Genomic DNA, 46,403 nt, shown 5'->3' with positions numbered 1-46,403 from the left:
CCGTTTGTTCCTGAGCAACTGTTTGCCAACCCGGAACCGCTGGACTAACTGAATTCTGGCGGGACATACATAGGTACAGGCCCCGCATTCAATACAATCCAAAAGGCCGATTTTTGCAGCCTGTTCAAGTTCTCCTGCATTTAGTGCATTGTTCATGATGACCGGAGATAGCCGGCATGCACAGGCCTTGATGCAGCGTCCGCAGCGAATGCAGGGGCCTTCCTCGTCCGTATCCCGGCCCCACTCTTCGGCGGTCATCAGAACCACGCCGGAGGTATTTTTTTGCACAGGAATATTCATGTGGGGCACCGCAACGCCCATCATCGGACCGCCGAAAATGGTCTTTACGACCCTTTGTTCATCAATTCCCACTTCCGAATCTGGAATTTCTGACAATACGGTCCCAATCGGAGCAATAATGTCTTTAGGGGTCTTGCATGCGCCGCCGGTAACGGTGAGTCCCCGCTCTATAAGAGGCTTCCCTTCAATAAATGATTCGGCGATTGCCTTAAGGGTGCCGACGTTTTGAACCACCACCCCCACATCCATAGGGAGCCCGCCGGAGGGAACTTCCTTGCCGGTGATGGCGGTAATGAGCATTTTTTCACCCCCCTGCGGGTATTTGGTTTTTAAGAGCTGGACCGAAATGTCAAAACCATGGCTATGTTCGGCAATCGCCTTTTCCAGAGCTCCCAATGCACGGGCCTTGTTGTTTTCCAGGCCGATGACACCCTTCGAGACACCCACAATTTTCATGACGATCGCTAAGCCCTCCACCACAAGGTGGGGGAACTCAATCATGGTTGCTTCATCGATGGTAAGATAAGGTTCGCATTCTGCTCCGTTAGCAATAACTATATCAATGGGTTTGTTTGGCGGCGGATTTAGTTTTACATGAACTGGGAATCCTGCGCCGCCCATACCGACGAGTCCTGCTTCGCGAATCCTCGTGATGGCTTCTTCCTTAGTACAGGAAAAAGCATCCAGGGGAGGCATAAAATCGGTTTCGTCGGTACCATTGGCTTCGATAATGACGCATAGACCATCCAGATTGTTGGACTGGGTGCGGGGTTCAATTTTTTTAACCACCCCCGCGATAGATGCATGGACGGGGACAGTCATCGGCCCCGGGGCTGCCCCGTCGGCGATTTTTTGTCCCTTTTTTACCGAATCCCCTACTTGCACCAGGGCTTTGTTCGGAGCTCCGAAATGCTGGTTGATGGGAATCACTACCTGTTTGGGTTGAGCGATACGTTCAATGACCTTGCCGGTAGTGGCTGCCTTTCGCTCAGGCGGATGTATGCCGCCCTTAAACGTCTTAATGGCCATATAAGGCCCTCCTTATGCTGGACCATGAGCTGGAAATAGCTTGGACCCTTCGGATTTGGAAAAGTGTGCGTGATTTAATGCTGTATAGTAAAGATATGATATTCCCTATTGAGGGGTGCGTCAAGCAGTTTATGACTTTATCTATAAAATTATATAGATAAAACAGTGAAATCGAAGGGCTAACCGAAACCTCAATTCGATTAGCCCGATACGATAGTTTATTCTTGGGATTTCTGTTCCTTCTTAGCTTTTTTCTCTTCCCGTTTTTCCTTTAGGGTTTTCTGGGGTTTCTTTTTTTCCTCCCGTTTGGGATGATCCGATGACTTCATACAAACCTCCTGTAGCTGTAGGTCTATGGGAATTTTAATCTTCTCGCGAAACAACTGCAAGAGGAGCAGGCTGTTTTAGCAGGCTGTTCTAGTGAAAAGTATACTTCCCTTAATGAGGGGTTGTCGCGGAAACTCCGTATCTTTCTATTGCTTGCCAGGTATTGACACTTTTTCAATTAAGCAGCATGGTACCACTATGAGCTCCACGATGATGACGATTGATGATGTGATCCCCGCTGAGTACAGGGAATTAGCTGAACGATTGTTTCCCGCAACGGGAGTGGGAGCCCCGAGGTCTGCAGGCTTCCCGGACGAACAGCAATTTGCCCGGCTTCTTGGAATTGAAAACGATTTTAATCAGGCTTTGAACGATACCCAGGCCAATATAGTCATAAAACGGATCCTCGTACATTTCCGCAACAATGTGGAACTTCTCATTCATAAAACATGGGTGGAAAAGGCTGACGAGGCTCATAAAGAAAAATTACTTATGAGAATACCCCGTTTTGTGGAAGCCATGGAGGCTGGTCTTTATGATCAAGCCATAAAGGTGTTCATCAATATACTTGGGGAATTAGCTTATCTTCTTTTTGGCGCCCAGAGCCATAAGAACGACTTTATTGAATATACCTTCCGGATCGACAGTCAAATTGGTCTTTTCTGGTGGTATAGCAGCAAGCTTCCTCTCTTGCAGGATACAGGGGATCTCAATCTCGTAAAGGTGTATCTGCTAATCGGGATTTGCTTTCTCGCCTCTTTTTAAATGTAGCGGTTTTGTTTGTTGCCGCCTTCCCATGAAGGCTATAACTTTTTTCTGTTATACCGTATAGGGTGCCATGGCCTTATCTAAGCTTTCGATGGCAGTAAAGGTTGAATTATACGAAGTGCCGAGCTCCGCAAAAAGATTCATAATTGTATTCATGCCTTTAATCATGTTGATGTTAATCTCGGACATTCTGGCCAGGATACTCGAAAGGTTGGATAATTTATCCGTGACCGTCTGATAGGTATTTTCGATAGCATTCGTATCCTGCTTCATTTCTTCGGTCATAACAAGAAGCCGGTCTAGCTCTTGCACGCTTCTTTCGGCGTCCTGTGTTTCTTCTTGTGCTGCCTGTGCAATGTGGTCCATGCCTTGCAGCGCGGTATTCAATTCTACAAGGAGTCCAGAAAAAACCTTGGCAGTCTTTTCGTTCAGGGTTTCCACAATCTGGTTTTTTTGGAGAATTTGCTTTACATATTCATCAATATCCCGGGCGGTTACCGCGGAACTGGCAGACAATTTTCGAACTTCATCGGCCACCACTGCAAAGCCTTTCCCTGCTTCTCCTGCATGGGCTGCTTCTATGGCGGCATTCATAGCCAGCAGGTTAGATTGGGCTGAGATGTTCATGATACGGGATGTCATTTCCCGTATTTTAGAGTTCGCCTCAATCATTGATCGGTTTGCAGCAACAAGCTCCCCAACCCCCTTTTCCCCCTCTGCAATGGTAGTCGTTAATTCACGGAAACTGGTCGCCGCAGACACAGCACGGCTGCTCATGTCCGTAAAGGACTGAATCATGGTTTTAAGTGTATTGGAAAGCTGTTCAATAAATGAATTTTGTTCCCTGGATTTATCCAATGTCTTGTGGATATTAGCCGTAAGGGTCTCAAAACTGGAAACGAGCTCATGAATAACCGTTTCCTCGGTTTTTTCACTGTCCTCTACATCCGCAATCATTCCTGAAATATGCTCAGCTTCGCTTTTAGAATTGATAATGAGGTTTTGGGTTTGTTCCCCGGTCTCTAATACCGTAGCTTCCGATGTCTTGAGCAGTCTAAAACTTTCCTGAAGCTGGGAAAGTATCCGGTTAAAACCCGCAGTCATAAAGCCGATATCGTCAAAGCTGATGATATACACCCGTTTGGTAAGGTCCATCGATCCCTGGGAAAGGCTTGTAATCTGCTGTTGCAAATGATGGATATGGGCTTGGTTTTCTACCAATAGGGTAAACAAAATACCGATACTGATGAGAGCTAGCAATCCAAAGGTTTTTAAAAAATGGGCAGTAATGACAGAATGGGAAAGCAATTCTGGTGTCTTGATACAGCAATAGGAGTAATACAGGATAGCAGCGCTGGCAAAAATGATGACAACCAAGAGGAGCAGTAAAACCGGGAGCCCAAGCTTTACAATGGTAGAAGCTGGCTTTCTCTTATCATCAATAATGGTAATGTTCATCCGGTGTTTTGCTTCTATCCACGCCAAATTGACCATGCGGGCAGTTACAATTCCATTGATGATTCCAAAGCTTATGGCAAGCACAATACGGTACGTCCAATAGGTGGTATCGATGGGGATTTTACGCATAAAATCAAGGCCTATATTTAATAGTGCCCCTGCAAGATAGGCGCTTGCTCCAATAAAAAATAAAAAGCCCTCTATCGACTTAAATGCCCGTTCCGCTTTATCTATTTCCGCTGCGCTTGGTTCGCGATTCTGTTCCCCCAGGAGAAGCACCTTTGCCACCGGTTTGTAAATAACATATACCAATGCTGTTGCGAGGGGGCCGATAACATTGACCACCACAAACATCTTTATCCAAAACTCAACCATATTTTCCCAATTCTGAACCAGAATAGTGGGAAGCAGCAATGAATAGGCAAAAATTGATGCGTAAATACTTAAAAAGGTAGCAGCGAGGATCCGGAAGGTTAACTTACGAACGGTCATATATTGATTATAATGACCGCTCGGATAAAAGCAAATTTATAATCGGCTCATCCTAAGGCTGCCAGAACCTCCTGCGCATGGTCTTCCGGTTTTACCTTGGGGAATACTTTTTTCACCTTTCCTTCTGCATCGATAACAAAAGTACTCCGTATTATTCCCTCGTAGCTTTTTCCATACATTTTTTTCTCTCCCCAGGCTCCAAAGGCTTTAATGACCGATTTGTCCGGGTCTGATAAGAGAACAAAAGGAAGATTATATTTTGATGCAAATTTACCGTGGGCTTGGGCCGTATCTGCGCTGATTCCGATAACCGTAATTCCCCGATCTTTAAACTCTTTAAAAGAATCCCGGAAAGAACAGGCTTCTTTGGTGCACCCAGGTGTGTCATCCTTGGGATAAAAATATACAACCAGAGGTTTCCCTGCAAAATCCGATGATTTTACCAGTTTTCCCTCCTGATCCGGCAGTTCAAAAGTAGGCATCTTGTCGCCAATTTGCAGCATGGTCGTTTCTCCTCTTCTGTTAAAATACTGAAACCCTGCTGTTCCAGGCAAATAACCCCATCCGCTCCCCCGCCAGTGCCGGCAAGGCCTTTTGTGCAAGCTTCGCCGACAACAGATCTTATTATGTTAAAGGCTAGCGGGGGAGCCGACCCTGGCAACTTTCATAGATCCTGTGTTTTCTCTGGCGGCACGGAACTGCTACGGGGGGTGACGGAAGGAAAAATGGGGATAAAGGGGTCCCCGCTTTTTCTTCCGGCAGGACCCCCAGGATATGCTGCGCCGCCAGAGAAAACCGCTTCGTTCAAGGCTTACCGCCCCATCCGCTCCCCCGCCAGTGCCGGCAAGGCTTGACCGGCCAACCCATTCTTGAGCATTATGTAGCTACCGCACCCCTGAAGTGCGGAAGGAGTATCAATGGAAACCACAGCCAGTGCAGCGGACAACGAAAATGTAAAGCCGGAATCAACCGATTTCATCAGCGAAGCCATTGCGGAGGACCTCAAAAGCGGCCGATATGACCATGTTCATACCCGCTTTCCGCCGGAACCAAATGGATGGCTCCATATCGGACATGCAAAGGCCATTAGTGTCGATTTCTCCATGGCCCAAAAATTCGGCGGAAAAACCAACCTTCGATTCGATGACACCAATCCAGAAAAAGAAGACATGTCCTATGTCGAAGCTATCAAACGGGACATTAAATGGCTTGGGTACGATTGGGAAGACCGGGAATACTATGCCTCGGACTACTATGAATACCTTTATGAACTGGCGGTTAAACTGATAAAGAAGGGCAAGGCCTATGTGGATGACCTCTCGGAAGAGGAAATCCGGGTGTACCGGGGGACCGCGGTAGCAGATAAAAATAACATCACCCATACCCCTCCGGGAAAAGACAGCCCCTACCGCAACCGTTCGGTACAAGAAAACCTGGACCTCTTTGCGCGGATGCGGGCCGGTGAATTCCCCGATGGCTCAAAAACCCTGCGGGCCAAAATTGATATGGCCCATCCAAACCTGGTCATGCGGGACCCGGTTATGTACCGAATCCGGCGGATACCCCATTACCGGGTCGGCAATGCCTGGTGCATTTACCCCATGTATGACTTTCAGCATCCCCTTTCGGATGCCAAAGAAGGTATAACCCATTCACTCTGTTCTCTGGAGTACGAAATCCATCGCCCCCTTTATGAATGGTTTATCCGGGAATGCGAAGTATTTCCCAGCCGCCAGATCGAATTTGCCCGGCTCAATATTACCAGAACCGTGCTCTCCAAGCGCTGGCTGCTCCAGCTGGTTAACGAAAAATATGTTTCCGGCTGGGACGATCCCCGTATGCCTACCTTGGCTGGTCTCCGCCGCCGGGGCTACACCCCTGAGGCAATTCGGGACTTCATGTCCCGTATCGGTATTGCCAAAACCGACAGCATGGTTGATATCGCTCTCCTTGAACACTGTCTGCGGGAGGACCTTAATAAGCGGGCCAATCGGGTAATGGCGGTGCTGAAACCCCTCAAACTCATTATCGAAAACTGGCCGGAAGATAAAGTAGAAGAGCTGGATGCGGTCAACAATCCCGAGGACCCCTCTGCTGGGAGCCGAAAAGTCCAATTTAGCCGGGAACTCTGGATAGAGGCCGACGATTTCCAGGAAGTGCCCCCGCCTAAATACTTCCGGCTCTACCCAGGCAACTCGGTGCGGCTCCGTTACGGCTATATCGTTACCTGTACCGGCTTTGATAAGGACCCCGCGACCGGCCAGATTACTGCGGTTCGTTGTACCTATGACCCCGAAACACGGGGCGGCAATGCGCAGGATAACCGGAAAGTAAAGGGCACCATTCACTGGGTATCGGTCCGTCATGCCATCCCGATTGAAGTCCGGCTTTACGACTACCTCTTTGCGGTTGAACGGCCCATGGATGTACCCCCCGGCGGGTCCTTCCTGGATAACATTAATCCGAACTCCCTCGAGGTTATTCAAACCGCCTATGGGGAACCCTGTCTCGCAGACACAAAACCGGAAGAAAAATTTCAGTTTGAACGGATTGGATATTTTGTCCGGGATCCGGACAACGCGGGTACAAAACCGGTATTTAACAAAACCGTAGGATTGCGGGATACCTGGGCAAAGATAGAAAAGAAAGTAGTCGGACAATCAGCCGAATAAGAACCCCAGCTGTTTGGGGACCAGCCTGCCTCGCCGCAGGACTGGCCCCAGTGCAGGCTGCTTATTGAGGCTCTTTCAAAACTCAGGGGGTTTTGAAAGAGCTACCTTGAGATCTGCGATTAAGTGCAGCGGTTGCAACGCAAACGCAAGCAATCGCAAAGCCAATTTCAAAAGTAACCGACTTTTGAAATTGGCACTATTCTTCGATAAAATAGGTTTTTATCGGGGGGAATCCATTAAACTCTACAGCCGCATAGCTTGATGTATAGGCCCCAGTGGAAAGCCAGTAGAGCTTATCGCCGGGAGCGAGATTCAAGGGCAGCTGATAGCCCGCCTTTTCGTACATAATATCCATGCTGTCACAGGTAGGCCCGGCAAGTATCACGTCTCCCTCTTTGAGCCCCGGCTGCATGGTGGTAACCACAGGGTATTTAATAGCCTCATCCAGGGTTTCAATCAATCCATTGAACTTACCCACATCGGTGTATACCCAGCGCTGCAGGGCCGTATTGTTTTTACGGGAAACGAGGACCACTTCGCTTACAATAATCCCCGCATCCCCAACCATGGAGCGGCCTGGTTCAAGGATTATTTCAGGCAGTTCTTCGCCAAAATCTTCGTGCAAATAGCGGGTAATTTCTTTGGCGTAGGTCGTCAGTTCATGGGTTGGAACCGTATAATGGGCCGGGAACCCGCCCCCCATGTTTATCATTTTTAGCTTTATGCCCTCTTCTTCTTCCAGGGCGCGAAACAGATAGTTGGTTTTTGCAATTGCTTCGTCCCACTGCCCAATATCCCGCTGCTGGCTTCCCACATGAAAAGAAATACCGTAGGGTTCAAGCCCCAGGCTTCTGGCTTCCACAAGGAGACTGTAGGCCATATCCGGGTGACAGCCGAATTTGCGTGACAGGGGCCAGTCTGCCGATTGGGACCCTTCTACTAGAATCCGCACATAAATACGGGAGCCCGGTGCCTTGCTCGCAATGTTGTGCAGGTCGGTTTTACTGTCTGTTGCAAATAGACGGACCCCCTTTTGGTAAAAATACTCCACATCGCGAGCTTTCTTAATGGTGTTTCCATAAGAAATCCGTTCGGGAGCGACCCCCAGGGATAACACCTTGTCCAGTTCCCATCGGGATGCAATATCAAAATTAGAACCGAGACGGTGAAGGAGTGTAATAACTTCAGGAGCAGGATTTGCTTTTACCGCATAGTATTGTTTTGCAAAGGGAAAAAGCTGGGCAAGCCGTTCGTAGTTACGGCGAATAATGCCCAAATCCACAAGAATAAAGGGGGTCTCTTTCCCTTCCGCGGCGGTCATAAACCGCTCCCATTGTGCATCATCGTAATAGGCGGAGCGATCTATCATAAGAGCCCCCTCCTTGTGGCAAATGTAATGGCGAGCCCCGGCGGTCTTATATTAATTAAAAACCGCCGGCGCCTTTGTATCAGAAAATCAAGAATGTTCAAGGATCAGGGTCTTGGTCGGCTGGTCGCAGACCTCGGCGGGTCCATAGTACTGGATAGCGCCGGGGAAGAGGAAGCTGGTCTTAACCGCCCATTCAGCCCGTTTTGCCGCAAAGGCCTTAAATGGTTTGCCTTCAAGCTCGACCAATGCCTTGCGGATAACCGGTTTCTTGCTGCCATGCCGCTGTTCCATGTTCATCATCATGGTAAGCGGAACACCGCCGGCGATCCACTGGTCTGCGGGGGCAGTCAGGTTCTTCACGCTGGAAAGGTACCCGGTCAGGCCCGAGGCAATGAGTACAAAGGCGGTAAAGCCAAGAGCATAGGTATAATCGGCATCAAAATTGGAGGGGAACGCGCAGCGGCCTTCATAGCCAAAGAAGTGGGCCAGGGCGCTGAACTTGCCCGTATAAGTACCGGCCTTTTTCAGTTCCGCTAGCCGCTGCTCAACCATGCCGATGAGGAGCTTTTCGGTATCGATGCGGGAGACCTGCACGTTGCCATGGGGATCCCGGTCCATGAGGAGCTGCTTGGCAATTTCTGCGGGGAGGCTCGCAAAAACCTTGGCCGATTCAGCGGTCAGCTTTTTGCCAAGCCAGGCAGTCTGGGCTTCAAAACCCGAAAGGCCTGCAAATTCATCGGCATAGTGGGCCATGAGGTCGTTAAGTTCCGCAATCAGTTTTTTCATTTCGGGGACAAATTCCACAAGACCCTCGGGGATAAGCACCACGCCGAAATTTTCCTTATTGGCTGCCCGCTTAACCACGGAATCGCAGATCTGGTCTACAATCTGGCCGAGGGCAAGCTTTTTTGCTTCCACTTCTTCGCTGATAAGACAAATGTTGGGCTGGGTCTGCAAGGCACATTCAAGGGTAATATGGCTTGCCGAGCGGCCCATGAGCTTTATAAAGTGCCAGTATTTTTTTGCACTGTTAGCATCCCGGCCGATGTTGCCAATCAGTTCGCTGTAGGTCTTGGTGGCCGTATCAAATCCGAAAGACGTTTCAATGTGTTCGTTTTTCAGGTCCCCATCGATAGTTTTTGGGCAGCCGATAACCTGAATCGGAGCCCCCTTGTCCAGGAAATATTCCGCAAGCAGGGCCGCATTGGTATTGGAATCATCGCCGCCAATAATAACCACCGCATCAAGCCCAAGTTTTTTAGCGGTTTCCAAAGATGCGGCAAACTGTTCGGGACTTTCAATCTTGGTGCGTCCAGAACCAATCATGTCAAAGCCGCCCGTGTTCCGGTACTCATCCATAAAAGCATCGGTAATCTCGACCACCTTGTTTTCGATAAGTCCGCTGGGGCCGCCCAGGAAACCATAGAGTTTGGAATCCTTGTTGCCCTTCTTGAGCCCATCATAGAGGCCTGCAATAACATTGTGTCCCCCGGGAGCTTGGCCGCCCGACAGAATAACACCAACCGTAAGTTTTCGAGTGATTTTTTCGTTTTTTCCTTTTACAAAGCGGGCAATCGGTTTCCCGTAACTATGCTTAAAGAGGGCCCGCAGATCCGCCTGATCTGCTACCGATTCGGTAGGAGCACCAAACTCAACGGCAATTTCAGATACCGGCGCAGTCAAAATGGCCGGAAGTTTAGGCCGGTACGCATACCGAGCCTTTTGCAGAGCAGATATTTCCATGACAAGACTCCTTCGCTCAAAAATAACAAAATCGCAAAGAACCACAATGCGTGCGTTATACTACATAAAAACATGGAATCTTTTCAAGGATGTGATATACTTAATACATAGAGAGTTCTGTGCTCTTTCTCAATCATGCACGGGCTTGCATCCTGTAGAAAGATGTTTTTTGGAGCAGTGCATGTGCGGGAAAAATAAGGAGGTATCTTATGAAACGGTGTAGTGTCATTATAGCTATGCTGTTGCTTCTCAGCTTACCCGCCTTTGCCCAACTGAGGATCGATCTCGGTATCGAAATCCCACGTGGGGCAGGTTCGGTATCGGGAAATGAAGTGTTCAGCGATCCCGAAGTGAATAAGTTTCTTACTGACTACATTTTCCCAATTCCGGAAATAGATCTCTACTATCAGTTCGATTTCGGTTCTCTGAGAGCTGGCCTCGGGCTCAGGATGTATACCTTTTTAATCGCTTCTATTTTTTGGCCCAATGCATTCATCGAAGCGGATATTTGGAACCTTACCGCGGTAGCTCAGATGGGTGGTGGGTTCTTTGGCATGTATGCCTTGGGACAGACCCGATTCGAAAACGGAAAAGTGTTCATGCCAGACCTGTCGCTTTGGTATAGATTCGGAAATTCGTTCCGCCTTGGCGGTGGCGCGATTGGGTTTATGTTACCTGAGTCGACCAACATTGGATTCTTATATTATATCGGTGGCAAGTTTAATATCGTCTTTAAATAAGGGGGAAGTCTCCCCCTGGGGCCCTGCACGACAGGACCCCACCCCCTCTACGGGGCACATAACTGGCCACCTTCACTTTTTATCTAGTTGTGGCAGCCCATCCGATGTTGCCCCGTAACGCCCCGCAATATGTCTCTTCAGGATTTTTCAAAATCTTCCGGTAGAAAGCAGCACTAAAGAGCATGCATGGAGATAAGGAATCCCCGATATATCAAGTGCTTTTTCCAGTTCTTCGTTTTCTGCTCCGGGATTAAAAATGACCCTCCGGGGTTTTAATGCTAGTATTTCCTCTTTTAGTACCGAAGAATGTTTCGGAGAAACATAAACCGTGAGGGTATCTACCCCCTCATTGATATCTTTTAAAGACGAAATAACCGGTAAACCAAGGATCTCATTCAGATGAGGGTTAACCGGTATGGTCTTGAATCCATGGGATAAAAGTTCCCGCACCGCCCTGTATGAATACCTGTCAGGGTTGTTGCTTGCACCAAGGACAACCACAGTGCGTTCAGTAGCGTTACTCATAATATCGTGCTGTCTCCTTTAAAAACCTTATTTATTTAAGCCAATTGCAAAAGTCGGTCACTTTTGATGATAATTAGTTTCATTGCGTTATATTATCGATAACATACTAAAAAAAGGAATGATTGTCTATGAAAAACATATATATTGCGATTTCTATATTACTGTGTGGAGCCTATTCGTTATTCCCACAGAGCCAAGGCACATATACAGCCTCAGGTCAGGGAAAGGGCAACAGCAAAGAAGCGGCTGTCGAGGCTGCCCAGCTTGATGCGATTAACAAAATGGTTTTTACCGTGCTTCACCGAGATGTACTGTACCGGGATCTTTTTGCTCCTGAAGCTTTAAGAAACGGAAGAATAGTAACCCAGGAAACCCGCAAGACACCCTTGGGCTCCTGGGAGGCTACTGCGGTGCTGGAAATAGATGAAGGGCTTGCGGAAGCGCTCTATGTTGGCCGTTATGCAACGACACTTACGAACCTTTTAGACCAGACGGAAGAGGAAATCCCTGCAATAGAAGCGCTTCTCCAAAATGCTGGACGGGCTGAAAATGAAGGAAATTTAGGAAGCGCCGAAACCTATTATTCGCAAGCCCAGACTAAGTTAGAAGCGGTATTGCGTTACCTAGACCCGGTGGACGATGCTTTTTATTTTTCTTCCCGGGGTAAACGGAAAGCGGCGGAACTAAAGCTGCTTACCCATTCATTAAAAGACACAAGCGTTAAAGGTATAGAACGGGTGAGAACGGCCCAGCGTCAGCTGACTATAGCCCAAAGTACGGGACAAATACTTGCTCTTTTCGATCAGATAGAGCAGGCGCTGCTTGGTATCGAAACAAACCGCGATAGCTTGGCCAGGATTGCAGCAAGCCCTCAGGGATATACCAAGGAGCAGCTTGAAACTGCAGCGGTACAGTGCCGCCAGCAGCAGGAAGCCGCAGTGGTGCAAAGAAAGCAGTTTCTTCGGGCTACTGAGGGACTTGAGAAATCCCAAACAAGAGATTCTGAAAGTTACCTTGCAAAACGGGCATCCCTATTGGATCTGCGTATTCAAGGCCTCGAAAAACAGCTCAACTCTATTCATGGTCAAATTTCCGGTGAATTGCTCTGGCGTTCAAAGACCGTATCGGCTCTTTGTTGGGTGGTGAACCACGAACCGGCTCATTTTATTTCTATGGGTTTCCGGTTCCCCATGGGGATAAAGCCAGGGGACAGGGGACCAGAAACCGTATCGGTACCCCTGCGTTTAGCTCTTACGGCAGAAGGGTCGCTGCCATTAAGCGCTGGCGGCGGCTTATGGGGACGAACTCAGGTCCTATCCGGTTCAGAATCCCTTTTTGAGGCCGATCCTTTGAATATCCGGCAGCAAATGGCTTTAGGTTTTTTCAGACGGAGTGTACTCGGACTTGGGATCCGCTGGGACTGGAATCGGAAGGAGCAGAAGCCGATTACCGCGATTGAAGCTGTCTGGGGGCTTCCGGGAAACATACAGGGACAGCAAAAAAATTATTTTCTATGGGTCAATACACTGAGCTGGGAGTTCCCTGGAGAAACACAGCATATGCTTGCCTATGTTAATGGAGGGCTGCAAAGCATACTTCGTCCATCACGCTCTATTGGCTTTGAATTGGACCTTTCTTCCAGGGTTCGTGCTGGTTCCGCGCAACAATCCTCTTTTTGGATTGGTTCGGCCGCATTCAATTGTTTGTTCAGGCTGCCATTCCTGCGGCCCTTTGCCTGGAATGTGGGCTGGGAAGGCTTAATCCGCAGCCCCCTCACCGATATGGGCGTGAAGTTCGAAGAAACCTCGGTTCTGCACGCCTTTACCTTTGGATGTACCTACCTGTTTTAGCCAGCGTCGCTAACCTATGGTGGTACCGAAAAAATCCTGAGCGGAAAGGATTTTTCTGAGGTTCTCTAGGTCCTTTCCGGCGGCACAGATTACCTTAAGACCGATCTTGGCCGCATGGCGGCTTGCAACGGGGTCAAAGGGCACATTTTTCCCCGGAACCCAGTCATCTCCAACTATGGCTCTAAAATCGGCCCAGGAAATGGAATCAATCGGTTTTGCCTCAGGATTTTTCCGAGGATCATCGGTATAAACCTTAGCAATGTTAGAAAGATTTATAATCTTGTCTGCCTGGAATCGTTCTGCCAGGAGTACCGCATCAAAATCGGTGGAAAAGCCTGGCTTCCAGCCTGCGGCAACCAGCACACGGCCCACAAAGGGCCCTACTTGGGAGGGATCGGTAACTACATCCTGGGTACATAAATCCCCCAAAACCGCCTTAAGCAGCTGGGCATTGAGGCGGGTAGCCATAATACCAATCCAGTCCGCCTGTTCATCAGATCCGTTTGGGACAATTGCTCGGTAGGCTTGCTGGTATTTTCGAGCGGGGCCGCCGCCGCCAACTACCAGTATAAAACGCCTTTTTTCATCCGCCGCAAGTTCTGTCTTAAGCAGAGCGATAAAAGCGGCAATAAAATCCGAATCAACACCATCGGGGGCAACTATGGAACCGCCCAGTGAAATAACCGTAACCATATTATTTCCTAATATACTCCGGTAACGAGTACATCGCTCCAGAGAGATGAATAGGACTCTAGGGTCCCTGTAGATTCTTCCCAAATATTCTGTAGGGCATATTCTCTATCCCGCTGTACAATTTTCCCCTTTGGATCCATGGATGACAAATTGATTATACCACGGGAAAAGCTAATCCGCTGGCTGTCCACATTGCCAAAATAATAGCTGGCTGCATCGGAACGGAACACAAAGGATTCGGGTACAGCGGAGGCTCCCATGGCAGGATCCACAGGTATCCAGCCCAATCCATCAACCCAGAACTCTGCCCAATAATGTTTTCTCGTTTCCCTCGATTTATTTACCAGTACTCCCGCGTCGGGAATTGCTGGAATATTGAGCGATCGGGCCATCGCACAGAACAAGAGACTTGCGGTATATGCATCAAGCACTTGCTTCTTCATAGCCTCGATTAAACTTGTTTGTACCGGTTCCTGCCGGATACCGCCCTGGGCGGTCAGCCATTCATAAATACGCTGGGCTTGAATATAGGGATTTTGCTCTTTCCCTACAACCGCATTTGCCTTTTTCTGAATTTCCTGATTATCCGAGGGTATCAGGGAGCTGCTCTGGGTATATAAACTATGAATAGGCGCATTGGTATTGCGTACAACAGACTGGGCTCTCACTGAAGTTTCTACCGCGTATACATCGACCACATAGGAGACTGTAATAGTATTGTTTGTTCCGGTCTGAAGATCCTTGATCTGGAAAAGGGATGAACCAAGGTAATTTTCCACAAAGGGGTCGATAGATCTGGCAAGCTGCTGGGATATGCGCTGCTGAGCGCTGATTGTTGGGATTGGAATCCAGAGGTACAATGCATTAGGGACAGCTGCTTTTTGAATTTTTACATCTACCCCATATGAAATTGCATAGCTCTTTTTATCTTTGAACATCTTAGAGCCCGGTTTATCAACCACATCAAAGAAAAGGGGCATGCTCGTTCCCTGATCGGTAACAACCTGTACAGCACCGCTGATAGCCCCATCGGGAACTCGAATTCGTATTTCCCGGTCGCTCCAGTATTCATATCCTAGTTCTGTATCTGATACTTCTACGGTTTTTAAGCTTTGGCTTGTGTCCCCGAGAGCATTCAGGGAATTTTCAGAATTCCAGCTAAAAAGAACCTTGGATTTGTCTCTGGCTGCACCAAAGCTGCTCCCCTGAAGGGTAACGAGGGAGCCTATTCGCCCAGAAACAGGGGCCAGGGATGAAAGGGCAGGGCCGCTGCCTGTTTGGGTGTCGGTAATACGCTGGGGCATGACAGACCGGTTGGTAAAGAGGCTGGCATTGCTCCGTTTCCCGTTCACATGGACATACACGAGGCCTGAATCTCCAAAATCAGGGGTTCTTAAGGCAATCAAATCATCCTGCCATTGGATATATGCGGAAGCGGTGGGGATAATCCCGCCTATAGTCACATAATTTTCTCCCCGTTCTTTTCCAAAATGCTGTCCCCGAATGGTTAATACTTCTCCGAGGCTGCCAATACGGGGATCAATGGACTCTATCCGCGGGCTTTTTGAAAGACAAGAAGCAAAAAATAAGGAGGCAAAGAGAGAGAGTAGGATAGTTGCTTTCAGGGACCTGGTCATTTTTTAGGTGTATCTCCAGACGTATTGTCAGTGTTCGTTGGATCTTCTTTTGATGGAGGCTCTTTTACATAGGGTTTCAGTTCCAACTGAATTTCTATACGGCTTTTTCCATCCTTTGTTTTTTGTCCCAAAGGAAAGAAAAACAGTCGTTCACCATAATCCAGGGGAATTGTTTGCACCGTTGTTTGGTATTTTATGCCGCTATCTTCAGTATCAATCCAAACCTGTCCTTGGGCTACCAGGAACTTTTTACCGTCTTCCCGGACATAGGGGGTGAATTGAGCCAAGACTACAACATTCTGCCCTACTAGCTTTATCGTTACCGGTCTGCCGGGAATAGTCACTTTAGAGTTTTCGGATGTCCATGTTTCTGTTTCATTTAATTCTACAACCCGGGCTATAATATCTAAAACCACCGCCCGTTCCTTAAGCCCAGGAAGTTCTGTGAGAGGCGCTTCCTGGGAGAACAAAGAAAGGGAAACGATGTAGAGAAAAAGACTCAGCAGTGTAGAATCCCGGGAGACCGATGGTAGCGACATAGTGACCTATTTCCTCCCCTGATAATCGACGGCCCGTATTAATTCAGGTTGCCCTGAGGGGATAAAACTGCCTGTATCTGGCAATTTGATAATCACAATATCGGTGGTAGAGCTTTGGTTTTCGAGGTATCTCAGCACTTCCTTTATATCAGAGACAGGAACAATTCCCGGTACTTCCGTATTTATTTTGGCAATGCTTTGGGTGTTGGCAGTTCCTTGGTGCAGGATAAAGGGGGTTACCAGCGATGCGAGGAGGGCTACCAACACGAGGGCGGCAATAGCCGCCGGAAGGGGCAGCACTATAGGATGTTTCCACCGGAGTCGGGTGTTTGTCTGCTCTGTCTGGGGAATAGAACGTGATAGATGTTTCCAAACATCCCGCTGGGCCGATTCAAGATGACTCTCGTCTATATGCTTTAATTGTAAAAAATCGCTAACAAGGTTGTAGGATGCAAGTTTTTTGGAACATTGCGGACAGGTTCCCAAATGGGCTTCCAGTTTTTCTTTCCAAGGAGAAGGAAGCTCGCCATCTTTATACAAAGATATAAGCTGAGAATCAGGACACATGGGTACCATCCTTTCCTATTAGGGCAGCTAATTGTTCACGGGCTCGAAAAACCCGGACCTTAACATTTCCCTCACTTATACCGAGAATACGGCCAATCTCTTTATAATTTAATTCTCCATATTCCTTTAATATCAGTACGGTTCTCATATTTTCAGGCAGTTTCTGCAACGCCTCCTGTACTTCCTGTCTCGTTTCTCCGGTAATATACTCAGACTCCCCTGTTTCGCTCCTGCGAAGGTCTTCCTGAAAAGCTCGCTGGTAAGCCCGCCGTTCCCGTTCTTTCCGTTTGGCGTAATTCAGAGCTGCATTCTTTACCACCCGAATCAGCCAATATTTTGCTTCCTCCAAATTCGGGAACTGCATGTTCCGTTCATAGAGTCTAAAAAAAGCATCCTGGCACAGGTCCTCTGCCGCATCTTCTGTCCCAACAATACGGTAGGCGACCCTGAACAACACAGGGAAGGTGCTGTCATAGAGACGCCTAAACTCGGCCATTGACATCCGTGTGCCTGTATTAAATAACAACATTATCCTCGCATTCGTTACACAAGCAAACGCCAGCTTGTTCCCTGAGGGCTATCTTCTAATATAATGTTTTTATCCCTCAGCATATTCCGTATTTCATCCGCCCTCTGGTAGTTCTTTGCCTTCTTTGCAGCATTACGTTCTGCAATGAGCGCTTCAATTTCCTGTACAAAAGCAGGATCAAGCTTTTGCTCTGCCCGGGGTTCCGAAAGCTGTTCCCGCAGACGGAGACCGAGCACCTGGTCCATATCAAAGGCGATTGCAAGGGCTTCAGCGCCTTCTATTTCCGTATCGCGGATAAGGCCCCACAGTTCTGCCAGGGCACGCGGGGTGGAAAGGTCTTCTTCGATAGCCCGATTAAAGGCCTCTCGGTATGTCTGTCCCTTATCTGAAAGCCCCTTGTCTCCCGGTTTCCCAGTCCATGGCTCCGGTAGCGAAGCGCATTTCCCCGCCAGATAGTATAACCTGTCCATAAGGGCCCTGCGGGCACTGCGTGCCCCATCCAGGGCCTCAAAAGAAAATTGGAGCTGGCTCCGGTAATGTCCGCCCAGGAGAAAATACCGGTAATCCAAAGGATCATAACCTGCATCTACGAGGCTTTGCAAAGTAAGGAACTTACCGCTCGATTTAGACATTTTGCCCTTGTCGAGAACTAAAAATTCGTTGTGGACCCAGTAGTTAACCCATTTTTTGCCCGTAGCGGCCTCGCTTTGGGCGATTTCATTGGTATGATGAATAGGGATATGGTCGATACCGCCTGCATGTATGTCGAACTGCTCTCCCAGGTATTTCATGCTCATGGCAGAACATTCAATGTGCCAGCCCGGGTAACCCCGTCCCCAGGGACTGTCCCAGGTAAGCGCCTGGTTTTCGAATTTGCTTTTTGTAAACCAAAGGGCAAAATCATGGGGATTCCGTTTATTTTCATCCACATCGATACGGGCGCCAGCTTTGAGGTCCTCCAGCTTAAGCCGGGCAAGTTCGCCGTAGGTGGGAAACTTGGTAATATCAAAATAGAGGTTCCCGCCCGCCCGGTAAGTGTAGCCCCGGGCTTCGATCCGCTGGATCAGGGCAATCATATCTTGAATATGTTCTGTGGCTTTGCAGACCACCGTGGGCCGGATAATGTTGAGCTGTTCGGTATCCCGGAAAAATGCTTCGGTATAGAATGCAGCGATTTCGAGAACTGTTTTGCCCCGTTCTTCGGCGCTTTTTACCATTTTGTCTTCGCCCGTATCGTCGTCTCCAGAAAGATGCCCCACATCGGTAATATTCATCACATGGGTAACCTGGTATCCAAGACGGCGGAGGGCACGGACCAGGATGTCATGGGTAACGTAGGCCCGCAAATTACCGATATGTGCATAGTTGTAAACTGTCGGTCCGCATCCATAAAAACCAACTTTACCGGATTGTATCGGCTGGAAAACCTGCATTTCGCGGCCTAAGGTGTTATACAAGGATAGTGGCATGGAACCTCCGCATCAATTTCGGTACAATAGCAATATGGTAAACCTACGGAAATTATTGGAAAAAATCAATATGGAGTATGGCTTTGAGGGAGACATCCGATTTGATGAGCCTATGGCTCGCCATACGACTTTTAAGGTAGGGGGCCCTGCGGATGTGTGGGTGCGGCCCGCGGGCAATCGTTTCCCCGAATATGCCGCGTTACTCCTAAAAACAGCCTGGGAAGCGGATATTCCGGTATTTATCCTCGGGGGAGGGGCCAACCTGGTAGTATCAGACCGAGGCATCCGGGGCATAGTGCTGGATACGGGCAGCTGGTCCGGCCTGCAGTTTGATGAACAGACGGTGCTGGTCTATGGGGGCACCGAAGTGGACGCTGCCTCTGAGGTCTGTGCGCAGCATGAACGGCAGGGCCTTGCCTTCCTTGCTGGCATGCCCGGTTCCATAGGAGGCGCCGTCTGGATGAACGCCCGCTGTTACAATCGCTCTATATCGGATGTGCTTTTGGAAACATGGATACTAAATGAAACTTTTCAAGAAGAGTGGATCCCCTTTAACGCAGTGGATTTCGATTATAAAATTAGCCCCTTTCAAAACAGAAGGGTACTCATTTTAGGAGCTCGATTCAAAACAGCATTTCAAAGCCGGGAATCCCTGTACGAAGAAATGAGAGGCTACCGGCAGGATAGGGAAAGCAAGGGCCACTACCGGCTGCCTTCGGCTGGTTCGGCTTTTAAGAACAATCATGCCTTTGGCAAGCCTACAGGCAAATTGATTGATGAGCTTGGACTTCGGGGCCTCAGCATTGGCGGGGCCAAGGTGGCCGACTGGCACGGAAACATAATCGTGAATACCGGCACTGCAACCGCCCAGGATATATACCTTTTGACTGAAGAATTGAAAAAACGGGTAAAGCAGGCATTGGGATATGAGCTTGAATGCGAAATCCTTTTTGTTGGTGATTGGAGCGGAGAAGAGAAAAGGTCCTGAAAATACACCTTGACTTTGCTATACTGTTACTATCGGGCTGCCGATAAACATACTTGCTAAGTATTGGCCTATGAGGAGGTCTGTCGTGCATACATTTAAAAGGGTTTCATTCATCGTGTATTTACTCATTGTTCTTGAGTCCTTTGCGTTTTCTGCCCAGAATCAGGTAGGCATAGTTCAGGAAATTATGGGCACCGTAACGGTTACCCGCAATGGTCAGGTGCTCTCCAAAATTGATCTTGGAGATCCCATCCAGAATTATGATCTGATAAAAACAGGCCCCGATGGAGGCCTGGTGATCGGTCTTACCGCCGAAACTGGCATGCGGGGTACCCTCATTGTAAAGCCCAAATCAGTATTTACGGTTAAGACCCAGGTGGTAAATGGCAGCCCAGCTACAGAGGGTGATGTTCTGGGCGGCTCTGTGGGAATAAAGGTTAAAAAGATAGCCGGAGACCCGGCACTCAATGTTAAAACCGGCAATACTGTCATGGGTGTCAGGGGTACCGAATTTGTTGTCATTGTATCTCTCAATAATGGGCTTTTAGTTACCTGTACCGATGGAAAAGTTGCCTGTACCGGAGATGAGGGCGACGAACTCTATGCGGTCCCCGGCCAAGTTGTTGCCCGAACCGCCGGGGAGCGGCTTAAGCAAATACCGGTAGCAGTTTCATCTTTGGAAGATTTCCAAAACCGTTGGAATACAGAAGAAATCAGCGCCTTTAAAGCATCAGCTGTGAAAGCCCTGGATCAATATGCCCGCTCTTATCTGCGATATCGGGATGATTTCCGTGCTGCCTCTGACGATCTAGCCCGGGAACAGGTGTTTTTACAGTGGAAAAAAGAATTCAGGGATGGGCTAGAACCAGCATCCTCAAAGGATGTACAGGTAATGAAGCAAAAGGCTGCTATGGTGAAAAAACTCATGGCTGTACGGCAAGTGCTGTTCTTCTTTGAGCGGATCTATTACCGTCTGGATGAAATCCAATCCTATATTCCGGGGTCTGCGCTTAAAGCCAAACTCTTTAACGGACAAACGGTTCAAGATTTTATACGGCAGGTTGCTAGCGAAAAATCAGAACTGGAACGAAGAAGTGCCGAGTATCGGTTTGCACTTGCCCTGTATGCCGCGCGGAATGAAGGAAAGGAACCGGTCTCTTTAGGAGAAAACGAAGACAGTTTCTTTGACGAAACAGACAGTTTCTTTAAGGAATAAGCGAATTACTCTCGTTGGCCATTTTTGAAATTGGTTTTGCGATTGTTTTGTGTTGCAGTGTAGCCACGGTATTTTGCAATGTGGCTCAAGTCAACTGATCCGCTGATTTTTCCCCATTCATACAGGCTTTGTCCGTTGACAAAGCCTTAGGGGGCTTCCTATACTTAAGTATCCACCGAGGGGGACAAAGAGCAGGATGGTAAATCAACTGCAGCTAGCCTTTGTAAATTTTAAGAAAGATTCTTATATAATTGTAGAAGGCAAACAGAATGCCGACCGTTTCTTTATTATCCGTCAGGGAAAGGTGCGTGTATCCAAAGAGGTGGAAGTTGTAGAAGAAGAGGGCGGTAATATACTGGGTCCCGGAGATTTCTTTGGTGTTGTGGCTACCATGTCCGGTCATAGCCATATTGAAACTGCCCAAGCTCTGACTGATGTAACCCTCATTTCAGTTCAAAAAGACCAATATGTTCAGCTTATCCAGAACAACACCCCTGTAGCAATGAAGATCATCCTCCAGTTCTCCAAACGAATGCGCTTTTTGGACGAGGCTCTTACCCGCCTTACCTTAAAAAACACAGCCGATAACGATCCTTCGCACCTTTTCAAGGTGGCTGAATATTACGCCAAACAGAGCCAATACAACCAAGCGTATTTTGCCTATCATCAATATATTAAATACTGTCCGACAGGCCAGAATGTTCAGCTTGCCCGTGAACGGATGGTAAAGATTGCACCCTATGCCAAAGCGGTGTATTTGGATAAAAAAGCGGACGAGTTTACCCGGACCTATCCCAAGGATACCATGATATTTTCCGAAGGGCAGCCCGGGGATGAGCTCTATATTATACAGAAGGGCTCGGTAAAGATTGTCAAGATTGTGGACAACAATGAGGTGCTGCTGGCGGTGCTCAAACAGGGGGACATATTCGGCGAAATGGCCCTTCTGGAGTCTAAGCCCCGGTCTGCCAATGCAATTGCCTACGAAGACTGTACAGTCCTTGCGGTAAACAAAGAAAACTTTGAACGGATGGTAGGCACTCAGCCTCAAATTATTAGCCGTCTTACCCAGCTTTTGGCAGAGCGGATTTGGTTCATCTACAAACAGCTTGCCAACACACTTATCACTGATCCTTTGGGCAGAATGTACGATGCCTTGCTGATCCAATTGGAAAAAAATCGAGTTCCTCTGGGGAACGCTCCGCATACCTTCGATTTTGGTCCCAAAGAACTGATTAATATGGTGGGGCTCCCCACTGCAGAGGGCAACCTGGTTATCCGCAAACTTTTGGAAAATTCTAAAATACGTGTGGTGGATAATAAAATTTCCATTACTGACGTGTCCGAGGTAGTTAAACAAACCGAATATTACCGGAAAATGCAAAAAATCGAACGGGCCCGCCGAGAAGCCGCAAGCCGCATTGGTCTTTAGCAACATACTAAGAGAAAGTTCTTAAATCTATTCTATATGTGCCGATAAAGAGGGTAGGGTGGTTCCGTGATAGGGGCTGCCCTCTTGTGTATATGGGGGATCAGGTGGAACAACATAGGTTAACCGAAGCTGCATCGTTATTGTTCTGGCGGATTCGGTTCCGTTCTTGCAGAGTGGTTGGCCCCGTTTTGCCGCTTATAACTCTTATCACTTTGCTCGCTTTGCCGCACAACCTTTCAGCTCAAAGCTTCCCGGTCCCCGCTGAGCCTGCTGCGACAACGCCGGCCGCTGCTTCCGCGTCACCGACCGCAGCGGGCCAATCGCCAGTTGCGGCCGCACCCGCCGGCACACTGCCCCTCAGTTACCGGTCCTTTTCTCTTGGTATGGGCCTTGAGGACCTTAAAAAAGCCCTTGCCGCCGATAGTCTTTTTGCGTTTCGCGGGGACCGGGATGTTTCTCTTTTACCCATGAGTGAGCAGACCTTGGTGGAAACCACAGGGCTTTCTTTTATCAAACGGGCATTTTTCCAGCTTAAGGACAGTAAAGTCTTTATTATGGCCTTTACCCTGAATACGGATATTATAGATCACTATTCGGTATTTACCACTTTGGTGCAGAAGTATGGAGAGCCTACTGAATTGAATCCTAGGGAAGCGGTGTGGCGTTCGGAAACCGTGCGCCTTTCCATAGAGCGGCCTCTTACGGTAAAATATATAGACCTGAGGGTATTTAACAGCATTGTCGAAGAATCTACAGTCAAAGAATCGAAAGAAGCGATATTACGCAGGGAATTCTTAAATGACTTTTAATAACGTTTTTTATGGTGAAATAATAAAAGTTTTTCGCACTGTGATGTTTGTCTCTTTAATCGCCCTCATTAGCTCCTGCGGCGCTGGAGCGGCTCAGCCAAAATTGCCTGTCCGGACCCTGACTCTCGTGAGCCAGGATGGCAAACGAATACCGGTCCAGGCCGAAGTGGCCGATACAGACCAGAGCCGCACCCAGGGCCTTATGTATCGAAAAAAAGTCCCCGAAGGGACCGGCATGTTGTTTGTGTTTGACCATGACCAGGTCCTCACCTTCTGGATGAAGAACACCCTGGTTCCCCTTTCCATAGCCTATATCAGCTCGGAGGGTAAAATTATCGATATTCTCGATATGGAAAGCCAAAGTCTAAAGCCCATTGTTTCGAGCCGTTCTGTCCGCTACGCTTTGGAGGTTCCCCAGGGATATTTTGCCAGAGTGGGTATCCGGGAAGGCGATTTGGTAAGCGATTTACCTTGACCAGGTGCACCGGCCCATTTACCCTTCGAGCTGGGCAAGCATTTCCTGCGCAAGAGGATCTTCGCTATCGTATTCCAGTACGGTTCTGAAAAAACCTGCCGCTTCTTCATGCTTCCCTTGTTTCATGGCAAGAATACCCAGATTGGAAATGACTTTAATGTTTTCCGGTTCAAGACGCAGCGCCTGTTCAAGCTGCTTCCGTGCTTCGTCCAGACTGCCCTGCTCGATAAGACAAAGGGCCAATTCGTTTCTCGTGTCACAGCCTTCCCCGCCAAGCTCCAAAGCCTTACGAAATGCGAAGGCAGCATCATCCCAGCGTTCAAGCCTGCGAAGCCCCCAGCCGAGAAGAAACCAGCCGTTCCAGACATCGGGATGGCGTATTAAAAATTGATGTATTTTCTCTATACCTTTAGCTTCTTCTCCCATACGGATAAAATCGTAGGCCTCTTTAAAAACCTGGTCATCAAGGCTCCGTTCGGTAATTTCCTTAATAATGCTCTGGGCCTTTTCTTTTTTCCGCGGGTTATCCGCCACGGGAATATAACGGGAAAAACAATCCCGGGCCTTTTCGTAGTTACGCTGTTTAAGATAGAAAAAACCTGCATTAAAGAGTACGTTAGGCAGCGGCGGATTTTGAGCCAGCAGGTTTACATATAATGTATGGGCCTCTGTCCATGCTTCCGCAGCCTCTGCTTCACGGCCCGAGCCATCCAGGGCGGAGGCCATCTCTTCGTACACAAGGGCCCGGTTAAGACTTACCTCCGGTGAATTGGGATACAGGGCTGACAGGGCAGAGAGTATTTCCAGAGAAAGTTCGAAATCTCTGTTTCGGGCTTTCAGGATTGCGGCTTCAGAAAATTCTTTAAGAATATCCGGTTTTACCGCCAGTACAAATTGGCGGTAATAGTCCGCGTCGGCATGAAAGGGTTCACGCTCAATAATTTTAATCATTCCTGAAAGGATCATCTCCCAGGAAAGTTGTTCCAGATCAAGCTCTTCCTGATCTGCGGGAATTTCTACCGGCAGCGGAATAGATGGATCGACGACAAAGTCTCCTGCCGAAATTTCATCTATCCGGCCGCGGAGTGATTCTGGGACGGACAGGAACACAATCCTGTCATTGTTATTTGTTGCTTTCATTCTTCTCCAGTTCTTGTGTTTCTTTTGTACCCTGGTTTTCCTGGGCTTGGGGGGCTTCCTGAACCTGTTCAGCCTTTGGTTCGGTTCGCACCTGGTTCAAATAGTCATTGATGCGCATTTTATAATTCATCGGAACCTGGTTTTCATTAAAATGCATGGCGACGGCTACCAGCTCTTTCCTGCCCTCCACATCTTCTATGCGCACTACCTTACCGGGTATCATAAGGGATTCTCGGGGATCATCAAAATCTAATCGGAGGGTTATATCTTTATCAGAAATAAATTTGGCTACTCCCACCATAATAATTTTTGCGCCAGAAAAGGAAATATCCCGCAGAATGCACCGCCGGGGAACACCCTGCAAATAAACAACAGTCTCCTTTGCGGTTATCTGCAGCTTTCTGATAGCCTCGGGAGTAATAAGAATTCGTTCATCTCTCCGTTTTGCGGAATTGATATTAGCGTCGAGCAGCCGTCCCATGATTTCTATGAGATCATCCGGGGGCCGCTGGGTAAATTGCAGGGTCAGCATGGAAACATCAGGGGAGCCCTGGTAAGGAGCGGAGCCTGCAACCCTGCAGGACACAAAGAAAAACATGGGATCCGTCTTGTTTGATATGCGGAAACTGTACCGAAGGTTGACCAGATTGTTGGCCTGCTGCAATTTTCCATAGAGTCCGGATTTTGTATTGATGATAACCTTAGCTTCTTCGAAGGATGTGGAATAGATAACGCAGGGCCATGCCTCTCCAAGACACTTTAGGTACACCTGCTGGGTCACCAGTCCCGTTGCATGGATTATTTCCTTGGTAAAGGTCACTGAAATGGTGCGATATCGTTCAAAATATTTTGTGATTTGCTGGCTTGTCAGAACACCCATGAGTATCCCTACTATAAATGAGGAAGCCCTATCTCGTCAATGCAAGCTACCACAGGCCGCAGACATACATACGTTCTGCGGTTTCTCTCATGTCGTAAACGATTCGGCGGAAGGTCCAGCGTTTTATGTCCGTATCATAGATGGCATATCGGGCTATTGCCGAAGCTAGTGTATCAGAAGAATGGGCATCCTGTGCATCCCGTGGAAAACCGACACTGCCGGGATTCAGGAGGTATCGAGCACTGTTTGGAAAGCTATCCACCTGCTGGTCTGCCTCGCCATACATGACCTGTAAAATATCCCGTCCCATTTTTTTCTTTAGTATAAAGGCAGAAGGCAGATGACTATGGCCAAAAAAACAATGGGAAAAGCTGACATCTCTAAAAGTTTCTAATGCATCGCTTTCAGACATAATATATTCCCAGACGGGGTTCCGGGGACTTCCATGGGACAGGAGGATGCCCCTGTGGGTATGGCTTACGGGAAGGGATGCAAGAAAGGCCTTGCTTTTAGTTGAGATTTGCTGCCAGGTCCATTCCATGGCTTTACGTGCATGGCAGGAAAAATCGGAGACATCCATTTTACCGCAGGCTGCCAGGTCATGATTCCCCGCCAAGATAACACTGCAGCTTCTTTGGGCAAGCGCTATGCAGGCTTCTGGATCTGGTCCATAGCCTACCAGATCTCCAAGACACCAAAATTCATCAACCTCAGGGGCTGCTGAATTTATCACAGCGTTAAAAGCCGCAAGATTGGCATGGATATCGGAAATGACCGCTACTCGCATTCTTATATCAATTTAATCTATAATTGAATTGTGTTAAAGGGATAGATGAGGATAGGGTATGAAGCAAAGAACTGCTCCGGGGTTTTTAGGGACCTTTACTGACCATTTTACCGATGTATGGCAGTTACTTTCCGAAACTACCCAGTTTTTAAGCAAGACAAAAGAATTTTCCCATTATGAAGCACAGCTTCGCCAATGGCGTTCCGAGCTGCAATCCAAACGGCATGACAGTGAAACTACCATAAGGGTGCGAAATGAGCTGGTTAACCTCCGCAAGCATCTAAGACTTATGGGGTATGATCTCAGTCTGGCCAAACAAACGCTCAAATTTGAAGGGTTCAGAAATGATGCCTGTATCCGGGATGGTTTTAAAAGGCTTGTGATTGTTTTTACAGATAAAGATTTATATTGGATGACCGGAGAGGATAATCATATAAGTCTTTCAGAATATTTGGAAAAGCGGCTCGAGGCTGCCTTAGCATCCGGTTCGATTGAACAAATCCGGGACCGGCATTATTTATGGTATAAGAGGCAAGGAACTACCTTAGTGCTGTCCGGTTCCGATACGGAAACAAAGGATGATTTTGAACGTCTTGCGGCAATTGGGGAAGCTAATCCTCTCTGGCTGCTTGGCAAGCTCAAAGGCCTTAAATAAAAACGGGGGCGTATGGAATATAAGTATTCTGTAAAAAGTTGCGTACGCTGGGGACTTATTGTATCTTTTATAAGTTTTATCTCCTTATATGGCTGCACAGGGCTCGCGCCGGCTAAAGGTCCGTCGGTCCCTCAGGACAGTGATGTGCTACCTGCTGAAAAAGACACAGCTGATGTGTCTGGTAACGAATTGCCGCCCAAAGAACCCGTACAGCTTTCAAGGTCTAGCGACCCCTTTGTACAGGGGCTCGCTGTTTTATTTATCCCAGTGACATATGAGCCACCAATGATACCCGCAGATGTGGGACAGGGGGATCTTAGCCTTCCGGCTCAGGTGAAAACTGCATTTCAGCAAGAATATGAGCGCTCTCTTCTGTCCTTTATTCCTCTTACGGGGGTACTTGGGGCAGATAAACTCCATAGATGGACTAATAAATCAAGGGATGGCAAAACGATCACCGCCCTGGTACAAAACTGGCAGAGCAGTGTCCCCCTTGCAAATGGCTGGGGGCTTCCGTCGCTTGTGCTTGCAATGGATGCAGAGGATGGGGGCGCGGTATATGCGATTTTTCCTCCCATTCTGGAACTATTGAGCCAGAACCGGGGGAATGGCCGCACTGCCGGTCTTGCAGGGTATGGCAAACCAGTAACGGGCTCTTTTCTTTTACGGGAAGGTAGCGGATATGCTTTTGGCCAGCGTTTTTCCACGGCCTTTATTACTGGTATACTCAACGAAAAGGGGTTTTCGCAGGGAAATGTTATACTTGAGTCTGCGCCTTCACTGAATACAGTCCCCAGCAAGGAAGTTGGACTAAAGGCTGAAGGCGATGTGGAAGAAGGATTTAGAAAAGTTTGGCTCAAAGCCTTGGATCAGGGAATTTTCCAACCAGGTTTTGGGATCCCCGATGGATATGTTTCAGGTCAAACCGATAGCATCGATAGCCAAATAAAATTTGTTTTTCAGACCTTCGATAAAGCGCGCTGGGCAATTGTGCAGCTTCTAGGGACTAGCAAGCAATCGTTCATTATAGAGCCGCCGTTTATGGATATTTTCTTAAACCTTCATTCAGATACAGGGACCGCCATTGCGAAGGCCCTCTCTGTTTACGGCTTTCCCATGGCAGACAGTTATGCACTGCCCTTAGCATATCTCATTCAGCAACCAGCCATAAAGACGGCTTTGGAGCAAGCTGTCAAAGCTGTACACCCTTATGAACCAGTAATGGTACAGAGGTATCAGCGAGGTCTTTGGGTGGCTTTCCCATCAAATGCGGAGCGATAAAGTCTGTTCAAGAGGTCCTCAAGCTTGGTCCCATAGGCCTGGTCCCTGGCCCATCGGCCTGCAAGGTCATGGATTGTTGGAGCACTGCCCCGTCGCACATATTTAAACCGTGGATCTGCCAGGGGTTGCCTGAGGCCTTCGGTAGATCCATAGGCCTTTAGGTGTTGAATATGGGCTCTTACCCCTATTTGGGCTGTCGGGAATCGTTCTCCAGGTTTTTCTGGCCCAATCGAACCAAGTCCACAGTAGTTGTGCATATCAGGGGTCACGAGGCCTCCAAAACGGAGAAAACTGGTTTCCAAACACATCTGCACAAAGGCAATATCTGCATTGACCCCCTCTGCAGCCCCTTCATTGTGGTACAGGGTAGCCATCAACATTGCTTCCTTTTCAGAAACTTTAGGATTGTGCTGTCTTAAAAAGGATGCGAGAGACTGAACCGGGACACGGCCTGTCCCCATGATATAGGTTGGAATTTGCGGAAGCACAGGTCGTTCAGGAGTCTCAGCGTATTTTACGGCAGATATGCTGGTGCAGGCGGTGAGTACGGCGGCTACCAGAATGACCAATGTTTTTATACAGCGTTTCATACTAGGCTTATCGACCAGCTTGTTTGGCTCTTAAAGCAAAATTGGACTTATACCCGTACTGATTGTATGGATGCTCAATTTTGTTATGACCATTTTTTTAAAGCCGAGACGTACAGTCCCCGTGATCTGCCAAAGGAGCAGCGCCCCCGGGAACGGCTTTCGGCGCTGGGTGCCTCTGCGCTGTCTGATAGGGAGCTTTTGGCCATAGTACTTGGATCGGGCGTTCGGGGCAAAAATGTCTATCAGGTGGCTGATAATCTCCTGGATTTGCTGAATTTATCCAAAGAATTGCCATCTTGGGAAGATCTCGCCGCATTGCAAGGCCTTGGATTTTCTAAGGCTTGCCAGGTACTTGCTATGATGGAGTTTGGACGCCGTCACTGGGGACCTGTTCGCAGTCGAATACATCAGCCTGAAGATGCCTATAAATTGCTGAGGCATTATGCTGACCGTAAACAGGAACATTTTATTTGTCTTTCCTTAAATGGTGCCCATGAGCTTTTAGCGAGCCGCATAATCACCATTGGACTTGTGAATCGTACGCTCATTCATCCGAGGGAAGTATTTTCCGATCCCCTTATAGACAGGGCATGCGCAATTTTAGTCGCCCATAACCATCCATCGGGGCAGGTGACTCCATCGCCTGAGGACGAGGAGATTACCCGGCGCCTTAAATCCATTGCGGATCTTGTTGGTATTACACTTCTGGACCATATTATTTTTTCTGAGACAGAATACTATAGCTTTTCTGCCGAACAAGCCAATATATTGTCCTAATCGATCTCAATTTTAATCGATTTTCCCCTGTTGTTCTGTATTGTTTTTGTTTTATAATTTATGAGGACACAGGGGGGATACATGACCTCGGCACTTCCTAAGCAGAAGTTTTTGAGCCTAGCTCTTTTTGGTATAGCCGCAACTCTTGGGTTTTTCCTTAACCGTTTTGTTTCTGTAGATATGGGGTTTGGCATTACCTTCCTGCTTGGAAACATATTTGGACTATTTTCTGTGCTCATTGGCCCTTGGCCATTCTGCTTTATAGGCCCCTTCGTTACCATGCTTCCCACTATTTTTCTTTGGGGACATCCATGGGCTTTGCTCAGTGTTTTAATTGAAGGCCTTTTTGTTGCACTGCTTAGTCAACGAAAGCATTATGACCGCATTTTGCTGTTTGAATTATTGTACTGGCCTCTTGCGGGAGCGCCGTTAGTCTTTGTGCAATATGTGTTTTTATTGCGAATGAATGCATCAGGAGCTTTGGCTGCTGCGGTCAAACAGGGGGTTAACAGTATTTATGATGCTGTTTTTGCGCTTATCCTGTTTTTTCTGATTCTTAGTTTCAAGAAATTTGTTCTGAAAATAAAAAGTAACAAAATACATGCCCAGCAGTATTTAGTTATGTTTATTAACCTTTCTATCCTGTTGCCCCTTTTAATTGGTACCGGGATATATATGAAGGTTGAACAACAAAATATCTTAACCAACGCAGAAAAAGAGGTATCTAAAATTGCATCGCTTCTGGTTGATGAATTAAACTATCCAGAAATAGAGGAAAATGATGAAACGGTTCTAAACCGAATGAGAAAAATAAACGAATATGATTGGGCTTTCTTCGTTGGTAACGAATCGAACAGGACCATTCAATATGCTTCTTTTTCGGGGCTCCCCTGGTATTTAAAAGAGGATGCTATCTTAATTGATTCTTATGATAATGCGCAGATTTTCCTTAATCCAAAAGAAAATAATCCAATGAAACAATGGTCCCGCGCGGTTGTCTTGGCTCTAAAACCATTGGGAAGCCTGTCACTAATGGTAAGCAGAAACTTGGAGAAGGATGTCGCCTTTTATAATAGTTCTGTCTCTACGGTTTTTATTTTTCTGTTGATATGGTTGGCCTTGTTTGGAACGCTCACATTCTATGTGGTACGTATTCTCATGAGACCTCTGGAAGGCTTGCGTTTAGCTGCAGAACAAACTCAAAAGGGATTAGTTGGCGTTGTCTGGCCGCAAACGAACATTTTGGAAATAGCTGAATTACGAGATAGTCTTGTCGCAATGACAAGCGCTCTCGAACAACGAAATGTGGAATTAGAGGAAGCTAAAAAATCCGCTGAACGGCTTACACGGCTTTCGGAAAAATACATTTCATTTATGGGTCATGAGCTCAAGTCCCCCTTATCAGCCATTTATTCAGTACTTGATACCATGTCCATACCGCTTGAAATTGATATAAAAACCTCTATTCAACGGCTGCTTGAATTGATTGATGATATTTTAGAACAAGCCCGCTCGTCTTCTGGACAGTTAGCGCTGCGATCCCAGCCATTCTCTCCGGCTCAAGAAGCTCGCAATTTATTAGAACCCTTAGCAATTCGAGCACGCCGAAGAAATTTGGACTTTTTCTTAAACATCGATCCAGATCTCGACATTGTAGTTATGGGTGATCCTATCAGATTTCGCCAAATTCTTTCGAATCTGGTCAGCAATGCCCTAAAATATACGGCTTCCGGTTCTATTTGGGTGAACCTTAAATCAATAAAAGAGAATGATAGTATAGAAATTCAAGGAACCGTACGGGATACAGGACGGGGCATAAAGCCGGAGCAGCTGGAGCTCATATGGCAACCCTTTGCGGCAATAAGTGCAAAAACCGAAGATGGTGAATCTAGCCATGGCTTAGGACTCTCCATTGTTCGAGAAATTATTAATGCTCTGCATGGCTCTATCGATGTTTCGAGTATTCCAGGACAGGGAACAATCTTCTCATTCCGATTTAAGCTGCCCATTTCCAGACAGGCTAACCAAGCTGCATCTGAAGTCCAATTAAATCAGCCTATAATATCTACAGGGCCTGTAAAAGCAGTTCAGAACAATCGTCCTGATCTGCGCGGCCGTCGTATTCTTGTAGTAGAGGATGAAAAAATCGCCCGTATCGCCATTGTCTATATGTTAAGATCCTGGGGCGCTCATATAGATGAGGCTGATGATGGCCGGCTTGCATTTGAGTTATGGTCCCATTTTTCTCATGATATTCTGATAGTCGATGAGCATCTTAATGGCATGGATGGTTCGGAGCTGATTAACAAAATCAGGCAGCAACAAGGCGCTGTGCGGCCCTTTATCGTATATTCAAGTGCCGAGATATCTCAGACAAATTCGTCTTTTATACAGAGTGAAGTTGATGCGGTACTCCTTAAACCGGTTACGGAAGAACGGTTGCGGCATATTTTAATGCCGTTTATGAATGATTATAAAATCAGTAATAATTAATGCTCATTTTCTTTTGAATTTGCTTATATTATTAGTAATAAGCCTGTGAGGCTTATAAATGTTAAAGCGAAAAGGAAGGTACACAGTATGATTAGCAAGGCAATGGTAGATATTATCAACAAGCAGATAAACAACGAAATGTATTCGGCCTACCTTTATATGGCCATGTCAGCGGATGCTTCGAGCAAGGGGCTTAATGGTTTTGCAAAATGGTTTATGGTGCAGTATCACGAAGAGATGCTCCATGCATTGAAATTTTATAATTACCTCCTGGACCAAGGCGCAGAGGTCCATTTGCAGACCATTAAAGAGCCGCCAAAAACCTTTGCCTCAGCCCGGGATATGTTCGAAAAGACCCTGGAGCATGAACGGTTTGTTACCAAATCTATCAATGAAATTGCGGACCTGGCCCAAAAAGAGCAGGACCATGCAACGTACACCTTTATTCAGTGGTATGTCACTGAACAAATAGAAGAGGAAAAAAATGATACCGAAATTCTCCAGCGGCTCAAGCTCGCAGGGGACACCGGCCCCGGTCTTTTCATGCTCGATGCTGCGCTAGGCGCACGGACAGTAACCGTTCAGACTGATTTCTCTGCCGGGGTTCCCATCACCGCGGGAGCCTAAAGACATAGGGCCGTCCGGATACATACCGGACGGCTTTTTTTATTCTTCTATGCTGCCACAATAAATTCTTTTTGAGTTATAATAATAAGTATGATGCATCAAAAAAAAATACCACTATTTTATGTATTTCTGTTCCTATTGCTAGCTCCAATATATGCGAAAGTCCCTGTTCAGGATATATATCTGGAGAGTGACGGAAATGGACTGGTTATCCAGAGCGTACCTTCCGGGGCTGAGGTCTATATTGACGGAATTCGCAGGGGCCGTACGCCCCTTATTTTGGCTACCCTCGTTCCGGGAACCTATCAGCTCGTGCTCGTTAAGGAAGGCTACGAAACACGGTCTGTGCTGATTACTCTGACCTTCGGCAAACGGCTTGATCTTACCTTGGTTTTAGCCCGAGCTACAGGACTGCTCAGTATAGAAATCGATCGCCGTCCTGGCAGCCCCGGACCCGAACGTTTGCCTCTTGAACCACGGCTCTTTGTGGATGACCTTGCGGTCTCCTCATCCTATCTAAAACTCCCTGTCGGTTTTCACCGTGTACGGGTTGAAGCCTTTGGATGGGAGAGTGTAGAACGGACCGTTATGGTATTTCAGGATTTTCCCCAGATCCTGACTGTTCGGCTGGAACCCGCAAGCTTCCGTATCAGCGACTTTTACAGCGAACGGCGGCGGCTTAATCCTTATAATTCCGGCATGCTTGGCGCTACGGATATACGTTTTTCGGTTAGCGCAGCGGGAATGGGGACGCTTACAATTGTAGATTCCAATAATTCGCCTGTGTATGAGTATCGGTTCTCCCCGTTCAGCGAAAAGAACCAGCAGCACACCTGGAAGGGTACTGATGCATCTGGCTCTATTTTGCGTGACGGGTCATATACGCTGATACTTAACGCAAATTCCATACCGTATGATGACAGCGAACCTGTCCTCGTAACAAAGCAAGTTCCGATTGTGATTGATTCTTCTCTGGTTATTAGGCCCTGGAGTATTGCCTCTGGAGCTTCTGGCCTCTTGTATATGCCGCTGCCTGAAACCTTGGGGAGCGGCTCATTCCAGATGGATTCCCGGCTGGTTTTTGGTCTTCCCTTCGGGGCTGCTTCTCCTTTCAATTCAGTCCCCTTCTCCTTTGGGCTCAGGTTTTCTCCAGCTAACTCCTGGGAAGCAGGTGTTTCTGGTGAATTTGACGCTGCCCGGGACCCTCTCGCAAACCAGCTATCCCTGGCTTTACGAAGGGCATTGCTTAAGAGTTCCCAGGATTTCCCCTTGAGTTTAGCCTTGGATTTTTCATGGACCGCTGCAGAGGTTTCACCCCTTTCTGATCCAACAGCAATTTCTTGGTCAGGCTCAATGGGCGGCTTCCGTATGGGACTTCCAATCTTTATACCCCTGTGGAAATGGGCCGGTTTCGGTATAAGCCCCGCTCTATTGTGGCCGATGGACCTCAATAGCTCGGGCTATACTGCATTCCCGGGTCTGGAACTCGGTGCAGGCTTTGCAGGAATGGGTGCAACCATTACCGGCGGAACATCGGCTAAAATGATCTGGCTTGGGCAAAATGAAGCTGGTTTGGGCTGGACGCCGGGACCGATATTTGCGGCGGCGGAACTTCACTGGTTCCCCAAACCATCTGTTTTTGTATTTCACCTGTATGGCGGCCTGTGGTATTATCGCGAACAGTTTGGAGCTTTTAGCAGTTTAGGTTTGGGCTTTATTCATTAAGCCAATTTCGGCGGGAGGCAGTTCTATGTATGAACGAATGAAAGCAGATTTACAACAGCGGCTTAAAGAACTGGAAGACCAGGGACTCTATAAAATAGAACGGATACTGCAGGGACCCCAGGGTCCTGAAATTACTGCCCGGTTACCCGATGGCCGGAACATTCAAGCTCTTAATTTCTGTGCAAATAACTATCTGGGACTTGCAAATCGACCAGAACTGATAGAAGCTGCCACAAAAGCAATGAATGAGTGGGGCTATGGGCTTTCATCTGTCCGTTTTATCTGCGGGACCCAAGAACAGCACCGGCTTTTGGAACAAGAATTGTCCTCCTTTTTAGGTACCGAAGACACCATATTGTTCTCATCCTGTTTTGATGCAAACGGCGGTGTTTTCGAAGCCCTACTCGATGCCGAATCTGCGATTCTTACCGATGCACTGAACCATGCGTCCATAATAGACGGTGTCCGGCTCTGTAAGGCCCGGCGGCTCATCTATAATCACATGGATATGGCTGACCTTGAACAGAAACTGCGGGAAGCCTCGGATGCAAAATATCGGATGATTGTCACCGATGGGGTCTTCTCGATGGATGGCGACATTGCGGATCTTAAGACTATTTGCGACCTGGCAGAGCGGTACGATGCGCTGGTTCTGGTGGACGACAGCCATGCTACGGGCTTTATTGGCCCCAATGGGCGAGGCACCGCGGAGCACTGGAATGTGCAAGAAAGGGTAGATCTCATCACAACCACCTTTGGAAAAGCCTTGGGTGGAGCTTCCGGGGGCTGTGTATCGGGGCGTCGTGAACTGATTCAGTGGCTCAGACAGAAAGCCCGGCCCTATCTATTCAGCAATACATTGGCGCCGGCCATTGTAGGGGCCACTAGGGAAGCACTCCGAATCGCGGCAAATGCACAGGACCTGCGCAACCAACTTGCCCGGAATACCATGCGTTTCCGCCGGGCCATGGAAGAAGTGGGTTTTTCCATCCGCCATGGGCACCATCCCATAGTACCCATCATGCTGGGAGATGAAATACTGGCGGTTCGTATGGCCCAGGCCTTGCTGGAAGAAGGAATTTATGTTATTGCATTCAGCTATCCTGTGGTGCCCCGAGGTTTAGCCCGTATTCGTGTTCAGCTCTCGGCAGCCCATACGGACCAGATGGTGGACCGTTGTGTGGAAGCCTTTGTTAAAGTTGGTAAGAAGTTAGGAGCTTTATGCCCCGACCGATAAGAGATCGCCGTATTCAGACCGTGCCGGCCTATGACATTTTCCATCCCGCCGCCGCCTGTCCCCTGCAAGCCCTGTCTGACGTGGTTCTATCCTTGGACGAATTTGAAGCTCTGCGGCTTGCAGATTATGAAGGTCTTTATCAGGAGGCAGCGGCACTTCGGATGGGTATTTCTCGCCAAACCTTTGGCCGTATTATTGAGAGCGCCCGTAAAAAAGTAGCTGATGCCCTGGTGAATGGAAAAGTATTGCGTGTTGGCGGTGGAAATACGATATTGCAGAATGAGGATGGACAAAACATGATAATAGCGGTTCCCACCGATGCTTCGGGGTTTATTTTCCCCCATTTTGGCCATTGTGAATTGTTTGCCATATATACGGTGGAAGGTCTCAACATTACCGCTGAGCAATCTTTTGCCCTACCAGGACTTGGGGGCTGCAAAAGCGGTGTGGCCAGTGAACTAGCAAAGAAAAAAGTAGAAGTGCTTATCGCTCAAAACATCGGCGAAGGAGCCATACGGCAGCTTTCATCCTTTGGCATCCGAGTTATTCGGGGTTTAAGCGGCTCTGCCAGGGCAGCAGTGGAAGCTGTCCTGGCTCAAGAGAATCTTTAAGGCAGGGCCACGCTGCTGCGCTGCCAGCAGCACCGCAAAGCCAATTTCAAAACGCGAAGCCTAGTAACCGACTTTTGAAATTGACTCATTTTGCCAGAACCTGTTCCCGGTCTGCCAGGGTTATGGTGAGGGGAATAGTCTTTCCGTTACGATTGATTTCTATATTTACCTTGTCCCCCGGCTTATTATCCTCCAATGCTGAATACAGGTCCGCAAGACGGGTAATTTTGATCCCGTCTACCATGGTAATAATATCGCCACCAAGATAAATAACACTGTTTCCATACCGTACTGGTTCTGTGCCCTGCCGAATGCCAGCCCGTTCTGCAAAGCCGCCCTTTTTCGTCTGGGAAACGAGGAGCCCCGATGAGACAGGGAGTTTTGCGTAATTCACTAATGCGGGGAAGAGCTGAACAACGGTGGCATCAATCCAGCCCCGGCGGACCTTACCATACTGTATCAATTCTGCCACCACCCGTTTGGCTGTGTTGACTGGTACGGCAAAACCAATCCCGACCGACCCGCCTGAAGGGGAATAGATCATTGTGTTAATGCCAATCATACGGCCCTGCGAATCAAGGAGGGGTCCGCCGGAATTACCGGGATTAATGGATGCATCGGTCTGTATCATGTCCCGGATGATAATATTATTTGATGTTTGGATTGGACGGCCAAGCCCTGAAACAATACCAACTGTGAGAGTGCGTTCAAGGGCAAAGGGATTACCAATAGCTAATACTTTCTGGCCAACCTTAAGGTTTCCCGAATCTCCGAAGGGAACCGTTTTAAGCTGCATTCCTTTGGGCGGATCGAACTTAAGAACCGCGATATCATTTTCCGGGTCCGTGCCTATTACTTTGCCTTCGAACTGGCTCCCGTCTGCCAGGTTGATGAAAATCTTGTAGGCATTTTCAATGACATGGTTATTGGTAAGCACATAGCCCCTGGTATCGATGATAGAACCGGACCCGGACCCACCGTCCTGCGGTACCGGTTCAAGAAACCAGTTTATGGCCACCGTTTCGGTGGTAATATTAACAACCGCTTCGTTGAGCCGCTCGTATACATCAATATTTACCCGCTCGTCCTCCGTATATGGTGTGAGCTCCGAAGTCTGAAGTGCTTTTACGTTTCTAGCGGATTGCTGCAATTGTATTTGAGGAATACTTTGCTGCTGGATAGTATTAACTGTATTAATAGATGTACTAAAAAAAGGAAGCTTTATAAGTCCTAATCCTATGGCAAAGAGGGCCACCAGGAGCCCGCTTAAAAGGGAATAAAACACCAGTTGTCCCCTGCTATACAGCTTCATTTGCTGCCTCCAATCCTTTAATTCTAGAGTTCTATTCTGTAAATATACTGCTTTTTGTGGTACCTTTACCAGTATGAACAGATTTGCACAACCTTATGTTACAATGCTCCTCTTGTTCTTTGCCCTTTTGGGAGTCACGAGCTGCAGTGCTGGAAAAAACGATGAAAAATTATCACAAAAACCCAGTCAAGATTTTTCGAGTCTTATCGCCTCTAGCGATATCACCGCACAGGATAGTACTACTGGCGATGTAGCCGCAGCTGACTCGAATGCTAAACCAGAGTCTATACAGCCAGTTTTAGTATTTATACAAGGCTCAGTCAGTATTTCGCGCGGTTCCCAATCCCTGACGGCCTCTGAAGGTCTGGAACTCATGGCCGGTGATACAATCAGTACTGGCAAGGATGGTTCTGCCGAGATCGCTTATGGATCGTTTGCGACTATTCGGCTTTTTCCGAACACCACAGTCAACCTAACGATGATCATATCCCGAGCGATGCAACAGGCTGACCATGATACGGTTGACCTTTCCCTTCTTGCGGGAACAGTGGCTGCCAAGGTTAAAAAACTTTCTTCCAAGGATGAATTCCTCGTGTTAACCCCCAACTCTGCTGCGGGGGTTCGGGGTACCCAATTTATCGTGGGCTATGAGAAACTTGCACGAACTGAGCGGACCCTGGTCGCTGTCCGGGAAGGAAGTGTTGCGGTCCTTCCTAAAGGCAAATTATTTACCAGCTTGATTGATGGACGCCAGGCAAATCCGCTTGCCGGGGCGGTAGTTGCGACGGCTTTTACGCTCGCTCCAAAGGCCGGCCCAGGTCAGGAGATCTCTATAGGCGGTCAAGATTCTACCCTTGGTACAGGAGAATACGAATTATTGCTTAACAGCGCAGAATCCGCTTATGGTTCTCTCGTTCATCAGGCCGAGGAATTGCAAGCCCGGGGGACCGACTTTGAAGCAGTTCGAGACCCTGTGGCGGTGCTGGCAGGACCCGATTCAGAAGCGGAACGGCCCTTTGCAAAGCTCAATCGTATGATGCCGGCGCTTTTAATTTCTGAGTATTCTCGAACGTTGCTTGAAATTCTTGACAGGATGCGGGATCCAGGAAAGGACAGCGCCGCACTACCTGCTGCTCTTCCAGAACGATACTTTGTTCCTCAGCCTAATGCCGCTCGTGATTCAAAAAAGGTAAACGTTACTCCGAACTATCAAGGCCTTGTTTATTCAGTACCTTTAGCGTCTACCGCTTTTGCTGGTATGTTGAGCCGAACCAGCGAGGTTGTTCTTCTCATGGATTCCAAGGGTAACCTATATGCTGTAGATCAGCAGGGTAAAAAATTGTATGAGCGCCAAACTGTTGTTTCTTTTACAGCCCTCGATACAACGGTTGCGGTGGTCGAACAACAAAAACTGACGATACTCGATGCCAATTCAGGCAGAGAACGGGGTTTTTATCCATTTGACTCTTGGCAAGGACTTCCGCAGGCAAAGCCGGTACCAGTTCCGAATGGTCTAGCCTTGGCTACTCCTCGGGGAGTGACCATCCTGAGACAAGAAAATGCTGAGGTAATAGCTGAAATTCCTGTGCTTGGCGGGGTAATTGCTCCCCTTGTGCTTGCAGATCCCCATCTGGTTGCGGTAAGCGGACAAGGTAAAGCTGTCTTTATTGATCTTAAAAATGCCCGTATCCTTGATGAAATAGCTATCAACCTATCTGCGGACGTTTTAAGTCCCCGCGTTAAAGATGGCCGTGTATATATCGCTGCCAAAAATGGAAGGGTAATTGCAATAGATACGGTAAATTACCGTATACTCTGGGATATAAAGCTCGATCAATCTATCCGCTCTGATCCGGAATTAGATGGGGGGAAGCTTTATGTCTGGCTTCAGGATAAGACCCTGAGGAGCATTTCACTTGTTGACGGAGCGATTGTCGGGACCACGATTCCCCATGTAGAATCACCGCCGCTTTTATCAAAGGGTAAGCTATACTGGAGTTCGAGTGGTCCAAGCCTCGTTATAGCCGATGCAGCAAGTGGGGTCATACTGAAACGGAGTCCCCTGCCTGAAGTAGCAAGCGCCCGTCCCATCTTGGTAGATGGAAACATTTATATTGGAACGGCAAACGGAAAGCTCTTACGGATCGATACTGATAAACTATAAAAAAAAGGGGGGATGCCCAATAAGTTTAGGACATTCCCCCCTCATTAAGTACGAAGAGCTAATTAACCTAATGCTTAGCGTTTCACTGCAGTGAGACCACCGGCAATTTTGAGGATGTTTTTATCAAACGTAACCTGCAGCTCTCCGTTCCAGCTGTACATGGCATCGGCAACGCCGTTATCATCAGTAATGTCTCCGGTCTTATTTGCAACGCCTGCCTTTATTTCCTTACCGCCGGGAATCTTTGCATCCCACACTTTTGCCCAGTTAACCTTTGCTGCGGTGCTGTCGGCAGAGAAATCTGTGTGGATTACCTGGGGGTTAGCCCCCTGAATGAATCCGATAGCCCTGCGTACGAAATCCCCTTTCGGGAAGGTGAATTTTCCATTTTTATCGGTTACCAGTTTATATGCCGTTCCGCGGTGTACATACTGGATAGTAATAACCCCGTCGGCTGCCTTGCTCACCGTGAGATTATCCAGAACCCGCTGATCCTTGGGAGCTACCGCAAAGAGGAACAGGCCCCGTAAGCCGGTGGGTAATACTGCTTTACCCTTTACATCATACAGGTAGGGCATGAAAATATGGGTTGAACCAAGCTTGGAAGCGCCAGTGGTAGCGTCCAGAGTGTCTTTTTCAGCAGCCATATACCGAATAGGGCCGCTAAAGGTAAAGTAGTTAGCAGGATCATCGGCGGCTACATTTACCTGATAGTCAATCTTGAGATCCTGAGCAAACAGAATCCCACCCATTAGGAGCAGCAGGCTCGATGCAATCAGTAATTTTCGATTCATATATTCCTCCTATCCTTTGGAATGAATCTCTAACATGAGCATTTTAGTATGGAAAATAATAAAAAGCAAGATATATAGTGCATCTTTTATTTATTTCGGGCCCAATAGCTGCAGAAGGTATCCAGGGCGCGCATGGCTGACCGAATGTCCGGATAGACCGGGATGCCCCCTTCTTCCAGCACCTGGACAAGACCTTGGTAGCGAGAGCCTGCATTAACGGAAATGACAAGAGGTTTTTTGTGCTTTACTGCGGTCTTTACCAGGAGCGGGCCGAGCGCATCCGCTTCTCTGCACAGCTCTTCCGTGGTCTTCAAGGTTTCCACATGGGGTACAATAGCCACAAAAGCACAATCTACCTGGGGATCCGAAAGCATGGCATCCACGATATCCGCAAAAAGCCTGTCATCCGTCATTGGCGTAACATCGAGGAATGAGGCTCCCACATTAAGGAGTCCATGTATATTAAGCTTTTGCAGGGTCTGGTTTGTTTCGGTTGTATAAACCGCAGGTTTTAGATTCCCAAGAAGATCCGCACCCATGGTGGCATCTAGGCCGGCATTAACGACGCCGCCTACCCGTAGGCCTTGGGGCCGATGTGAATCAAGCATAGAAAAGGCTTTAACGGCGTTATAAAAATCGGGCAGCTCATCAATAAGAATAATGCCCGCCTGGGAACATGCGGCCTGGAAAATCTCGTAATCGCCGGACATGCTTGCGGTGTGGCTTGCCGCGGCCTTGGCCCCGGCTTCGGTCCTGCCTGCCTTATACACAATGAGGGGTTTGGAGCTGTTTTTGGCGGCTTCAAAAAAAGCCCTGCCTTCGCCGGGGCCAAGGCCCTCCAGGTACATGGCCATGACTGAAATGCGGGGTTCCTCGCAGAAATAGCCCACGAGGTCCGGTACATTTACATCAACCTTATTGCCAAAGGAAACAATAGTACGGTAAATGGGCCAATAGGGAGCCCGTTCAACCGCTGTAATACCCATGGCCCCCGACTGGGTAAAGAGGGCCACATTGGAGTGTTCGGTCCAGCGGATGGGGAGCCGTTCATCCCCCAGAAAAAGGGTATTTACCCCCTTACGGTTTTTGTCTGGCGCAAAGAATACCCCCATGCAGTTTGGGCCGATAATACGGAGTCCCCGCTGGCTGTGCTGGGCTACAATGGCGGCAAAATCGGTGAAATGTATTTCCGATGGAATGCCCGAAATCAAGATAACCGCTGAACCGTCCGGAACGGTTTCCAGGAATTCTACGGTCCGCTGGGCAGGGGCAGCAAAAACATAGAGGGAACATTTGACCGGAATATCTTGGATGGTCGGATAGAGGGGAAAGGTTTTCCCTGCTATTTCGGTGCTGCCCCCTTTAGGGTTAAGGCAATACACATCTTCGCGGCCAAGTTCGGTTAAGAGCCCCACAATAATTCGGGCCATGTTGTATTTGGTTGCATCGGAGGAAACCCCGGCAACGGCAATGCCTGAAGGTTCAAAAAAGGCCTTAAGCGAATCCCGCTTCTTCCATGTGGTGGATATATTCCGTTCTTCGGAGGGCATGAATTGGGCAAAGCCATCGACGGCTACGAAGGGGTGGCCTGTGGTTTTAGAAAACACAAAGGGGTTTACATCCATCTGTAATAGGTGAAACGCTGGCTTAGGTTCCCGGCTAAATGAGTACTCGTAAGCGAGCTGAGAAATAGCATAGAGGGCATCTCCCATTTTGTTGCAGTAAGATGCCTGAATTTCCGGCGAAAACTTGTGGCGTATTTTTAAGTTATGGGTGATAGCGTATGCTTCATCTTTGGAAAGGGGGGCCAGGGCAAGATTCGGCGGATCGTAGTATTTAGCAAAAAATTCCGCATCATCTCCACCCTTGGTCAATGTTACGGTGGGTCCAAAGGCAATATCTTCTTTTACTCCAATAAGAACTTCGTTTCCTAAGGCTTGCGAAAATGGAATGAGTTCTGCAAGAAGGAAGCCTTCTATACGCGGTTTTTCTGTTTCAGAAAAGTGGGAAAGTACCTCTGTATGCATTACTTCCATTACAAAGCGTACATAGAGGGGATCTTCCACATCGATGATTTTTACGCCCCCCAGCTTGGATTTATGGGCAATGTCAGGGGATACAATCTTCAGTACCGCTCGGGGCAAGAAGGGACCAAGCTGGTCCTCGGTCAAGGTAATTGGATCGGTGATATGAAGATATCGGGGTACCTGGAGCCCTAAGGCCTTTAGAATTTCGTAGACCTCATATTCGTAGAGGGTACGCCGGCCTGCAGCAAGAGCTCCCGCAAACACCTTATTTATATTCTGTTCAATCTGTGGATCCAGATTCATGGCCTTCCTCCTTTTTGTATTGTACCACAGCTTTGTGAAAATTTTTCTAGCCTTTCCTGCTATGATGCGAAATAATTGCCCATCATATCGCTTCCTTTCATACTTACAATTCTCCTCGCTAATAATTAAGTAAAATTGCTTTACTAAATATAAATATTATAAAGAAATAATTAAAATATGCGATTGTCACAAAAAATAAATAATAAAATTATAACTTGGCACGGAATCTGCAATATATTAAGTGTCAGCCGTTGGCTGGCACATCGGTAATAAGCCGATACGAAATTATCGCGGAGTTGCATTAAGCACTCCAAACTAACGAGCATAAGGAGTATGCTATGAAACGCATTCTGATTATCGTCGCTGCCGGCCTCATCGCTGCCGGTTCCCTTGCTGCCCAGGCTGTAGGACCTGGTTTTGGCCCTGGCGCTGCCGCAGTGCAGACCCAGAATCTTCAGACCGTTAAAGTGGACGGTAAGCTTGCCCTGGTGAACGGTATGATCGCTGTTCAGAGTGGCGGAAAAACCTACTACGTAGGCGGCCTTAACCGGCTCATCGGGTTTATCGACGGGCTTAAAGAAGGTGCTTCAGTAAAACTGGAAGGCTATGCGATTGCCTTACCGGGAGCTCCCGAATACCAGCACCTGCGGGTAACCAAGCTGACCTTTAATGGCAAGGATTACGATCTTTCCAACAGCTTTGGTCGCGGTATGGGCATGATGGGGCCTGCGGGTAATGTGGGTCCAAACGGTAACTTTGGTGGCCGCGGCGGTCGTGGCGGCCGCTGGTAAGCGAAGCTAAAATGTTGAGATGGCCTGGGGCTTGCAAGATTACCTGCAGCCCCAGGCTTTTTTATTTCCGGTATTTACCGACCTTTTCTTCGCTGCTTCCCAGGTCTGTGCCGCTCCACAGTTTGATGTAGCTTGCTGCGGTGCCAATTCCCGCTTCCAGCATGCGGCGGTGCATCTGGCCTGCCAGCTCAAGCAAACGGGGGAGGGGGCCTTCTACCACGGTTTCGAAGGGGCCTACCTCATAGGAGAGCCCCGATTCTTCGATAAGTTTAATCACACTATCCACTACCGCATAGGTTTCAGTTTTCGTTGCCAGCCCCATGGGAAGACACTGAATGGCCATGGCCGAGGGGATAGCATCAACATCAATTTTCATATACACTCCTTCATATAAGTTCTGGTCCCTGCGGAGCCAGACAAAAATATCATCACTGCAATAGATAAGCTAAGGATTAAAATCATGACAGAATGCGAATTTGCAAGCCAGTGTCCTTTTTACAACAACCAGAGCGAAAACATGGGTTCCAACGCGGAGGAAGTTAAAAATAGCTACTGCCGCGGCAACAACCTCCATTGTGCCCTTTATATGATCGCCTCCAGTCTTGGCACGGATAAAATGCCCAAGAACGTGCTCCCCGGCGAAAAAGACAAGGCCTTCGCCATTATCGCAGGATAGTGTCTTTTATGCCGGTACTATTTAATCTATCCTAATTCAAAAACAAATATGCCCCAATGTATAAGCGCCAGCCATATGAACAGGGATGCAAGACCTATGGTTATTGTATAGAGGCTATCTTTACCAGTCCACGGGACCCTGTGGAAAAAAGTTCGTTCCCCTGTGCCTTCCATATATTCAAGTCCGCGGCCGGCCATAGAAAGGCTGAGCCGCTCCCCATGCAGAATGGCCCCTGACAGAATGGTAACGGGAAGCCTTGTAAGGCGGGAAATCCCGCCTTTTTTTGCCCGGACTTCGCTGGCAGACCGGATCTCCTGCGCCTTTTGGGCAATATCTATATCCCGTTTTAAGAGGGGGATAGTATTCCAGCCTGCAAACAGGGAAAACCCCAAGCGATAATTTAACCCCCAGTTTTGCATGAGGGCCCGGATAATGTCATAGGGACTCACCGAAAGAATGTACCCGGAAGACAGGCTTATCAATGTAAAGCTCCGCAGGAACACCGCAATAGCCCGTTCAAAGCCGTTAATTCCCTCCGCAGGAAACAGCAGGTTCATAAAAAAAAGCCCGAATGACAGGGTGGAAAGAGGGAGTACCAACTTGATGAACCGACGGAGCGAAAGGCTTGCGATGCCGAACAGATTGATGAGCCCCACTGCCAAAAATACAAGGGGGGTTGTCCTGTCTATAGCAAAAAGGACGGGTATCATGAAAAATACCTGAGCCAGAAGCAGCGCAAGCGGATTGGGCTGCCAGATGACTCTTTTCATGCCTTGTTGAGACAGGGTATTTGAATCGGCGCAGGGTGAATTTTGTATATGCGGGACGTTCATCAATCTGCCTCCTTAAATTGACCTTCCGAGAGCCAGAGGATCTTAGTGCTTCGGTTAGCCCGTTCTGCCAGTGCATGGACAAAGAGGCTGTCGTGACTTACCAGGAGTATGCTTGTTCCGGATAGTTCGGGCATGGATAGGTAGGATGCAAGGCGGTGCCGCGCTTCCCGGTCAAGTCCGTAGGTCGGTTCATCCATAATGATGAATTCCCGCCTCATGCTGAGGGCAATACAGAGGGTTAGCCGCCGCTTTTCCCCTTCGCTGAGCTTAAAGGGATGGGCTTTAAGCCGGTGTTCCAGCGAAAAGAGGCGAGCAAAGCGTATGGCTTCTTCAGCGTTGTGAGCTCCATGGGCGAGTTCTGCTTCTACCGTGTCTTCCAGAAAAAGGTGTTCCGGGTTTTGGGGAATATAGGCAATATGCTGATAATATTCTTTGGGGGTCATGCTTGTTATATCCCGGCCGTACAGAAAAACCGTATTTTGTTCTACCGGGAGGATCCGGATTATTTTTTTTAGGAGCGTTGTTTTACCGCTCCCGCTGGCTCCCATTATGGCCGTAATGGTCCCCGGCTCGATGCTAAGCGATATGTTGTGCAGGATTGATGGCGCATCGGGCGGGCCGTATCGGTGACTCAGGCTTCGAATTTCTAGCAGTGGCTGGGATTGCCCAGTGCTGCTGGCAGGGACTTTTTCTGCTGTGGCCGTGCCGGAAGCACTCTCCTCTGCGTCTTTCACTACCGGGGCCACAATCCGGTCTGTGCTTGGGGCCGTTTCCGGCAGTTCCAAACTCGGTGTACAGGCAAGAACCTCATCCCAGGAAGCCTGTTCTGAGATTGTACCATTATCAATACAAATCCAGCGTTTACAAAAGTGTTCCACAAGTTCAAGCCGGTGCTCCACCAGCACCACCGTCACCTGGGGCGGTAAGCTCTCCAGGTCACGGAAAAGTTCTTGGGAGCGGGCTTCGTCCAGATAGGAAGTAGGTTCATCAAGAAATAGAATATCCGGTTGCTGGATAAGGGCCGCCGCGAGGGAGAGCCGCTGACACTCGCCCCCGGAAAGCTCAAGGGGATT

The 46,403-nt window shown here is 48.2% G+C and carries 42 protein-coding genes; 20 read left to right on the top strand and 22 right to left on the bottom strand.

Features of this window, described 5'->3' with window-relative positions:
• A partial coding sequence (rsxC, locus tag Q7P68_RS08340) for an electron transport complex subunit RsxC (protein WP_304224727.1) occupies window positions 1–1,329 on the bottom strand: 1,329 nt, incomplete at its 3' end.
• A gap of 525 nt (window positions 1,330–1,854) precedes the next feature.
• Between rsxC and Q7P68_RS08335 the strand changes: the two genes are divergently transcribed.
• On the top strand, window positions 1,855–2,421 hold the full coding sequence (locus tag Q7P68_RS08335) for a hypothetical protein (RefSeq protein WP_304224725.1): 567 nt from the start codon (window positions 1,855–1,857) through the stop codon (window positions 2,419–2,421).
• Between the two features lie 54 nt (window positions 2,422–2,475).
• Here Q7P68_RS08335 and Q7P68_RS08330 read toward each other — a convergent pair whose 3' ends face one another.
• Both Q7P68_RS08330 and bcp read right to left on the bottom strand, forming a co-directional pair.
• Window positions 2,476–4,374: a methyl-accepting chemotaxis protein gene (locus Q7P68_RS08330; RefSeq protein WP_304224722.1), complete on the bottom strand. Its 1,899-nt coding sequence runs from the start codon at window positions 4,372–4,374 to the stop codon at window positions 2,476–2,478.
• A gap of 47 nt (window positions 4,375–4,421) precedes the next feature.
• Window positions 4,422–4,877 (bottom strand): thioredoxin-dependent thiol peroxidase, encoded by a 456-nt coding sequence (gene bcp, locus Q7P68_RS08325; RefSeq protein ID WP_304224720.1) that lies wholly within the window; start codon window positions 4,875–4,877, stop codon window positions 4,422–4,424.
• 414 nt (window positions 4,878–5,291) lie between these two features.
• On the opposite strand from bcp, the gene Q7P68_RS08320 reads away from it, so the two are divergent.
• Entirely contained in the window at window positions 5,292–7,046 is a 1,755-nt protein-coding gene (locus Q7P68_RS08320; protein WP_304224718.1) for a glutamine--tRNA ligase/YqeY domain fusion protein, read from the top strand.
• 196 nt (window positions 7,047–7,242) lie between these two features.
• Here the strand turns inward: Q7P68_RS08320 and Q7P68_RS08315 are convergent, their stop codons facing one another.
• Together Q7P68_RS08315 and Q7P68_RS08310 are read right to left on the bottom strand one after the other, a co-directional pair.
• Window positions 7,243–8,415, bottom strand: coding sequence for a type III PLP-dependent enzyme (locus tag Q7P68_RS08315; RefSeq protein ID WP_304224716.1), 1,173 nt, complete (start codon window positions 8,413–8,415; stop codon window positions 7,243–7,245).
• Between the two features lie 87 nt (window positions 8,416–8,502).
• Window positions 8,503–10,158 (bottom strand): diphosphate--fructose-6-phosphate 1-phosphotransferase, encoded by a 1,656-nt coding sequence (locus Q7P68_RS08310; RefSeq protein ID WP_304224715.1) that lies wholly within the window; start codon window positions 10,156–10,158, stop codon window positions 8,503–8,505.
• 209 nt (window positions 10,159–10,367) lie between these two features.
• On the opposite strand from Q7P68_RS08310, the gene Q7P68_RS08305 reads away from it, so the two are divergent.
• A complete protein-coding gene (locus tag Q7P68_RS08305; RefSeq protein WP_304224702.1) occupies window positions 10,368–10,898 on the top strand; it encodes a hypothetical protein in 531 nt (176 codons plus the stop codon).
• A 147-nt stretch (window positions 10,899–11,045) separates the two neighbouring features.
• Here Q7P68_RS08305 and Q7P68_RS08300 read toward each other — a convergent pair whose 3' ends face one another.
• Window positions 11,046–11,423, bottom strand: a complete 378-nt coding sequence (locus Q7P68_RS08300; RefSeq protein WP_304224701.1) for a CoA-binding protein — start codon at window positions 11,421–11,423, stop codon at window positions 11,046–11,048.
• 128 nt (window positions 11,424–11,551) lie between these two features.
• Between Q7P68_RS08300 and Q7P68_RS08295 the strand changes: the two genes are divergently transcribed.
• Window positions 11,552–13,273 (top strand): coiled-coil domain-containing protein, encoded by a 1,722-nt coding sequence (locus tag Q7P68_RS08295; RefSeq protein WP_304224700.1) that lies wholly within the window; start codon window positions 11,552–11,554, stop codon window positions 13,271–13,273.
• Window positions 13,274–13,282: 9 nt separating this feature from the next.
• Here the strand turns inward: Q7P68_RS08295 and pyrH are convergent, their stop codons facing one another.
• The 6 genes from pyrH to cysS are packed head-to-tail and all read right to left on the bottom strand — an operon-like array spanning window position 13,283 to window position 18,707.
• A complete protein-coding gene (gene pyrH, locus Q7P68_RS08290; protein WP_304224698.1) occupies window positions 13,283–13,966 on the bottom strand; it encodes a UMP kinase in 684 nt (227 codons plus the stop codon).
• 8 nt (window positions 13,967–13,974) lie between these two features.
• Window positions 13,975–15,603 (bottom strand): transglutaminase domain-containing protein, encoded by a 1,629-nt coding sequence (locus Q7P68_RS08285; RefSeq protein WP_304224696.1) that lies wholly within the window; start codon window positions 15,601–15,603, stop codon window positions 13,975–13,977.
• Window positions 15,600–16,142 carry a hypothetical protein gene (locus Q7P68_RS08280; RefSeq protein WP_304224694.1) on the bottom strand — a complete coding sequence of 181 codons (543 nt, stop codon included), beginning with the start codon at window positions 16,140–16,142 and terminating at the stop codon, window positions 15,600–15,602. The genes Q7P68_RS08285 and Q7P68_RS08280 overlap by 4 nt, the downstream gene beginning before the upstream one ends.
• 6 nt (window positions 16,143–16,148) lie before the next feature.
• Window positions 16,149–16,709: an anti-sigma factor family protein gene (locus Q7P68_RS08275; protein WP_304224693.1), complete on the bottom strand. Its 561-nt coding sequence runs from the start codon at window positions 16,707–16,709 to the stop codon at window positions 16,149–16,151.
• Window positions 16,699–17,211 (bottom strand): RNA polymerase sigma factor, encoded by a 513-nt coding sequence (locus tag Q7P68_RS08270; RefSeq protein WP_304224691.1) that lies wholly within the window; start codon window positions 17,209–17,211, stop codon window positions 16,699–16,701. The genes Q7P68_RS08275 and Q7P68_RS08270 overlap by 11 nt, the downstream gene beginning before the upstream one ends.
• 41 nt (window positions 17,212–17,252) lie before the next feature.
• On the bottom strand, window positions 17,253–18,707 hold the full coding sequence (gene cysS, locus Q7P68_RS08265; protein WP_304224689.1) for a cysteine--tRNA ligase: 1,455 nt from the start codon (window positions 18,705–18,707) through the stop codon (window positions 17,253–17,255).
• Between the two features lie 34 nt (window positions 18,708–18,741).
• Between cysS and murB the strand changes: the two genes are divergently transcribed.
• The 5 genes from murB (at window position 18,742) to Q7P68_RS08240 (ending at window position 23,627) form a co-directional block, all read left to right on the top strand.
• Entirely contained in the window at window positions 18,742–19,695 is a 954-nt protein-coding gene (murB, locus tag Q7P68_RS08260; protein ID WP_304224687.1) for a UDP-N-acetylmuramate dehydrogenase, read from the top strand.
• Window positions 19,696–19,780: 85 nt separating this feature from the next.
• Window positions 19,781–20,911, top strand: coding sequence for a FecR family protein (locus Q7P68_RS08255; RefSeq protein ID WP_304224686.1), 1,131 nt, complete (start codon window positions 19,781–19,783; stop codon window positions 20,909–20,911).
• A 196-nt stretch (window positions 20,912–21,107) separates the two neighbouring features.
• The gene (locus Q7P68_RS08250; protein WP_304224685.1) at window positions 21,108–22,343 is read left to right on the top strand and encodes a Crp/Fnr family transcriptional regulator; all 1,236 of its coding nucleotides are present in this window, start codon (window positions 21,108–21,110) and stop codon (window positions 22,341–22,343) included.
• Between the two features lie 104 nt (window positions 22,344–22,447).
• Window positions 22,448–23,152, top strand: a complete 705-nt coding sequence (locus Q7P68_RS08245; protein WP_304224684.1) for a hypothetical protein — start codon at window positions 22,448–22,450, stop codon at window positions 23,150–23,152.
• Window positions 23,142–23,627: a DUF192 domain-containing protein gene (locus tag Q7P68_RS08240; protein ID WP_304224683.1), complete on the top strand. Its 486-nt coding sequence runs from the start codon at window positions 23,142–23,144 to the stop codon at window positions 23,625–23,627. Before Q7P68_RS08245 ends, Q7P68_RS08240 begins: the two co-directional genes overlap by 11 nt.
• Before the next feature lie 18 nt (window positions 23,628–23,645).
• On the opposite strand, the gene Q7P68_RS08235 is transcribed toward Q7P68_RS08240, so the two are convergent.
• Genes Q7P68_RS08235 through Q7P68_RS08225 form a run of 3 tightly spaced genes read right to left on the bottom strand, consistent with a single transcriptional unit; the run spans window position 23,646 to window position 26,434 of the window.
• Entirely contained in the window at window positions 23,646–24,767 is a 1,122-nt protein-coding gene (locus Q7P68_RS08235; protein WP_304224682.1) for a tetratricopeptide repeat protein, read from the bottom strand.
• On the bottom strand, window positions 24,751–25,647 hold the full coding sequence (locus Q7P68_RS08230) for a PilZ domain-containing protein (protein ID WP_304224681.1): 897 nt from the start codon (window positions 25,645–25,647) through the stop codon (window positions 24,751–24,753). Before Q7P68_RS08230 ends, Q7P68_RS08235 begins: the two co-directional genes overlap by 17 nt.
• Before the next feature lie 46 nt (window positions 25,648–25,693).
• Entirely contained in the window at window positions 25,694–26,434 is a 741-nt protein-coding gene (locus Q7P68_RS08225) for a metallophosphoesterase family protein (protein ID WP_304224680.1), read from the bottom strand.
• Between the two features lie 58 nt (window positions 26,435–26,492).
• Here Q7P68_RS08225 and Q7P68_RS08220 point away from each other — a divergent pair, with 58 nt between their 5' ends.
• Both Q7P68_RS08220 and Q7P68_RS08215 read left to right on the top strand, forming a co-directional pair.
• Window positions 26,493–27,089: a hypothetical protein gene (locus tag Q7P68_RS08220; RefSeq protein ID WP_304224678.1), complete on the top strand. Its 597-nt coding sequence runs from the start codon at window positions 26,493–26,495 to the stop codon at window positions 27,087–27,089.
• A gap of 12 nt (window positions 27,090–27,101) precedes the next feature.
• Window positions 27,102–28,370 carry a hypothetical protein gene (locus tag Q7P68_RS08215; RefSeq protein ID WP_304224677.1) on the top strand — a complete coding sequence of 423 codons (1,269 nt, stop codon included), beginning with the start codon at window positions 27,102–27,104 and terminating at the stop codon, window positions 28,368–28,370.
• Here Q7P68_RS08215 and Q7P68_RS08210 read toward each other — a convergent pair.
• Window positions 28,325–28,960: a glucosaminidase domain-containing protein gene (locus tag Q7P68_RS08210; protein WP_304224676.1), complete on the bottom strand. Its 636-nt coding sequence runs from the start codon at window positions 28,958–28,960 to the stop codon at window positions 28,325–28,327. The genes Q7P68_RS08215 and Q7P68_RS08210 overlap by 46 nt on opposite strands.
• 66 nt (window positions 28,961–29,026) lie before the next feature.
• Here Q7P68_RS08210 and radC point away from each other — a divergent pair, with 66 nt between their 5' ends.
• From radC to Q7P68_RS08180, 6 genes are all read left to right on the top strand, one after another.
• A complete protein-coding gene (gene radC, locus Q7P68_RS08205) occupies window positions 29,027–29,737 on the top strand; it encodes a RadC family protein (protein WP_304224675.1) in 711 nt (236 codons plus the stop codon).
• Between the two features lie 81 nt (window positions 29,738–29,818).
• Window positions 29,819–32,230, top strand: a complete 2,412-nt coding sequence (locus tag Q7P68_RS08200; protein ID WP_304224673.1) for an ATP-binding response regulator — start codon at window positions 29,819–29,821, stop codon at window positions 32,228–32,230.
• A gap of 87 nt (window positions 32,231–32,317) precedes the next feature.
• Window positions 32,318–32,857, top strand: a complete 540-nt coding sequence (locus Q7P68_RS08195) for a ferritin (RefSeq protein WP_304224672.1) — start codon at window positions 32,318–32,320, stop codon at window positions 32,855–32,857.
• Between the two features lie 90 nt (window positions 32,858–32,947).
• Window positions 32,948–34,582, top strand: coding sequence for a PEGA domain-containing protein (locus Q7P68_RS08190; protein WP_304224671.1), 1,635 nt, complete (start codon window positions 32,948–32,950; stop codon window positions 34,580–34,582).
• 25 nt (window positions 34,583–34,607) lie between these two features.
• A complete protein-coding gene (locus tag Q7P68_RS08185; protein ID WP_304224670.1) occupies window positions 34,608–35,819 on the top strand; it encodes a glycine C-acetyltransferase in 1,212 nt (403 codons plus the stop codon).
• Complete coding sequence (locus Q7P68_RS08180; protein WP_304224669.1) at window positions 35,804–36,430, top strand: DUF134 domain-containing protein; 627 nt, start codon at window positions 35,804–35,806, stop codon at window positions 36,428–36,430. The genes Q7P68_RS08185 and Q7P68_RS08180 overlap by 16 nt, the downstream gene beginning before the upstream one ends.
• An 85-nt stretch (window positions 36,431–36,515) precedes the next feature.
• Here the strand turns inward: Q7P68_RS08180 and Q7P68_RS08175 are convergent, their stop codons facing one another.
• Window positions 36,516–37,742, bottom strand: a complete 1,227-nt coding sequence (locus tag Q7P68_RS08175) for a S1C family serine protease (protein ID WP_304224668.1) — start codon at window positions 37,740–37,742, stop codon at window positions 36,516–36,518.
• Between the two features lie 73 nt (window positions 37,743–37,815).
• Between Q7P68_RS08175 and Q7P68_RS08170 the strand changes: the two genes are divergently transcribed.
• Window positions 37,816–39,906, top strand: a complete 2,091-nt coding sequence (locus Q7P68_RS08170; RefSeq protein WP_304224667.1) for an outer membrane protein assembly factor BamB family protein — start codon at window positions 37,816–37,818, stop codon at window positions 39,904–39,906.
• 74 nt (window positions 39,907–39,980) lie between these two features.
• Here Q7P68_RS08170 and Q7P68_RS08165 read toward each other — a convergent pair whose 3' ends face one another.
• Entirely contained in the window at window positions 39,981–40,700 is a 720-nt protein-coding gene (locus tag Q7P68_RS08165) for a hypothetical protein (protein ID WP_304224666.1), read from the bottom strand.
• 86 nt (window positions 40,701–40,786) lie between these two features.
• Window positions 40,787–43,030: an acetate--CoA ligase family protein gene (locus tag Q7P68_RS08160; RefSeq protein WP_304224665.1), complete on the bottom strand. Its 2,244-nt coding sequence runs from the start codon at window positions 43,028–43,030 to the stop codon at window positions 40,787–40,789.
• Between the two features lie 338 nt (window positions 43,031–43,368).
• Here Q7P68_RS08160 and Q7P68_RS08155 point away from each other — a divergent pair, with 338 nt between their 5' ends.
• Complete coding sequence (locus Q7P68_RS08155; RefSeq protein WP_304224664.1) at window positions 43,369–43,821, top strand: hypothetical protein; 453 nt, start codon at window positions 43,369–43,371, stop codon at window positions 43,819–43,821.
• 61 nt (window positions 43,822–43,882) lie between these two features.
• Here the strand turns inward: Q7P68_RS08155 and Q7P68_RS08150 are convergent, their stop codons facing one another.
• On the bottom strand, window positions 43,883–44,197 hold the full coding sequence (locus Q7P68_RS08150; RefSeq protein WP_304224663.1) for a thiamine-binding protein: 315 nt from the start codon (window positions 44,195–44,197) through the stop codon (window positions 43,883–43,885).
• A gap of 84 nt (window positions 44,198–44,281) precedes the next feature.
• Here Q7P68_RS08150 and Q7P68_RS08145 point away from each other — a divergent pair, with 84 nt between their 5' ends.
• Entirely contained in the window at window positions 44,282–44,497 is a 216-nt protein-coding gene (locus Q7P68_RS08145; RefSeq protein WP_304224662.1) for a hypothetical protein, read from the top strand.
• A gap of 26 nt (window positions 44,498–44,523) precedes the next feature.
• Here the strand turns inward: Q7P68_RS08145 and Q7P68_RS08140 are convergent, their stop codons facing one another.
• Both Q7P68_RS08140 and Q7P68_RS08135 read right to left on the bottom strand, forming a co-directional pair.
• Window positions 44,524–45,330, bottom strand: a complete 807-nt coding sequence (locus Q7P68_RS08140; RefSeq protein ID WP_304224661.1) for an energy-coupling factor transporter transmembrane component T family protein — start codon at window positions 45,328–45,330, stop codon at window positions 44,524–44,526.
• A partial coding sequence (locus Q7P68_RS08135; protein ID WP_304224660.1) for an ATP-binding cassette domain-containing protein occupies window positions 45,330–46,403 on the bottom strand: 1,074 nt, incomplete at its 5' end. The genes Q7P68_RS08140 and Q7P68_RS08135, both read right to left, overlap by 1 nt.

It is taken from the genome of Gracilinema caldarium, from assembly GCF_029265695.1.
GTDB lineage: Bacteria > Spirochaetota > Spirochaetia > Treponematales > Breznakiellaceae > Gracilinema > Gracilinema caldarium_A.
This window is presented reverse-complemented; position numbering and strand designations above follow the sequence as displayed.

Bases quoted from the DNA above. Each gene is read 5' to 3' on its own strand.
- Q7P68_RS08335 (WP_304224725.1), top strand. From the start codon at position 1,855: ATGAGCTCCACGATGATGACGATTGATGATGTGATCCCCGCTGAGTAC.
- Q7P68_RS08330 (WP_304224722.1), bottom strand. From the start codon at position 4,374: ATGACCGTTCGTAAGTTAACCTTCCGGATCCTCGCTGCTACCTTTTTA.
- bcp (WP_304224720.1), bottom strand. From the start codon at position 4,877: ATGCTGCAAATTGGCGACAAGATGCCTACTTTTGAACTGCCGGATCAG.
- Q7P68_RS08320 (WP_304224718.1), top strand. From the start codon at position 5,292: ATGGAAACCACAGCCAGTGCAGCGGACAACGAAAATGTAAAGCCGGAA.
- Q7P68_RS08315 (WP_304224716.1), bottom strand. From the start codon at position 8,415: ATGATAGATCGCTCCGCCTATTACGATGATGCACAATGGGAGCGGTTT.
- Q7P68_RS08310 (WP_304224715.1), bottom strand. From the start codon at position 10,158: ATGGAAATATCTGCTCTGCAAAAGGCTCGGTATGCGTACCGGCCTAAA.
- Q7P68_RS08305 (WP_304224702.1), top strand. From the start codon at position 10,368: ATGAAACGGTGTAGTGTCATTATAGCTATGCTGTTGCTTCTCAGCTTA.
- Q7P68_RS08300 (WP_304224701.1), bottom strand. From the start codon at position 11,423: ATGAGTAACGCTACTGAACGCACTGTGGTTGTCCTTGGTGCAAGCAAC.
- Q7P68_RS08295 (WP_304224700.1), top strand. From the start codon at position 11,552: ATGAAAAACATATATATTGCGATTTCTATATTACTGTGTGGAGCCTAT.
- pyrH (WP_304224698.1), bottom strand. From the start codon at position 13,966: ATGGTTACGGTTATTTCACTGGGCGGTTCCATAGTTGCCCCCGATGGT.
- Q7P68_RS08285 (WP_304224696.1), bottom strand. From the start codon at position 15,603: ATGACCAGGTCCCTGAAAGCAACTATCCTACTCTCTCTCTTTGCCTCC.
- Q7P68_RS08280 (WP_304224694.1), bottom strand. From the start codon at position 16,142: ATGTCGCTACCATCGGTCTCCCGGGATTCTACACTGCTGAGTCTTTTT.
- Q7P68_RS08275 (WP_304224693.1), bottom strand. From the start codon at position 16,709: ATGTGTCCTGATTCTCAGCTTATATCTTTGTATAAAGATGGCGAGCTT.
- Q7P68_RS08270 (WP_304224691.1), bottom strand. From the start codon at position 17,211: ATGTCAATGGCCGAGTTTAGGCGTCTCTATGACAGCACCTTCCCTGTG.
- cysS (WP_304224689.1), bottom strand. From the start codon at position 18,707: ATGCCACTATCCTTGTATAACACCTTAGGCCGCGAAATGCAGGTTTTC.
- murB (WP_304224687.1), top strand. From the start codon at position 18,742: ATGGTAAACCTACGGAAATTATTGGAAAAAATCAATATGGAGTATGGC.
- Q7P68_RS08250 (WP_304224685.1), top strand. From the start codon at position 21,108: ATGGTAAATCAACTGCAGCTAGCCTTTGTAAATTTTAAGAAAGATTCT.
- Q7P68_RS08240 (WP_304224683.1), top strand. From the start codon at position 23,142: ATGACTTTTAATAACGTTTTTTATGGTGAAATAATAAAAGTTTTTCGC.
- Q7P68_RS08235 (WP_304224682.1), bottom strand. From the start codon at position 24,767: ATGAAAGCAACAAATAACAATGACAGGATTGTGTTCCTGTCCGTCCCA.
- Q7P68_RS08230 (WP_304224681.1), bottom strand. From the start codon at position 25,647: ATGGGTGTTCTGACAAGCCAGCAAATCACAAAATATTTTGAACGATAT.
- Q7P68_RS08225 (WP_304224680.1), bottom strand. From the start codon at position 26,434: ATGCGAGTAGCGGTCATTTCCGATATCCATGCCAATCTTGCGGCTTTT.
- Q7P68_RS08220 (WP_304224678.1), top strand. From the start codon at position 26,493: ATGAAGCAAAGAACTGCTCCGGGGTTTTTAGGGACCTTTACTGACCAT.
- Q7P68_RS08215 (WP_304224677.1), top strand. From the start codon at position 27,102: ATGGAATATAAGTATTCTGTAAAAAGTTGCGTACGCTGGGGACTTATT.
- Q7P68_RS08210 (WP_304224676.1), bottom strand. From the start codon at position 28,960: ATGAAACGCTGTATAAAAACATTGGTCATTCTGGTAGCCGCCGTACTC.
- radC (WP_304224675.1), top strand. From the start codon at position 29,027: ATGGATGCTCAATTTTGTTATGACCATTTTTTTAAAGCCGAGACGTAC.
- Q7P68_RS08200 (WP_304224673.1), top strand. From the start codon at position 29,819: ATGACCTCGGCACTTCCTAAGCAGAAGTTTTTGAGCCTAGCTCTTTTT.
- Q7P68_RS08195 (WP_304224672.1), top strand. From the start codon at position 32,318: ATGATTAGCAAGGCAATGGTAGATATTATCAACAAGCAGATAAACAAC.
- Q7P68_RS08190 (WP_304224671.1), top strand. From the start codon at position 32,948: ATGATGCATCAAAAAAAAATACCACTATTTTATGTATTTCTGTTCCTA.
- Q7P68_RS08185 (WP_304224670.1), top strand. From the start codon at position 34,608: ATGTATGAACGAATGAAAGCAGATTTACAACAGCGGCTTAAAGAACTG.
- Q7P68_RS08180 (WP_304224669.1), top strand. From the start codon at position 35,804: ATGCCCCGACCGATAAGAGATCGCCGTATTCAGACCGTGCCGGCCTAT.
- Q7P68_RS08175 (WP_304224668.1), bottom strand. From the start codon at position 37,742: ATGAAGCTGTATAGCAGGGGACAACTGGTGTTTTATTCCCTTTTAAGC.
- Q7P68_RS08170 (WP_304224667.1), top strand. From the start codon at position 37,816: ATGAACAGATTTGCACAACCTTATGTTACAATGCTCCTCTTGTTCTTT.
- Q7P68_RS08165 (WP_304224666.1), bottom strand. From the start codon at position 40,700: ATGAATCGAAAATTACTGATTGCATCGAGCCTGCTGCTCCTAATGGGT.
- Q7P68_RS08160 (WP_304224665.1), bottom strand. From the start codon at position 43,030: ATGAATCTGGATCCACAGATTGAACAGAATATAAATAAGGTGTTTGCG.
- Q7P68_RS08155 (WP_304224664.1), top strand. From the start codon at position 43,369: ATGAAACGCATTCTGATTATCGTCGCTGCCGGCCTCATCGCTGCCGGT.
- Q7P68_RS08150 (WP_304224663.1), bottom strand. From the start codon at position 44,197: ATGAAAATTGATGTTGATGCTATCCCCTCGGCCATGGCCATTCAGTGT.
- Q7P68_RS08145 (WP_304224662.1), top strand. From the start codon at position 44,282: ATGACAGAATGCGAATTTGCAAGCCAGTGTCCTTTTTACAACAACCAG.
- Q7P68_RS08140 (WP_304224661.1), bottom strand. From the start codon at position 45,330: ATGAACGTCCCGCATATACAAAATTCACCCTGCGCCGATTCAAATACC.